Annotated in this window: 41 protein-coding genes and 2 tRNA genes (1 of these 43 cut by a window edge); 21 read left to right on the forward strand and 22 right to left on the reverse strand. The window is 62.3% G+C overall.

What is annotated here, in order from left to right; genetic code table 11:
* Nucleotides 1-577 carry the 3' end of an efflux RND transporter permease subunit gene (locus tag EPN31_RS05820; RefSeq protein ID WP_291770664.1) on the forward strand. 2,585 nt of this gene lie to the left of the window's left edge, so only the last 577 of its 3,162 coding nucleotides appear in the window; its start codon lies off the left edge, out of view; the stop codon is at nucleotides 575-577.
* Between the two features lie 77 nt (nucleotides 578-654).
* Here EPN31_RS05820 and EPN31_RS05825 read toward each other — a convergent pair whose 3' ends face one another.
* The 9 genes from EPN31_RS05825 to EPN31_RS05865 form a co-directional block, all read right to left on the reverse strand.
* Nucleotides 655-1,521, reverse strand: coding sequence for a carbohydrate ABC transporter permease (locus EPN31_RS05825; protein ID WP_291770665.1), 867 nt, complete (start codon nucleotides 1,519-1,521; stop codon nucleotides 655-657).
* A 2-nt stretch (nucleotides 1,522-1,523) separates the two neighbouring features.
* Nucleotides 1,524-2,447, reverse strand: a complete 924-nt coding sequence (locus tag EPN31_RS05830; RefSeq protein ID WP_291770666.1) for a carbohydrate ABC transporter permease — start codon at nucleotides 2,445-2,447, stop codon at nucleotides 1,524-1,526.
* A gap of 3 nt (nucleotides 2,448-2,450) precedes the next feature.
* Nucleotides 2,451-3,473 carry an ABC transporter ATP-binding protein gene (locus EPN31_RS05835; RefSeq protein WP_291770667.1) on the reverse strand — a complete coding sequence of 341 codons (1,023 nt, stop codon included), beginning with the start codon at nucleotides 3,471-3,473 and terminating at the stop codon, nucleotides 2,451-2,453.
* Nucleotides 3,474-3,493: 20 nt separating this feature from the next.
* Nucleotides 3,494-4,963 carry an ABC transporter substrate-binding protein gene (locus EPN31_RS05840; RefSeq protein WP_291770668.1) on the reverse strand — a complete coding sequence of 490 codons (1,470 nt, stop codon included), beginning with the start codon at nucleotides 4,961-4,963 and terminating at the stop codon, nucleotides 3,494-3,496.
* 335 nt (nucleotides 4,964-5,298) lie between these two features.
* Nucleotides 5,299-6,345, reverse strand: a complete 1,047-nt coding sequence (locus EPN31_RS05845) for a quinone-dependent dihydroorotate dehydrogenase (protein WP_291770669.1) — start codon at nucleotides 6,343-6,345, stop codon at nucleotides 5,299-5,301.
* A gap of 50 nt (nucleotides 6,346-6,395) precedes the next feature.
* Entirely contained in the window at nucleotides 6,396-7,160 is a 765-nt protein-coding gene (locus EPN31_RS05850) for an arginyltransferase (protein WP_291770671.1), read from the reverse strand.
* 83 nt (nucleotides 7,161-7,243) lie between these two features.
* Nucleotides 7,244-8,032 carry a leucyl/phenylalanyl-tRNA--protein transferase gene (gene aat / locus EPN31_RS05855; RefSeq protein ID WP_291770672.1) on the reverse strand — a complete coding sequence of 263 codons (789 nt, stop codon included), beginning with the start codon at nucleotides 8,030-8,032 and terminating at the stop codon, nucleotides 7,244-7,246.
* 9 nt (nucleotides 8,033-8,041) lie between these two features.
* Nucleotides 8,042-8,629, reverse strand: coding sequence for an NUDIX hydrolase (locus EPN31_RS05860; RefSeq protein WP_291770673.1), 588 nt, complete (start codon nucleotides 8,627-8,629; stop codon nucleotides 8,042-8,044).
* Nucleotides 8,630-8,671: 42 nt separating this feature from the next.
* On the reverse strand, nucleotides 8,672-9,199 hold the full coding sequence (locus tag EPN31_RS05865) for a DUF2946 family protein (protein ID WP_291770674.1): 528 nt from the start codon (nucleotides 9,197-9,199) through the stop codon (nucleotides 8,672-8,674).
* An 81-nt stretch (nucleotides 9,200-9,280) separates the two neighbouring features.
* Between EPN31_RS05865 and EPN31_RS05870 the strand changes: the two genes are divergently transcribed.
* Nucleotides 9,281-10,741 (forward strand): M20 family metallopeptidase, encoded by a 1,461-nt coding sequence (locus EPN31_RS05870; protein WP_291770675.1) that lies wholly within the window; start codon nucleotides 9,281-9,283, stop codon nucleotides 10,739-10,741.
* A 54-nt stretch (nucleotides 10,742-10,795) separates the two neighbouring features.
* On the opposite strand, the gene leuD is transcribed toward EPN31_RS05870, so the two are convergent.
* Complete coding sequence (leuD, locus tag EPN31_RS05875; RefSeq protein ID WP_291770676.1) at nucleotides 10,796-11,440, reverse strand: 3-isopropylmalate dehydratase small subunit; 645 nt, start codon at nucleotides 11,438-11,440, stop codon at nucleotides 10,796-10,798.
* Nucleotides 11,441-11,450: 10 nt separating this feature from the next.
* Entirely contained in the window at nucleotides 11,451-12,818 is a 1,368-nt protein-coding gene (locus EPN31_RS05880; protein WP_291770679.1) for an MFS transporter, read from the reverse strand.
* 277 nt (nucleotides 12,819-13,095) lie between these two features.
* Between EPN31_RS05880 and EPN31_RS05885 the strand changes: the two genes are divergently transcribed.
* Nucleotides 13,096-14,034 carry a LysR substrate-binding domain-containing protein gene (locus EPN31_RS05885; RefSeq protein WP_291770682.1) on the forward strand — a complete coding sequence of 313 codons (939 nt, stop codon included), beginning with the start codon at nucleotides 13,096-13,098 and terminating at the stop codon, nucleotides 14,032-14,034.
* A gap of 215 nt (nucleotides 14,035-14,249) precedes the next feature.
* Complete coding sequence (locus EPN31_RS05890) at nucleotides 14,250-14,696, forward strand: hypothetical protein (RefSeq protein WP_291770684.1); 447 nt, start codon at nucleotides 14,250-14,252, stop codon at nucleotides 14,694-14,696.
* Between the two features lie 212 nt (nucleotides 14,697-14,908).
* On the opposite strand, the gene EPN31_RS05895 is transcribed toward EPN31_RS05890, so the two are convergent.
* Complete coding sequence (locus EPN31_RS05895) at nucleotides 14,909-15,337, reverse strand: hypothetical protein (protein WP_291770686.1); 429 nt, start codon at nucleotides 15,335-15,337, stop codon at nucleotides 14,909-14,911.
* A gap of 250 nt (nucleotides 15,338-15,587) precedes the next feature.
* Nucleotides 15,588-15,661 (reverse strand) — tRNA-Cys (locus EPN31_RS05900).
* Between the two features lie 138 nt (nucleotides 15,662-15,799).
* Between EPN31_RS05900 and EPN31_RS05905 the strand changes: the two genes are divergently transcribed.
* On the forward strand, nucleotides 15,800-16,939 hold the full coding sequence (locus tag EPN31_RS05905) for a metallophosphoesterase (protein WP_291770688.1): 1,140 nt from the start codon (nucleotides 15,800-15,802) through the stop codon (nucleotides 16,937-16,939).
* Between the two features lie 14 nt (nucleotides 16,940-16,953).
* Here the strand turns inward: EPN31_RS05905 and queC are convergent, their stop codons facing one another.
* Nucleotides 16,954-17,670 (reverse strand): 7-cyano-7-deazaguanine synthase QueC, encoded by a 717-nt coding sequence (gene queC, locus EPN31_RS05910; protein ID WP_291770690.1) that lies wholly within the window; start codon nucleotides 17,668-17,670, stop codon nucleotides 16,954-16,956.
* Complete coding sequence (locus EPN31_RS05915; protein ID WP_291770693.1) at nucleotides 17,667-18,335, reverse strand: 7-cyano-7-deazaguanine/7-aminomethyl-7-deazaguanine transporter; 669 nt, start codon at nucleotides 18,333-18,335, stop codon at nucleotides 17,667-17,669. Before EPN31_RS05915 ends, queC begins: the two co-directional genes overlap by 4 nt.
* 203 nt (nucleotides 18,336-18,538) lie before the next feature.
* Between EPN31_RS05915 and EPN31_RS05920 the strand changes: the two genes are divergently transcribed.
* Genes EPN31_RS05920 through EPN31_RS05930 form a run of 3 tightly spaced genes read left to right on the forward strand, consistent with a single transcriptional unit; the run spans nucleotide 18,539 to nucleotide 20,470 of the window.
* Nucleotides 18,539-19,105, forward strand: a complete 567-nt coding sequence (locus EPN31_RS05920) for an NADPH-dependent FMN reductase (protein ID WP_291770695.1) — start codon at nucleotides 18,539-18,541, stop codon at nucleotides 19,103-19,105.
* A 44-nt stretch (nucleotides 19,106-19,149) separates the two neighbouring features.
* Entirely contained in the window at nucleotides 19,150-19,503 is a 354-nt protein-coding gene (locus tag EPN31_RS05925) for an SDR family oxidoreductase (RefSeq protein WP_291770697.1), read from the forward strand.
* 37 nt (nucleotides 19,504-19,540) lie between these two features.
* Nucleotides 19,541-20,470, forward strand: a complete 930-nt coding sequence (locus tag EPN31_RS05930) for a DMT family transporter (protein WP_291770698.1) — start codon at nucleotides 19,541-19,543, stop codon at nucleotides 20,468-20,470.
* A gap of 56 nt (nucleotides 20,471-20,526) precedes the next feature.
* Here EPN31_RS05930 and EPN31_RS05935 read toward each other — a convergent pair whose 3' ends face one another.
* Nucleotides 20,527-21,939: a carbohydrate porin gene (locus EPN31_RS05935; protein WP_291770699.1), complete on the reverse strand. Its 1,413-nt coding sequence runs from the start codon at nucleotides 21,937-21,939 to the stop codon at nucleotides 20,527-20,529.
* A 527-nt stretch (nucleotides 21,940-22,466) separates the two neighbouring features.
* Here EPN31_RS05935 and EPN31_RS05940 point away from each other — a divergent pair.
* Genes EPN31_RS05940 through EPN31_RS05950 form a run of 3 tightly spaced genes read left to right on the forward strand, consistent with a single transcriptional unit; the run spans nucleotide 22,467 to nucleotide 25,964 of the window.
* On the forward strand, nucleotides 22,467-23,498 hold the full coding sequence (locus EPN31_RS05940) for a Fe(3+) ABC transporter substrate-binding protein (protein ID WP_291770700.1): 1,032 nt from the start codon (nucleotides 22,467-22,469) through the stop codon (nucleotides 23,496-23,498).
* 4 nt (nucleotides 23,499-23,502) lie between these two features.
* Entirely contained in the window at nucleotides 23,503-25,167 is a 1,665-nt protein-coding gene (locus tag EPN31_RS05945; RefSeq protein WP_367188297.1) for an ABC transporter permease, read from the forward strand.
* On the forward strand, nucleotides 25,164-25,964 hold the full coding sequence (locus EPN31_RS05950) for an ABC transporter ATP-binding protein (protein WP_291770705.1): 801 nt from the start codon (nucleotides 25,164-25,166) through the stop codon (nucleotides 25,962-25,964). Before EPN31_RS05945 ends, EPN31_RS05950 begins: the two co-directional genes overlap by 4 nt.
* Nucleotides 25,965-26,083: 119 nt before the next feature.
* On the opposite strand, the gene EPN31_RS05955 is transcribed toward EPN31_RS05950, so the two are convergent.
* Nucleotides 26,084-26,159, reverse strand: a tRNA-Gly gene (locus EPN31_RS05955).
* A gap of 199 nt (nucleotides 26,160-26,358) precedes the next feature.
* On the opposite strand from EPN31_RS05955, the gene murB reads away from it, so the two are divergent.
* Complete coding sequence (gene murB, locus EPN31_RS05960) at nucleotides 26,359-27,483, forward strand: UDP-N-acetylmuramate dehydrogenase (protein ID WP_291770707.1); 1,125 nt, start codon at nucleotides 26,359-26,361, stop codon at nucleotides 27,481-27,483.
* 8 nt (nucleotides 27,484-27,491) lie between these two features.
* Here the strand turns inward: murB and dapB are convergent, their stop codons facing one another.
* Entirely contained in the window at nucleotides 27,492-28,280 is a 789-nt protein-coding gene (gene dapB, locus EPN31_RS05965) for a 4-hydroxy-tetrahydrodipicolinate reductase (protein ID WP_291770709.1), read from the reverse strand.
* A complete protein-coding gene (locus EPN31_RS05970; RefSeq protein ID WP_291770712.1) occupies nucleotides 28,280-28,834 on the reverse strand; it encodes an outer membrane protein assembly factor BamE in 555 nt (184 codons plus the stop codon). Before EPN31_RS05970 ends, dapB begins: the two co-directional genes overlap by 1 nt.
* A gap of 194 nt (nucleotides 28,835-29,028) precedes the next feature.
* Here EPN31_RS05970 and fur point away from each other — a divergent pair, with 194 nt between their 5' ends.
* On the forward strand, nucleotides 29,029-29,454 hold the full coding sequence (gene fur, locus EPN31_RS05975) for a ferric iron uptake transcriptional regulator (RefSeq protein WP_291770714.1): 426 nt from the start codon (nucleotides 29,029-29,031) through the stop codon (nucleotides 29,452-29,454).
* A gap of 16 nt (nucleotides 29,455-29,470) precedes the next feature.
* Here the strand turns inward: fur and recN are convergent, their stop codons facing one another.
* Both recN and EPN31_RS05985 read right to left on the reverse strand, forming a co-directional pair.
* Entirely contained in the window at nucleotides 29,471-31,120 is a 1,650-nt protein-coding gene (gene recN, locus EPN31_RS05980; protein WP_291770716.1) for a DNA repair protein RecN, read from the reverse strand.
* Nucleotides 31,121-31,125: 5 nt separating this feature from the next.
* A complete protein-coding gene (locus EPN31_RS05985; RefSeq protein ID WP_291770718.1) occupies nucleotides 31,126-32,025 on the reverse strand; it encodes an NAD kinase in 900 nt (299 codons plus the stop codon).
* A gap of 119 nt (nucleotides 32,026-32,144) precedes the next feature.
* Between EPN31_RS05985 and hrcA the strand changes: the two genes are divergently transcribed.
* From hrcA to dnaJ, 5 genes are all read left to right on the forward strand, one after another.
* On the forward strand, nucleotides 32,145-33,158 hold the full coding sequence (hrcA, locus tag EPN31_RS05990) for a heat-inducible transcriptional repressor HrcA (protein WP_291770720.1): 1,014 nt from the start codon (nucleotides 32,145-32,147) through the stop codon (nucleotides 33,156-33,158).
* A 71-nt stretch (nucleotides 33,159-33,229) separates the two neighbouring features.
* Nucleotides 33,230-34,276: a ferrochelatase gene (gene hemH / locus EPN31_RS05995; RefSeq protein WP_291770722.1), complete on the forward strand. Its 1,047-nt coding sequence runs from the start codon at nucleotides 33,230-33,232 to the stop codon at nucleotides 34,274-34,276.
* Nucleotides 34,277-34,381: 105 nt separating this feature from the next.
* A complete protein-coding gene (grpE, locus tag EPN31_RS06000; RefSeq protein WP_291770724.1) occupies nucleotides 34,382-34,969 on the forward strand; it encodes a nucleotide exchange factor GrpE in 588 nt (195 codons plus the stop codon).
* Nucleotides 34,970-35,071: 102 nt separating this feature from the next.
* Nucleotides 35,072-37,027, forward strand: a complete 1,956-nt coding sequence (gene dnaK / locus EPN31_RS06005) for a molecular chaperone DnaK (protein ID WP_291770727.1) — start codon at nucleotides 35,072-35,074, stop codon at nucleotides 37,025-37,027.
* Nucleotides 37,028-37,127: 100 nt separating this feature from the next.
* Nucleotides 37,128-38,255, forward strand: a complete 1,128-nt coding sequence (dnaJ, locus tag EPN31_RS06010) for a molecular chaperone DnaJ (RefSeq protein ID WP_291770729.1) — start codon at nucleotides 37,128-37,130, stop codon at nucleotides 38,253-38,255.
* Nucleotides 38,256-38,468: 213 nt separating this feature from the next.
* Here dnaJ and EPN31_RS06015 read toward each other — a convergent pair whose 3' ends face one another.
* Nucleotides 38,469-41,258, reverse strand: coding sequence for a pitrilysin family protein (locus EPN31_RS06015; RefSeq protein WP_291770731.1), 2,790 nt, complete (start codon nucleotides 41,256-41,258; stop codon nucleotides 38,469-38,471).
* Between the two features lie 201 nt (nucleotides 41,259-41,459).
* On the opposite strand from EPN31_RS06015, the gene EPN31_RS06020 reads away from it, so the two are divergent.
* The 3 genes from EPN31_RS06020 to tcuB form a co-directional block, all read left to right on the forward strand.
* The gene (locus tag EPN31_RS06020) at nucleotides 41,460-42,389 is read left to right on the forward strand and encodes a LysR substrate-binding domain-containing protein (protein ID WP_291770733.1); all 930 of its coding nucleotides are present in this window, start codon (nucleotides 41,460-41,462) and stop codon (nucleotides 42,387-42,389) included.
* Between the two features lie 80 nt (nucleotides 42,390-42,469).
* Nucleotides 42,470-43,873 (forward strand): FAD-dependent tricarballylate dehydrogenase TcuA, encoded by a 1,404-nt coding sequence (gene tcuA / locus EPN31_RS06025; RefSeq protein ID WP_291770735.1) that lies wholly within the window; start codon nucleotides 42,470-42,472, stop codon nucleotides 43,871-43,873.
* Nucleotides 43,874-43,891: 18 nt separating this feature from the next.
* Nucleotides 43,892-44,979: tricarballylate utilization 4Fe-4S protein TcuB (gene tcuB, locus EPN31_RS06030; protein WP_291770745.1), on the forward strand; the 1,088-nt coding region annotated here is incomplete at its 3' end.

Genomic DNA, 44,979 nt, shown 5'->3' on the forward strand with positions numbered 1-44,979 from the left:
GGAATCGCTGGCCACCCAGCCCTATCTGATTGCGGCGGCGCTGGTCGCGGTCTATATCGTGCTGGGGTTGCTGTACGAAAGCTACATCCACCCCCTCACCATTCTGTCCACGCTGCCGGCGGCGGGGGTGGGTGCTTTGCTGATCCTGATGGGGAGCGGATTCGACCTGAGCGTGATCGCGCTCATCGGCATCCTGCTGCTCATCGGTATCGTGAAGAAGAACGGGATTCTGCTCATCGACTTTGCCATCGTCGCCGAGCGCGAGCAGGGCCTTTCGCCGCGCGAAGCCATCTACCAGGCGTGCCTGCTGCGGTTTCGGCCCATCCTGATGACGACGCTGTGCGCACTGTTTGCCGGCGTGCCGCTCATGCTGGGCAGCGGCGCGGGATCGGAACTGCGCCAGCCCCTGGGCTACACCATGGTGGGTGGGCTCATCCTGTCGCAGGTACTCACCCTGTTCACCACACCGGTGGTTTACCTCTATCTGGATCGCCTGCACCACCGCTATGTCCGGGGGAGGGCGCTGAAACAGGCCCGCAAGCTGCGGCGGCTGCGGGCGGTCCAGCGCTCGGCCTGAAGGTCGGCCCGTGGCGGCCGCAGCTGCTGCGGTGGCGTGGCAGTCGCCCGGCCTTTGCGGCCGGGCCAAGTGGATGCTCAGTCCCGCGCCACGGCGGTCAGGCCGGCCACGAGCTGGTCGATGAAGAAGGTGTACAGCACCGCGATCGGGATGCTCGCGATCAGTGCGCCCGCGAGCAGCGGTCCCCAGTGGAAGACGTCGCCTCGGATCAGTTCGGTCGGCACCGCGATGCTGATGGTCTTGTCGGCCGAGCGGGTCACAAACGCGAGCGCGTAGATGAATTCGCTGGTGGACAGGGTAAAGGCAAACACGATGACTGTCAGGATCCCGGGGATGGCCAGCGGCAGCACTACATGCAGGAAGGCGCTGAAGCGGTTGTGGCCGTCGATCATGGCCTGTTCTTCGATGTCACGTGGGATGCCTTTGAAGAAACCCATGAGCAGCCAGGTACAGAACGGCACGGTGAAGGTTGGGTACGCCACGATGAGTGCGCCCATGGAATTCTGCAGCCCGAGGAAGGCGATGACCTTGGAGAACGGGATGAACAGTAGCGTGGGCGGAATCAGGTACGTCAGAAAAATGCCGATCCCCAGTGTTTCCCCCCAGCCGCCAGCGATCCTGGCCAGCCCGTAGGCGGCCGGCACCGACAGCACGAGGGTGATCAGGACGACAGCAACCCCCACGTAAACGGTGTTCAACAGCCATTGGACGTATTGCGTCTGTTCAAAGAGCAGCCGCAGGTTGTCTAGGGTGGGCAGATGGTGGAACCAGAAAGGGTTGACGGACGGCGTGAAGACATCGGCCTGGGTCTTGAAGGTCGTGATGAGCATCACGTAGAAAGGTAGCGCCGAGAAGATCACGAACAGCAGCGTTCCGACATAGAGGGCGCTCTTGCGCCCCAGATGGCGGGCAGGCTGCGTCGCGGCGGCAGATGTGGATGACATGGTCAGATCTCCCGGCGGCGGATCAGGGACAGAATCAGAATGGATATGGCGGCCAGCACTGGCAGCAGGAAGAGTGCCGTTGCCGCACCACGGCCCAGCGCGCCACCCTGCACACCGGTGAAGAAGGCAAGGGATGGCAGCACCTGGGTGGCGTTGGCTGGTCCGCCACGCGTCAGGATGAAGACCGTGATGATGTCGGAGAACACGAACACGAACGTGAACAGGATGGCGACTCCGAACACCGGAATCAGCATGGGCAGAATGATGTGGAACAGTCTCCGGAAGTAGCCGGCGCCATCAATTTCGGATTGCTCGAGAATGTCGCGCGGTACGCCGTTCAGCCCCGCCAGGATGATGACCGTCGCCAGCGGCAGTAATCGCCAGACGTTCACCAGGATGATGGAAAAGAGCGCGTAACCGCTGCGTCCCAACCAATAAGTATTGGGAAAGTCTCCGAACAAGGCGCCCGGGTGACCGAGTAGGCCCAGTCCGCGCAGGATCCAGTCCAGCGGGCTGAATGTGGAATCCAGCATCCACAGCCAGGCGATGGCTGACAGCGATGCCGGCGCGGTCCAGGGCAACAGGATCAGGAACCGGATCAGCCACTTGCCGCGCACGGGGCGCACCAGCAGTTCGGCCTGGATGGTGCCCAGCACCAGCACGCCGATCACTGTGCTGGTCGTGATGACGAAGGTATTGCTGATCGAGCGTAGAAAGTCTGGTGTGCTGAGCAGTGCGGTGAAATTTTCCAGCCCCACGAAACGCATGACCGGGCTGCCGGTCGTCACGTCGTTCAGGCTGTAGACGATCGCAAGGATTACCGGAACGCCCAGCAGCAAAACGATATACAGGATGGCGGGCAGGACCATGCCCATGGCCAGCAGCGTATCCCGCTGGTCCAGAGTCAGGCGGCGTGTAGTTCCCATGGCTCAACCCTTTGCGCGCAGACCGCTGCGCGGGTCGAAGCGACGGATCTTGTCGTTGGGCACGTAGAAGGTAACCGACTGGCCGGCTGCCAGCCCCTGGGACAGACGTTCCCGCATCTTCAGGATGAGATCAGTTTTGGTCGCGTCCAGGGTGCTGTAAATGAGGGCATCCGCGCCCAGGGCTTCGACCTGCTGGATGGTGATGGCGAGCGGATGCTGCCCCGTAAGATCCGCGCCAGCCGGCGGCAGCCAGGCGTCCTCAGCGTGGAATCCTACCCGCCAGTCTCCTTCCGGGATCAGGTTCATCGGGGGCGACCCCATGAATTGCGCCACATAGGTGTTGGCCGGTTCGTGGTAGATCTCGTGGGGTGTTCCGATTTGCTGCAACTCGCCGTGATTCATGACGGCGATGCGTTGACCCAACCCCATCGCCTCGACCTGGTCGTGGGTGACATACAGCGTGGTGATGCCGGTCTGTTGGTGCAGGCGCCTGAATTCACGGCGCGCCGAATGGCGCAGTTTTGCGTCCAGGTTGGAAAGCGGCTCATCCATCAGGAACAGGCTGGGCGTGCGCACCAGCGCCCGGGCCAGGGCGACACGCTGACGCTCACCGCCCGAGAGCGCTCGGGGCTTACGGTTCAGGTAGGCCTCGATGTGGAACAGCTTGGCGGCCCATTCGACCTTTTCCTTGATCTGTGCGGCCGGCATGTTGCTGGCTTCAAGCGGAAAGGAAATGTTGCGCCCAACTGTTTTGTGCGGGTAGAGCGCGTAGCTCTGAAACACCATGGAGATGTTACGGCTGCGTGGGGGTTCTTCGTTGGCTACACGGCCATCGATGCGGATGATCCCGCTCGTGGGGCGTTCCAGCCCCGCGATGGTCCGCATCAGCGTGGATTTGCCTGAGCCCGAGGCTCCCAGCAATACCAGAAACTCCCCGTCGGGAACCTCGATGTTGACGTCATTGACGGCTTTGACCCGACCGTGGTCGTAAGTGGTGCATAGGTGCTCGATGCTCAGGCTGGCCATTTGGTCTCCTTTTCTGTGGTTCAGGCTTTCTTGCCGCCGATCATGCCGCGGCCGCGCCATTGGGCGTAAATCGCCTCGGCTTGTTTGGCTGCTTCTTCCACGGCCTGTTCGGGCTTGAGATCACCACGTGCTGCCTTGGCCATCATGTTGGGCAGGATGAAGGTGTTGAAGACTTCGCCCACGGCCGGGTTCGAGTAGCCCGGGTGCCCCAGATTCGTGGTCCATTTCTCGGCCGGGATGAGTGGCTTGAGTTTGCCGTCGGCCTCGCCCGGCAGCTTGAACGGATCGTTGGTGAACCAGGCGTCGTTCAGTTCCTTTGTCGTCTTGGCTCCGGGCACGGCAGGGTACCCGCGGTCCCCGGATGGGACGGGAGTGCCGATGTAGCTGGGTGTGTTGTAGAGCTTGCTGTGGTACATGGCCTGGTCGTAGTTGGCCGCCAGGTGCAGGATGAACTGCTTGGAAAGGTCTTCGCGCGCCTTGGCGAACTTCGGGATGATGTAGTTGTAGAGCACGTGTACGTTTGCCCAGCGGTCGCCGTAGGGCCCGGCCAGCGGCCCGAGGAAGAAGACGTCCTTCGCGATGTCCGGCTTGGTGGCCTGTGCGGAGCGGTAGGCCGAGATCGAGTTCACGATGTACGAGGCCTTCCCGGCAATCAGGTCCTGATTGTTTGACGCTGCGTTCCAGGCAAAGACAGCCGGCGTCATGGTCCGGTGATACAGATCGGCCATGTATTTCACGGCCTCAATGGCGCGTTCGCGATTCTTGCCGACGTTCAAAATGACGTTGTCGTCGGCGTCTTGAACCGAGGCGCCCCAGGACCACAGGATGGAGCGTGCCACCATGTTCGAGTCGAGTTCCTGAGACATGCCGATGCCGACCTGGACGCCTTGTTCCTTGCGGATTTTTTCGCCCACGTCGAGCAGTTGTTGATAGGTGTCGGGACCGTTGGCCATTCCGGCCTTTTCCCACAGGCTCTTGCGATAGTCCCCGCAGTCGATCGTCCAGCCGTGGCAGAATGCATACCACTGTTTCATGGTGGGGTTGTAGGACACCCGCTTGATGACGTCGAAGATGGCGCCGAATTTCTTGGCGGCTTCCTGGTTCACGTCGGCCATGTCCACGACGTTTGGCGTGAACTGCGCGGCCTCTGGTCCCAACTCGATGATGTCGTGGCCTGAATTGGCAGACATTTCCGAGGTGGTCGTGGTCACCAGGTCAGCAATATTGATGTGATCTACCGTGACCTTCACGCCGTTGGCGTCGCCCCAGGCTTTGGCGAAGGCGTCGAACCACTTGTCGTAGGTCGGAACGAAGTGGCTCCATTGCAGGATCTTCAGCGTCTTGTCCGCCGCAAAGGCGTTCAGCGGGAAAAGCGGTGCGCCGATGGCGGCGAGGCCGGCCATCCCGCCGGCCTTGAGCACACGTCGCCGGCTGGCGGAATGGCGGGAAGTGGGGTGGTCCTGACCGGGCTTGTGAGAAAGATACGACATGACCTTGCCTCCTTAGGAAGGGCGGGAGCATGTCGTCAGGAAAACACAATCGACGGCGCTACTCCCTGAACAGGAAGAGAGCTTGATGCGATGTGAACAACCAGTCTCGTTACCTTGGGAGGCCTGTCTCGGCCCCTCTGAAACTTGGGGGAAGTGTAACGCCAATTTTTCAGAACACAAGCAATGGAGACCCTGAGCGGCTGGCCCTCTCCAGGGAGTGACAGGGTTTTCCCCTAATAAAATCGAGGATTGGCAAAGAGGGGTTTGGTAATCTCCAGATTTGGCGCCAGCCTGCAGACCATAGCCTTTGAAAAGTCGTGCTCCCTATAGGGTCTTTAGGCCGATGCCAGTGCCCGCACGCATTCCCGCACGAGTTCCGGGCCACGGTAGATCAGCCCGGTGTAGATCTGCACCGCGTCGGCGCCCGCCTGGATCTTTTCGCAGGCCTGTTGTCCGGATTCGATTCCGCCCACACCGATGATGGCGGTAGTGGTCCCCAGGCGGCTGCGCAGCCGGCGGATGACTTTGAGCGACATTTCGTGGACGGGCGGACCCGACAGCCCCCCTGGTTCGCTTTCGTGAGGCAGGCCAGTCACGGCCGCGCGCGACAGCGTCGTGTTGGTGGCGATGATGCCGTCGATTCCATGGCGTGGAACGATGTCGGCGATGGCGTCTACCGCAGCGTCGTCCAGGTCGGGGGCGATCTTGACGACCAATGGTGTGCGCCGGCCATGCTGGTCGGTCAGCGCCTCGCGCCGTTCGCGCAAGGCATCAAGCAGCACGTCCAGTGCCTCGTGATGCTGCAGGCTGCGCAGGTCGCGGGTGTTGGGCGACGAGATGTTCACGGTAACGTAGTCGGCGTGCGGGTAGACGGCATCCAGACAGGTCAGGTAGTCGTCGACGGCACGGTCTATCGGCGTGTCCGCATTCTTACCGATATTCAGCCCGAGGATTCCCCCGTCCTGGCGCCAGTGGCTGCGCTGCACGTTGGCAACGAAGGTATCCAGCCCTGCATTGTTGAAACCCATGCGGTTGATCAGGGATCGGGCGCGAGGCAGCCGGAACAGGCGCGGGGCTGGATTTCCAGGCTGTGCCAGCGGCGTTACCGTGCCGACCTCGATGAACCCGAACCCCAGCATGGCCAGGCCGTCGATGTAGGCGCCGTTCTTGTCCAGCCCGGCGGCCAGCCCGACGGGGTTGCGCAGCGGCAGGCCCATGACGGTGCGCGGCAGCAGCAGTTGACGATGGCGGGCGAGGGCGCGCGTGGCGGCGCAATCGTTCAAGCGTTTGAGAGCGCTCAGTGTCCACTCGTGGGCCTGTTCGGGATCCATGGAAAATAGCGCGCTGCGCACCACGGGGTAGGCCTGGAAGAGAAGCGACATGAATGGATTCCCTGGGGTCCCCGCTCCCCCGGGAGTACGAAGGCGCGGCGCTACGCGGCCGGTGACTTCGCCGTCGCGTTGCCTGGTGGATATGCCGGCTCCATCCAGACGCCCCCACGCAGGATCTGGTGCGGACGGAACCGCGATTTGTACGCCATTTTACGGCTTTCGCCGATCCAGTATCCGAGGTACAGCCAGGGCAGGTCCAGCGTGCGGCAGTAGTCGAGCTGCCACAGAATACCGTAGGTGCCCAGGCTGCCGTGGAAGTCCGGATCGTAGAAAGTGTAGACCGCCGAGACTCCGGTATCCACGCGATCCATGATGGAGACCATGCGCAGGACCCCGTCCGTATCGTGGAATTCTGCCATCTCGGAACGGACCCGGCTGGTGAGCAGGAACTGGGTGTATTGCTCTTGGTCATCCTGGTCCATGCCGGCGCCAGGGTGGCGCTTGTGCTGATAGCGCTGATAGAGCTGGAAATGCTCCGGGTCCCAGTGCAGTGGTGAGCATCGGGCGGTCAGCCGGGGCTGCATGTGATGCCAGAGCTTGCGCTGTGTGCGGTCGCGCTGGAATCGTTGTGCATCGACCCGGATGGGAATGCAGGCCTGACAGTCGCCGCAGGACGGCCGGTAGGTGAATAGGCCGCTGCGGCGGAAGCCCCGTTCGATCAGGCGCGAATAGGCTGCTTCATCGACCAGATGCGCAGGTGCCGCGACCTCGGATCGGGCCATGCGTCCTGGGAGATAGCTGCAGGGGTACGACGCAGTGGTGTAGAACTGCAAGTGGCGGAAGATCGATTCGCTAGGTTTGCTCATGGCCGCAGTCCATCCGGTGGGCTCGCTTCATTGTGACACCCGCGTCGCGAGGATGCCAGCGGCCTGTGTGGTTGCCGGACGGTCTACCCGGATGGCAGCAGCGTTCCATCAGGCATCAGACGCCCCGCCCCCCAGGGCGGCATGGGGCCGTCCAGGCCTTGCGCGAGCATGGACAGGAACTGGTGGCGCGAGACGGGACGGGCTCCCAGGCTGGCCAGGTGGGGAGTCTCCTGCTGACAGTCTATCCATGGGATGTCCCAGCGTTTCAGGTAGGCCACCAGATAGGTCAGCGCGACCTTGCTCGCATCGGCCGCCAGGCTGAACATGGATTCACCGAAGAAGCATTGCCCCAGGTTGACGCCGTACAGGCCCCCTACGAGCTGATCGTCCACCCAGGTTTCCACGCTGTGGACGCGACCCTGACGGTGCCAGTCACCGTAAGCCTGGATGATGTCACCCGTGATCCAGGTGCCCTCGAGGGTTGCGGGAGCCGGCAGGGGCGGGTGGTTGCGGTGCACGGCACCCAGACCCAGCCTGTCGGACCCGCGCTGCGCGCAGTGCGCCATCACATCCGGAAAGGCCTGATTCAGGGTCACGCGCAGCGATGCCGGCTGCGTGGTGCGTCCAAACTGGCGGACCCGCTTGGCCAGAGAACGGCTGACGTGCAGGTGATCGCAGGGCAGCACCATACGGGGATCCGGACTCCACCACAGCACCGGGTCGCCCGGATTGAACCAGGGGAACAGACCCTTGTGATAGGCCTCGTTCAGCCGGGCGGGCGATAGGTCGCGGCCAGCGGCGATCAGGTCGGCAGCACCGGCAGCGGCCGGATTGGGCAGCGGTGTATCGGGTTCGACCCAGGCGATTGGCATGGCCGCGCGTCAGTCTGGGAAGCGCAGATCGATGGCGTAGTGATGGGTGGTGAAAACGCCCGACGCCCGGTCCTGGACGTAGCGTTCCAGCGTCGTGCTCACGGACCGGAACGACAACTCCTGCCAGGGGATTGCATCCAGCTTGAAAAAAGCGGCTTCCAGCGTCTCCGAGCCCGGGTCCAGATGTGGCCCCAGGACTTCCGCCAAGTAATAGAGATGGACCTGGTTGACGGAGGGCACATCGACGACCGTGAACAGCGACTGGACCCGGATGCGGGCACCCGACTCTTCCTGATTCTCTCGGGCGGCGCCCTGTTCGGTGGTCTCACCCAGCTCCATGAAGCCGGCCGGCAGTGTCCATTTGCCGTAGCGCGGTTCGATGGCTCGCCGGCACAGCAACACCTGATCGTTCCAGATTGGCACTACCCCGACGACGTTGCGCGGGTTTTGATAGTGGACAGCTCCGCAATGCTTGCAGAGGTCCCGGATGCGGTTGTCGTCCGGCGGAATTTCCCGCGACAGGGGGTGCCCGCATTGCGAGCAAAACTGCTGCGTGCGCGGCGCTGGGTGGTAGAAGAGGGGGGTGGTGGATGTCATGCGGGAATTTTAGCGATTTGGCGGGTGGTGGGGGATCCGTCGTCAACGGGGCACTGGCTTGCGGGCGAAATTCAGGATCCGCGGGATCTCGCAGGATGCGCAATACCGGGGATCGTCGGCGTTTGGCAGCAGGTTGTCGGCCACGTCCAGCATGTCCCTGCCGTCGATCAGTCCGGCGCCCTGTGGGGCCTGGGCATACAGTCTGCCGTTCTCATCGGTGAACCATCGCCGTACGGGACCGTAGCCGGATTGGGCATGGGTCAGAAGCTGTACCCCGCCTTGTGCGTCGCGAGTGGTACGGACAATCCACGGCGCCGTGTCTAGCCGCACGTAGACCCGCTGTGGCCCGTTTTGAAAGTACCATCCGCCGGCGTCGTCGGGCGCGTAATTGCGGTTGATGAATGCGATGAACCGCGGGTTGGTGATGGGGGTGCCTGGCGGGTCGGTGGCGTCCCAGCCCCGCCCGTCCGGATGCAGATGCCAGATTCCCCGCGACGACAGTGACAGCCAGCCATAAACGTCCGGAACGTTGGGCCAGCGAACCATTGCAGCGAGAACCTGTTCATCCATATGCAGAGATTCTACCGACGGTTGCACGGAGATGGCAGCGTAGAATGCCAGGGAAGGATTTCAAGCGGGGGAAGCATGGACATGACCGGGAAAGAAGGGCGCGCGGGACACCCGGACGCAGACGCCCTGCAGGCTTTCGTGGACGACAAATGGGACCGTGAGATCGTTCCCGCACTCACTGAATACATTGCCATCCCGGCCAAGAGTCCTGCTTTCGATGCCGACTGGGTGGCTCATGGGTATATCGACCAGGTGGTGCGCAACGCGGTCCGCTGGCTGGAATCCCAGTCGGTGCGCAACCTGACGGTCGAGATCCTGCGTCTGCCCGGGCGCACGCCGGTGATCTACTTTGAAGCACCGGCCACTCGTGCGGACAATGGCGATGCCGTCCTGATGTACGGCCACCTGGACAAGCAGCCCGAGTTCTCTGGCTGGCGCACCGGCTTTGGCCCCTGGACGCCCAAGTATGTCGATGGCAAGCTCTATGGTCGCGGCGGCGCTGACGATGGTTATGCCGTCTATGCGTCGCTGACCACCATCATGGCGCTGGACCGGCTGGGCATTTCTCGTCCGCGGTGCATCGGCCTGATCGAGACCTGCGAGGAATCGGGCAGCTATGACCTGTTGCCCTATGTAGATTCGCTGCGCGAGCGCATGGGCCGGGTGGCTCTGGTCGTGTGTCTGGATTCGGGGGCCGGAAACTACGACCAGCTCTGGATGACGACGTCGCTGCGCGGTCTGGTGACGGGGACGCTGGAGGTGCAGGTGTTGGACGAAGGTGTGCATTCCGGGGATTCCAGCGGGGTCGTGCCATCGAGCTTCCGGATCCTGCGCCAGATTCTAGACCGCCTGGAGGACAGCAAGACTGGCCGTGTACTGCCGCAGAGCTTCCACTGCCAGATCCCGGCGGATCGCGCGGAACAGGTTCGTGCGGCGGCGCGCATCCTGGGTGATGAGGTCTGGCGGCGGTTTCCCTGGGCGTGCGGGGCCGACGGCGGGTTCGTGCTGCCGATGGTGGCGGACCCCGAGCAGGCCATGCTGAACCGGACCTGGCGCCCGGCCCTCTCCGTCACAGGGGCAGAGGGCCTGCCGCCGCTGGCGAGCGCTGGTAACGTGCTGCGCCCGCGCACGGCTTTCAAACTGTCCCTGCGCTTGCCGCCGCTGGTCGATGGCGCGGCCGCCGCCGGTGAGCTCAAGTCTTTGCTGGAGCAGGATGCTCCCTATCACGCCAAGGTCTCTTTCAGGCAGGACCCGGGGATTGCCAGTGGCTGGAATGCCCCGCAGTCGGCCCCGTGGCTGGCGGGCGCGCTGGAGACGGCCTCGCAGCAGTTCTACGGCGCACCTTGCGGCTACATTGGGCAGGGCGGCACGATTCCGCTCATGAACCTGCTGCTTCAGGGTTTCCCGAAATCACAGTTCATGGTGTGCGGAGTGCTTGGTCCACAGTCCAATGCGCATGGTCCCAACGAATTCCTGCATGTGCCCTACGCCAAACGTTTGACGGCGTCGGTAGCGCAAGCCATCGCGGCGCTGCCCGCGTGAACCGGGCGCGGCGTCGATAGCGCAGCGGACGAACGTGCTGCGGCACCTGTGAACTCAGTGTGACTTGAGCAGCCAGGGGTGGTTCGCGAAGTGCCGGGCTTCGAAGGCGCGGATCTCGTCGGCGTGCGTCAGGGTCTGGCCGATTTCGTCCAGCCCCTGGAGCAGGGCCTCGCGGCCGTAGCCGTCGATCTCGAACCTCCAGGTTTCGCCGCCCGGCGCCAACACGGTCTGCTGGGCGAGGTCCACTGTCAATGAATATCCGGGCGTGTTGGTCACCACGTGGAAGAGCTTGTCGATGACGGGCTCAGGCAGCGTGATGGGCAGCAGCCCGTTCTTGACGCAATTGTTGGCGAAAATGTCCGCATAGGACTGGGTGATCAGCACCCTGAATCCATACTGCTGCAGGGCCCAAGGCGCGTGTTCGCGGCTGGAGCCACAGCCGAAGTTTCTCCGTCCCAGAAGGATTGAGGCGGGCCGGTAGCGGGCCTGGTTCAGCATGAAGTCCGGGTTGATGGGCCGTTTGCTGTTATCCATGCCGGGCTCACCGTGGTCCAGGTAGCGCAGCTCATCGAACAGATTCGCACCGAACCCCGAGCGGCGGATGGATTTCATGAACTGCTTCGGGATGATGAGATCGGTGTCGACGTTTTCGCGATCCAGGGGGGCGACCACCCCCCTGTGCGTGGTGAAGGCTTGCATGGTCGTGGATTTATTCCGGCAGCTTCTTTCCGGTCGTTTCCGGCAGGAACCAGGGCAGCACGACACCCAGCAAGTAGACGGAGCCCATGGTCACTGCGGTGTTCGGAATGCCACCGAACGATTTGATCAGAGTGCCCGCGATGATGGGGAATACCCAGGCGATCAGCCGCGCGCCGTTGAAGATCATGCTGATGGCCGACGTCCGGACTGTGGGAGTGAACAGTTCCACGGGGTAGATTGCCATCCATGCGAAGGCGCAGCCCAGGGTGAAGAAGCCGTTGATGGGTGCCAGGATGGCCATTCCTTCAACTGTGCTCGTCAGCTTGTAGGTCGCGATGGTGACCAGCAGCGACCCCAGGAAGGTCAGGCACATGAAGAGCCTGCGTCCCAGGACGTCGATGATGAAGCCCGACAGCATGTAGGCCACGATGGCGCCGATGGTGTAGGTGATCGACACCCGGGAGCCCCACGCGGCAGGGTCCGCCACCCCTTCCGCCTTGCCCAGCGTCACGGTGTAGGTCAGCAGCCAGCTGGAAATGGCCCACCAGCCCACTGTGGTGACGGCCGAGAGGATCATGGCCAGGACGGTGCGCCGCAGTGCCTCGGGTTCCGTGAAGAGCAGCTTCAGGGTGAACGGGCGCTTGTCGTTGCTGGTGGAGGCAGATTGCTGCGTAGCAGGGCGTTGCGACTCGTTGCTCGTGGCGTGCCAGCGCTTTTCCCGCACAGCCTTCTGCCATTTCTCGGATTCGTCCAGACCGCGCCGAAGATAAAGGACCCCAAGTGCTGGAAGGGCGCCGACGGCAAAGACCAGACGCCAGGTTTCCTGACCCAGCGGATGGGTGGAAGACAGGACGTACCAGACGATGGCGGCCACCAGTGTGCCCCAGCCAAAGCCGGAGTGCAGAAAGCCCAGTCCCTTGGCGCGCGCCCGGTCAGGCCATGTTTCCGACACCAGCGCCACGCCGGTACCCCATTCACTACCCATCGCCAGGCCGGTGAGGAACCGCAGCGCGCACAGCACTACGACCCCGTTCGCGAAGGCGGTAAGGCCCGAAAACAGCGCATACAGGAAAATAGACCACATCATCATGCGCTTGCGCCCGATGTAGTCGGCCAGTACGCCGCCCACGATTCCGCCCAGCCCCCAGCCGAGCAATGTGATGCCGATCACGCTGCCTGCATAGATGCTGAACGAGGTCGCTTGCGCCGGTGTCAGGAGCGAATGCATCATCGGACCCAGCACGACGATGATGGCCATGGCCTCATAGCCATCGAATATCCAGCCCAGGAAGCCCGCGCGCAGAACCTGCCAGTGCTTCTTCGTCAGGCCGTCATGCCAGCGCGCCGAAGGCGTCGCGATGGCCGATTCCTCTATCATTATTGTCTCCTCGGTGAATGTCGTTTGTGTGTTGCGTCGAAGCCACCTGGGCGAGTTTCCCCTTGGGCCATTGGTGTATTGTCCGATACCAGGCGCGTGCTCTGTGGCGGCATGGATGCGGGCGCAGGCTCGCGTCGGGGCTGGGTTTGGCCGGTCGTCCTCGCGACGAAAACAAATATTACGTAACCGGGCTGGGTTTGAATATTGATGGATCATCACGCCAGCCATCGCGAAAATCGATGCCTGGAGGCGGCATCCATCCGGAGGAGGCGCACGAATGAATCAGAAGGGTTGGGATCCAGTCCCGTTCGATTTTGAGTCCCTGCAAGTGTTTCTTGCCGCAGTGGAGGAACGCAGCATCTTTGCGGCGGCGCGTCGCAACCACATCGTGGCCTCGGCCGCGAGCAAGCGGATCTCGGTGCTGGAAGAGCGTGCTGGGACTGCGCTGCTTTATCGGCACAGCAGGGGTGTGCGGCCCACACCTGCGGGCGAGGCACTGTATCACCACGCCAAGCGGCTGGACGAACACTTGCGCCGCATTTCGGATGAACTCTCGGAGTACGCCAACGGAGTTCGGGGCCATGTGCGCATCCATGTCAATCTGACGGCCATGGTCCAGTATCTGCCCAGGGATCTCTATTCCTTCCTCCAGGAGAATCCCCAGATCCGCCTCGACCTGGTCGAGAAGACCAGCGATCAGGTCGTGCAGGCGGTGGTGTCGGGGTTGACGGACATTGGAATCTGTTCGTCTGCCCCCGACCCCGCCCTGGATCTCGACGTACTGACGTACGGGGTCGACCAGCTTGTTCTGGTGCTGCGGCCGGACCACCGGCTTGCGCGGCGCCGGGGAGTGCGGTTCGAGGAGATCATGGATGAGGACATCATCAGCCTCACATATGGCACGTCGATTCACAAACTGTGCGCTTCCGCCGCCGAACAACTGGGGCGTACTCTGCGGGTGCGCATGGAGGTGACAGATTTCGAGGGGATGCGGAATATGATCGCGGCCGGACTGGGGATCGGAATCCTGCCGTCGCCCAGCGTTGCGCCTTATCTGGGGATCATGCCGCTACGGATGGTCGCGTTGAAGGAGTCATGGAGCAAGCGTCCCCTGAACATCGTGGCACGCCGCTTCCAGGTGTTGCCATTGCCATCGCAGTTGCTGATTCGGCACCTGGCGCGCAGCCGGGGGCTGGTGGTGAGCGGGGACTTGTAGGCTCCACCGGCGAATGCACCTGTTTACGTCGAGTCGCAACTTGTCATCCCTATCGCTTGCCATTGGGTCACCCTGTATGGACGCATTGGCGACGACCGTACTGAGCAAGGCGACCCCTTGATCCTGGCGTCGAGCATGCACCATAAGCTCAAACAGGGAATCCACGGATGCAACTGAAATTACCTATCACGCCTCGCGACTTCACAGATGAAATCATGGCTCCGGCATTGGACCTGCTGCCGGCAAAGATGCGGTCAACGGAGGCGCGCATCGTACTCCTCACCATTGGGCTGCAAGAATCCGGCCTTGCGCACCGGCGCCAGATCGGGGGACCGGCCCGAGGCCTGTTGCAGTTCGAAGAGGTGGGTGTCCGAGGCGTACTCACGCACCAAGTGAGCCGGGGTTATGCCGCCGAGGTATGCGCTGCGCGTCATGTCGTGGCGGTACCCATCCAGGTCTACGACATGCTGGACAAGGATGACATCCTGGCGGTAGCCCTGGGAAGGCTGTTGCTGTGGACGGATCCGCGCCCTCTGCCGGCGGCCGGTGATGTGGAGGGAGCCTGGGACCTGTATACACGCACCTGGCGCCCCGGTCGGTCGAACCGCGGCGATTGGGATGCCCATTACGAGATGGCCCGTACTACGGTGGGGGGCGGCTGAACACTGGAGGCTCAACTCGGAATCGAATCGGGGTATCCTGCCGCAACAAAGCCAGACTGAAGCCGGGATACCCCGTTCCCGCCGTGTCCGTTACGTGAAGAGTCGGTCATGCTCATTCCTTGATCTCCCCACGTCGGGCCCGCACGGCTTCGTGCTGTCGCGAATCTGTCATACGGTTCTCCACGAGGTTATCCACAGTCTTTGTGGGTAAGTCATGCACTTTTGGCCTCCATCGCACGCAGCGCGGCCTGATACTCCGGGAAGTCCGGATCATCAGCCACGCCGCAGCTTTGCTCCGAATACCCGATCATGCCAGCGAGCGCGGCCCGCAGTCGCTTGTTGTCTTCGACTGCTGCTTCCGCGACCATGTCAGCCTGGAACGCACGGGCCGATGCTTCGGCGAGAGCGTCCAACAGCTCGGGCAGCGCATTGACGGCCTCGATCATCAGCATGGCATTCGGCCCTTCAGCACCGCCAGCAAACAGCAGATCGGGGTGGCCGTCCGGCTGAATGCACGGGGTGCATACCAGCGTGTGGTCGGCAGCCACGATTTGGCACCAGCTATTGCGGGTGGCCAGAACCAACGGCAGGGGTCGTGCGCGGTGGATCAACTCGCGCAGGTGTCTGGTATTGATGGTCATTCGATGACCTCCAGTGATTTGATTTGCTCGATGCGTCGGCCAACCCGGCGGGCGACGTTCCTCCGGCGCGAGGCGACAGACTTGCGCGCTCAGCAGCATGCCATTGTCGCCTCGGAACTGCTGGTCGTCATCCGGGCGTCGGACACAAAAAAGCCCGCGTTGAGGCGGGCCCGATTCATCGTTTTGCGAAGCAAGTCCAGTTTTGCGACGCGTGAAAGATTTCTATGTGTCTCGCAACCCGCATGAGCACTGGAGGCGCAACTCGGAATCGAACCGGGGTACACGGATTTGCAGTCCGCTGCATGACCACTCTGCCATTGCGCCGATAGGGCTGGGAATAGCCATTCGCAGCCAAGTCGGCCATTATACGATACTTTCCAGTACCGCCATGGGGTGACCGGCGTATGGCGTGGGAAAAGGCTAAGATGGACCGCGACTGATTTTCATTTCGTAAAGGGACCCATGGGAAGTACCTTGTCGTTGGTGACGGGCATCATCTGGTTGTATGTGTTGTGGCGCTTCGTCTGGCCAATGTCCGTCGGGTTTGGGTTCCGGCTGCTGCTGAGTCTGGTGCTGCTGCTCGCGGCAGAGTATCACTGGGTGACCAGCCGTTATTTTGGCACGCTGGCCTCGCCCGAGCTGCCGCAGTGGATCCTGGTTGCCCTGGCGTGGGCCTTTGGTGTCGTCCTGCTGCTTTTTCTGCTGGGGCTGGTCCGTGACGTAGCGGGTGTTCTGGTGTTCCTGGTCGCGCGAGGGCCCGGCCGCGCGATTCTATCCGGCGAAACGTTGCGGAACTTCGTCGGGATCCTGGCGCTGCTGCTGGCTGCGGTGGGTGTCTGGCAGGCCATCCGCGTACCGGCGGTGAAGACGGTCAATTTGGTGCTGGACGGCTTACCCTCTGCCTTCGAGAACTATCGCATCGTGCAGTTGACGGACCTGCACACCAGCCGGCTGTTGCCGGAACATTGGCTGGAGGCGGTGGTGGCACGAAGCGATGCGCTGAAGCCCGATCTGATCGTCCTCACGGGCGACTTGGCCGATGGCACGCCGCAACAGCGGGCGGATGATGTGCTTCCGCTGAAGGACCTGCACGCCACAGATGGTGTCCTCGCGATCCCCGGCAACCACGAATACTATTCCGATTACCGTGACTGGATGATTGCCTATCGGGCTCTGGGCCTGCACATGCTGGAGAATCAGCATGTGATCATTCACCATGGTGGTGCGTCTTTGGCCGTCGCCGGGGTGACGGATCGCCAGGCCAGATCCTTCGGCCTGCCGCCACCCAACCTTCAGGCTGCACTGGATGGGATCCCGGCGGGCATGTCCATCATTCTGCTGGACCATCGGCCCGGCGCTGCTCCCCAGAATGCACAGGCCGGGGTCATCCTGCAGCTATCCGGTCATACCCATGGCGGGCAGATTCGTGGTCCCGATTTGTTGGTGAAGCGGGCGAACAATGGGTTCGTGTCGGGCCTGTACCGAGTCGGCCATATGACGCTGTATGTCAGCAACGGCACCGGCTTGTGGAATGGCCTGGCCATCCGTCTGGGCCGGCCGTCGGAAATTACCCAGATCGTGCTGCATGCGGCACACCGTTAGCCGTTGTCGGTCCGCTATCGTCGCGCCGTCCACTCCTGATAGCCTCGCGCGCGCAGCTTGCAGGCCGGGCATTCACCGCAGCCGTATCCCCAGTCGTGCAGGGTGTCTCGACGGTTCAGGTAGCAGGTGTGGGTTTCCACGCGCACCAGTTCCACCAGCGTGGCGCCGCCCAGTTGCTGCGCCAGTTCCCAGGTGTCGGCTTTGTCCAGCCACATCAGCGGGGTCTCCAGCGTCAGGGGACGGTCTACGCCCAGGCTCAGCGCCACTTGCAGCGCCTTGAGCGTGTTGTCGCGGCAGTCGGGGTAGCCCGAATAGTCTGTCTGCGACATGCCGCCCACCATCACGTCCAACCCGCGCCGGTATGCCAGCGCAGCGGCCAGGGTGAAGAACAGCAGGTTGCGGCCCGGCACGAAAGTGTTGGGCAGCCCGTCGGCCTGCAGGGTGATCGCGATATCGTCGGTCATGGCCGAGGTGCCGAGTTGCCGCAATACGTCGACGTCCAGCAGGTGATCTTCGCTCAGACGTGGTTTCCAATCGAGCCGCAGCTCAGCCATGCGGTTGCGGAGCGTAGCGCGGCAGTCCAGTTCCACGCGGTGGCGCTGGCCGTAATTGAAGCCGATGGTTTCAACGTGGCTGTAGCGTGCCAGCGCCCAGGCCAGGCAGGTGGTGGAGTCCTGTCCGCCTGAGAACAGGACCAGGGCGCTGCGCCGGGATTGCCGGGAGGCCGTCATATTGCAGCCGGCATGGCATCACGTGGCTTGATGAACCGAATGATGGCGTTCAGGGCGATGCCGTACATCGGCACGAACAGCAGCAGGCTGACGGACAGCTTGATGGCATAGTCCACGACTGCGATTTCTCCCCAGTGCGTAGCCATGAAGGGGTTGCTGCTGTGCCAGAAGGCGATGCTGAAGAAGGCGGCTGTATCCAGCGCCTGGCCGACGACGGACGAAGCGGCCGGTGCCACCCACCACTGCATGTCGCCGCGGCGCATGCGGTCGAAAACATGCACGTCCATCAGTTGACCCAGGACGTAAGCCGCAAAGCTGGCGAAGGCGATGCGGAACACGAAACTGTTGAATTCGCCCAGTGCGCCGATCCCGTTGAAACTGCCGCTATGAAACAGCACAGAGACAAAGTAGGAGGCGATCAGCGCCGGGATCATGGCTCGCATGATCACTCGGCGCGCCTGGATCTTGCCGATCAGGCGCACGGTCAGGTCCGTTGCCAGGAAAATGAAGGGAAAGCTGAAAGCACCCCAGGTGCTGTGGAACCCGAACAGATCGATGGGCAGCTGCACCAGATAATTGCTGGCGATGACGATGACGATGTGGAATGCGACCAGCAGGGCCAGATATGCCGAGGCCCGCGATGGCGGAAGAGAAGGGGAGTTCATATGTGCCTTTTTAGTGGATGGGGTGAGGGAACCCATGGGGAACGCAGGTGTGGATTATAGGCTGTGTCGACGGCTTCCGGCCTCTGGTGTCGCCAATTCAGGCTTTCATATCCCGGTTTTGTTCTCCCCCTTCCGTTTCGAGGTATGTTGTCCTAATCTACACGGCTGCCGTGAATGATTGCGGCCAGGCAAATGGAGTCCACATGTCACTCAAGCTACACATCATCATCTGCAGCACCCGACCCGGTCGCGTCGGACCGTCCGTCGCTCAGTGGTTTGACGAGTTTGCCCGCCAGCACGGCGGGTTTGACACCGCACTGGTCGATCTGGCCGATTTCAACCTGCCCGTCTATGACGAGCCAGCGCATCCGCGCATGCAGCAGTATCAGCACGAGCACACGAAGCGCTGGAGCAAGAGTGTTGCCGCTGCGGATGCCTACGTGTTCGTGACCCCGGAGTACAACTACAGCCCCCCGCCATCTCTGGTAAATGCGCTGGACTTCGTATACCGGGAATGGAACTATAAGCCTTGCGGTTTCGTGAGCTACGGTGGCGTATCGGGCGGCCTGCGTGCCGTGCAGATGGAGAGGCTGCACGTCACCACCCTCAAAATGATGCCCATGGTGGAGGGTGTGATGGTTCCCATGGTCGCCAGTCATATCGACGATAGCGGCGCTTTCGGCTCGAACGAACTGATCGATGCCTCGGCGAAGACGATGCTTGACGAATTGCTGCGCTGGGCCGAAGCCTTGCGGTCCATGCGGTCGTGAACCAGGCTGGGCCGTAGTGCCCTGCCGATTTGGGATCAGAACCTATGGACTTGAACATCCGCAACCGGAATGCAATCGTATGCGGTGCCAGTAGGGGGTTGGGCCGCGCCTGTGCCTTGGCGCTCGCTGAGGATGGTGTCAACGTCACCATCAACAACTTGCTTCCGGGGTCTTTTGAGACGGACCGGCTGACGTCTGTGATTGCCACACAGTCGAATTCTACGGGGCGCAGCGTGGACGCCGTGCGGCGTGACTGGCTGGAACGTGTTCTTGCCGGACGTTTTGGCCAACCTGACGAGTTTGGAAGGACCTGTGCGTTCCTTTGTAGCGATCATGCTGGTTTCATCTCCGGTTTGAACCTGCTCATTGGCGGTGCTGCCTACCCAGGCACCTTCTGACTCAACCGGTTCGACTGGCAGCGGAGCATCAGGTCAATTGAAAATCGGTCCTCTTCCCGCCGGTAGCGGGGCCTTCGTCGGCATTGCGCAGCTGGTGCTGTCGTGCTTCGCGCTGTCGGGGCTGGATTCCAGCGCCAAGTGGCTGCTGGAATCGGGCACCTTGCTGTTGTTGGTCGTCTGGTTTCGGTATGTGGTGCATTTGATCCTGAGCCTGGTCATCGTCGTGCCAGCCAAAGGGACACAGATTCTGCGAAGCGCTCACCCGCGCTACCAGATTCTGCGCGGCGGATTCATGCTGTCAGCCACCTTGGCCGGTTTTACTGCGCTCAGCTACCTGCCCCAGGCGCAGACCACGGCCATCGGTTTTCTGGCTCCGCTTCTGGTATTGGCGGTGGCTCCCTGGATCCTGAAGGAGCCCCCCAAGATCTCACGCTGGGTAGCGACCATCACTGGGTTCGTAGGGGTGCTCATCGTGGTGCGGCCGGGTTCGGGTCTAAGTCCGATCGGCACGCTCTTTGGGCTGTTGACGGCCTGCCTCATGGCGGGCCAGTACACCGTCAATCGTCTGGTCTACAAGGACAACGCGTTCAGCACGCTGATCTGGAGCGGCCTGGTGGGTAGCGTCACGATATCGGTCATTTTGATTCCTCTTCTGCCTTCGGTGCCGGATTTGGTATCGGGTTTGTCGGTGGGGCAGTGGGTGGTGTTGATTTCGACCGGGTTCTGGGGAGCGTTGGGGCATGTGTTGCAGATTCAGGCGTACCGCAATGCCTCGGCGTCGTTGCTCTCACCGTTTTTTTACTCGGAAATCATGAGCGCCGCCATTCTGGGTTGGCTGATCTGGGACGACATGCCGGACCTGGCGAGCTGGCTGGGTATTGCCGTCATTGTGGGTAGCGGCTTGTCGATTACGCTGTTCGAGTGGCGGAGTGGGCACGGCGCCCGCCATCGGCGGGCGCGAGCCTGAGGATACCCAGAGAAAGGGTAACTGACGATGGCCGCTTCGTGCAGGCGGCCCGTGGTTCAAAACGCAATCGTCGTGCGCAACCCCACAATGAATGCGTGGTTCATGCTGCGGGTGGGATCGCCGGGGTTCTGTCCGCCATTGGGCCGGACGATGTATTGCAGATCGGGCTGCAGCGTCCACCAGGGCGTGATCTGTGCCGTGTAGTTGAGTTCGTACACGATTTCGCTGCTGCGTGCCACGTATGATGCGTCGTTGAACAGCACAGCATCCCGGTCTGCTGCCGCCGCATCCTGGCTGATCTTTGCATAGGCGACTCCGAGGGTCAGCCGGTCGTCAGGGCGGCTGGCGAACAGGCCCTTCAACCCAAAGCCGCCATCTGCGTAGTACGAGACCAGGTTCCGGTTCGATGGCGAGAAGCCACCGCGCAGAAATACGCTCAGGCTGCGCGCGTCGCTCTTCCAGATCGTCTGGTCCACCACGCCATAGAGGCCCCAGTCGCCCCTGTGGTTGAGCGGACTGTCCAGGGCGGGGTCTGACACTGGGACGCTGGCTCCACTTTCGGTCAAACCGTAGCGCTGGTCGGCAAAACCATGATCGGAATACCAAGCGCCAAGCTTGTAGAGGCCTGGCAGGCCCTCGGCGCCCTCGGATTGATCCACGCCATACTGCAATTCGCCCATCCAGAGCGTGCCGCCGCCCAGTGGGAATTTCGTGCCGTGCCGATTGCACCTCTGAGGGTCATCATCGCAATGGCGACCAGCAGGATCGCCATTGAATGCAGCGGCGAGGGCGGTCAACCTGTCGGTAGGCCGGAATTTGAGGCGGATTCCGGGGGTAGCGACGGGATATGCCGGACCGCCGTTGGTCATATCCGCTGACATCAGGCCGGCCCAGCCGAAGGTGCCGTTGATGAGGCCCCCAGCGGTGGGGCTAGTGAAGAATTCGTCATCGGCGGCGAGCTGGCCGGCTCGGATCGAGAAGTGGTCGTTCCAGAGGCTCTGCTCCAGCCACGCCGTGAAGAGGCGCGTGGTGGGCAGCCCGTCGATGTTGCTCGGATCGGCGAGGCTGCCCGTGTTTTCGGCCACGTTGCTGCCCCCGTGATGGATGTTGAAGATCGTCACGTGTGCTTTTGCGCCTGGCCAGCCGATGGCCTTGTCCAGATCGCTATCGACGGAGAACTCGAACCGACCTTCGTAACTGCTGCGTCGCCTGAGTCCACCGGAGATTACGTCGAAACCTTCCCCGACATAGCCGAGCGTGATGTCGGTGCCGGTGTCTTTCAGCGCCGCACGCAACCCGCCCCAGTCCCCCGTGAGCGTATCGCGTTCCCAGATCGATGCGGGTGCTGCCGCTTCACCGACTGTCGCCTGCTCGGCGGCGTATCCGGTGCCGCAGCAGCCCAGGGCACCTAGAAATACGGCTGCCTCTGCGATTGGTCGATGCAACTTCGCCTTCTGTTTGTTATTCATCCGTGCCCTCTTCGACTGTCAAAGTATTTGGTCCCTCGGATCCAGGCGCGAGGCGGAACGAAAACGTGGGTACCCATCCTCGCGTGGTCATGGAATGAGACAAAGCTCGAGAATGATAATTATTAACATTGTTGAATACAATGAAATTCTGGCTTCCGTTGCATGGAACCCACGATGTTCACCGTGTCACTGGGCGGAGTGCAGAAACAGCCGGGGTTGATTGGGAAGGCAGTGATGCCGTCGAGCCAGGAAATGGGTTGGAGTACCAGCATCCGCATTGGACGCTCTCACTTCGGATTGACAGCACAATAGTTAACAGATATTCTAAGTGAGAACGATTTCTATTCAATTCAAAAAGCGGGTGCCAGACCATCCAGGAAACTCGGGGAGACTCGAGGTGTTCAGGGTGAGTGGCTCAAGGAAATCACCATTCGGCATTGCCCTCTGGTTGCTGGACGTAACGGAAAGCAATAGAGATGTACTAAGAAACCTGGTCACATTCCATTTATTCGTTTAAGGACATACCGATGAAGTCTTTTTCTCTCCAAATCGCTGCCGTCGTCCTGACATCCGTCTTTTCGCCGCCGGCGGCTCTGGCGGCTCAGGAGGTTAATCTCTACACCACGCGAGAACCGGCCTTGATCCAGCCTCTACTGGACGCTTTCACCAAAGACAGTGGGATACAAATCCGATCAGTCTTCGTCAAGGATGGTTTGCTGGAACGGGTTCGCTCAGAAGGGGAGCGATCTCCCGCCGATGTGTTGATGACCGTCGATATCGGGAACCTGCTGGATCTGGTTGATGCCGGTGTGACCCAGCCGGTCCGCTCGCAAGCCTTGGAAGAAGCCATACCGGCCAACCTGAGAGGCAAGGATGGCCGATGGTTCGCGCTTTCCCTGCGGGATCGTGTGCTGTATGCGGACAAGGACCTGCCGATTACGACGTTTACCTACGAGGAACTGGCTGATCCGAAATGGAAGGGCAAAGTCTGCATACGCTCCGGGCAGCACCCGTACAACACGGCGTTGATCGCGGCAAAAATTGCTCACGACGGGGCTCAAGCCACACAGACCTGGCTCGAAGGCGTGAAGCGGAATCTCGCTCGCAAAGCCGCTGGCGGCGATCGTAACGTTGCCCGGGACATCCTTGGCGGTATCTGCGACATCGGCATCGCCAATGCTTATTATGTCGGCCGGATGAAAAATGATAAGCCCGGCTCGGAGGGCCGTGCCTGGGGCGACGCAATCAAGGTTGTTCGTCCGTCCTTCGCGAGCAGTGCTGGCGGTGGTACCCATGTCAATATAAGCGGCGCTTCGCTTGCCAGGAGTTCGCCCAACCGCGACAATGCGGTGCGCTTTCTGGAGTACCTCGTGTCGCCCGAAGCCCAGGCGATCTACGCCAATGCGAACTACGAGTACCCAGTGCGCGCTGGCGTCAAAGTGGATCCGGTGATGGCCGCGCTGGGGCCCTTGAAGGCTGACTCGCTGGATGTGGCTGAAGTCGCCAAGTATCGCAAGCAGGCGAGCGAGTTGGTAGACAAAGTCGGCTTCGACAACTGACGTCTTGAAACCCCCCAATCTTCGCTATTCTCGGGCGGTCCGTGGCCTATGGGCTCCATCCGGAGCCTTTCTTGTTGGTCTGGCCGTCATGGCCCCCCTCCTGGCGTTGGGATGGCATGCCCTGGGTAGCGATCTGAGCCATTGGCGGTATCTGGCCGGCACGATGCCGGCCGCCCTGCGTAATACGATGGCTTTGCTAGCAGGGGTCGGTCTGCTGGTCAGCTTGCTGGGTGCCGGAAGTGCCTGGCTGGTGACGGCCTATGACTTTCGGGGCCGCACCATACTCAGCTGGGCTTTGTTGCTTCCGCTGGCCGTGCCAACCTATATCATGGCCTATGCCTATCTGGACGCGCTGCACCCGATTGGGCCAGTGCAATCCACGCTGCGCGGTTGGCTGGGATATGCCAGCCCGCGCGAATTCAGGCTGCCGGATATACGCAATATGACCGGAGCCGTTTTCGTGCTGGGCTTCGTGCTCTATCCGTATGTGTATCTCACGATGCGGTCAATGTTTTTGACGCAATCGGCCAATTTGCTGGAAGCCGCCCGAATACTGGGCGCACACAAACCTGAGGTTTTCTGGCGTGTCGTTCTTCCGCTCGCCAGACCAGCCTGGGCCATCGGATTGAGCTTGGCCCTGCTGGAGGCGCTAAACGATATTGGCGCTTCCGAGTTTCTAGGTGTGCAAACCTTGACGGTCTCAGTCTATACGTCGTGGACCACGAGATCGGATCTGGGCGCGGCAGCGCAGATTGCGCTCACCATGCTGGTTGTCATTGTCGGGCTCCTTCTCATGGAGCGCAAAGGCCGTGCGCGCCAGCGCTTTGCCAATACCCAACGCATGCAACCGATGCGCCCTCGGGTACTGCGCGGTCTGCCCGCAGCGATTGCCCTTATGCTCGGCCTGTTGCCTATTCTCGTCGGCTTTGCTTGTCCAGTCGCTTATCTGTCAATCGAAGCAGTGCAGCGATTGAATGGCGGGCAAGGCGTGTCCAACGCGTTGACTCGCAGTCTTTCCAACACTGTATTACTTGCTTTACTGGCGACGGTGGTCACGCTGGCCGCAGGTCTGATGGTCGCCTGGGCAACCCGCACGCTTCGCGAGGCCGCCTGGCGCCAGCCGGTGCGATCAATAGCGCGCGTTGCGAGTCTGGGCTATGCAGTGCCGGGCACGGTGTTGGCCATCGGGTTGTTCACGCCAGTGATGTTGATTGAAAAGGCGCTGGGCGAGTTGATGGGAGGCCGGAGCCTGTTTCTCATGGGATCGGTCGGGCTGTTGGTCAGTGCTTATGCCATCCGATTTCTCGCCATTCCGATCGGTGCGGTGGAGGCTGGTCTGACGCGGGTCCCGGTCTCCATAGAATACGCCGCCAGGACTTTGGGGGCACGCCCGGCGCATGTCTTGCGGCGAATTCACCTGCCGTTGCTACGCCCCGCGCTGGTGGCCAGCGCGCTGCTGATTTTCGTCGAGGCCATGAAGGAATTGCCGGCTACGCTGTTATTGCGTCCGCTCGATTTCGACACGCTGGCCACTTGGCTGTACGCGGAAGCTTCCCGCGGAAGCTACGAGGAAGGTGCGGTGGCGGCTGTTGCCATTGTGCTCGCTGGACTGTTGCCCGTGGTCCTCCTTGCTCGGACCGACCTCTCCTACGGACATCGAAAGCAATGAGTTCAATTCAATCTTCTGGTCCATCGGGGCAGCTCGCCAGCGAGCGTGCATTCCTGAATCTGTCCTGCGTCGGGGTTGCTTACGATACGCCCAGCGGGCCGGTGGCGGTGATTCATGATTTTTCCCTGTCGCTCGAACGAGGAAACGTCGGGTGCTTGCTGGGCCCGTCGGGTTGTGGGAAGTCGACCATTCTCAGGGCAATTGCCGGATTTGAGCCGGTAACCAGCGGCGTTTTTTTGCTTGGCGACAGGGTCTTGTCATCGCCGACCAGGCACGTCGCGCCTGAAGATCGGCATATTGGAATGATGTTTCAGGACTATGCGTTGTTTCCACACATGACGATTGGCGAAAACATCGGATTTGGTGTCCGCGGGGTTTCCCGCCGGGATCGCATGAATCGCATTCAAGAGATGCTGGAGATTGTGCGCCTTGCAGATATGGGTAGCCGCTATCCACACGAGCTTTCAGGCGGCCAGCAGCAACGTGTGGCATTGGCTAGAGCATTGGCGCCATCACCTGAATTGCTCTTGCTGGACGAACCGTTTTCAAACCTGGATGTGAACACGCGTGCGCACCTTGCCGGTGAGGTGCGCGATATCATCAGGGCGACGAACCGTACGGCCATCGTGGTGACGCACAATCAGGACGAGGCATTTGCCATGGCGGACCAGATTGGAGTGATGCGAGATGGTCGTTTGGAGCAATGGGCGACTCCAACATTATTGTGTGTCGAACCAGCCTCTCGTTATGTACATGGTTTTTTGGATGGTGAGCGGAATTATGCGCAGATTGGATAGGTGGTGGGTCGGCCGGCTTTGATCTGTATTGTGCGGCCCGGCAGATTCTTTTGAGACCGGGTGAAAGAATGCTTCAAACGCAAAAAGGCCCAAACCGAAGTTTGGGCCTTTTTTGAATCTGGAGCGGGAAACGAGTCTCGAACTCGCGACCTCAACCTTGGCAAGGTTGCGCTCTACCAACTGAGCTATTCCCGCGTTGCTTGCTGATCAAACCAAGCTCTGCATTTTATCTTGTGGTCATCAGCCCGTCAAACAGCTGCTGCGCCGGTCGAACTTGAAGGCCCTTCGGAAGGGCCCCGAACCAACACGAAATCATGCAGGAAGCGAACTATACGGGATGGATCCGGCGTGTGTCAAATTCGCTGGAAAGGGCGGTTGAAAAAGGAAGCGGGGTATGCTTACGCCTTCTCATCCCCCACAGGTCATTGCCGTGCCGCTGACGTTTGTCGAACAGGATCTGCAGCCCTGCAACACGTTGGGTTTGTCGGCGCGTGCGTTGACGGCAATCCTGGACGATGAAGCGGACATTCCTGATCTGCACCGTGCGCTTGCCGCGACTGATGGGGCAGAGCCGTCGCTGTTCGTGCTGGGGGGTGGCAGCAATGTCGTCATGGACGCTCGGCCCCGCCATCGGGTGCTGCGGGTTGCCTTGCAGGGTGTTCGGTTGTGGCGCGAGACGGCGACGCATTGGATCGTAGAGGCGGCGGCGGGCGAGTCCTGGCACGGTTTCGTGTCGCACTGTCTGGCTCATGGCTGGCCGGGCCTGGAAAATCTGGCGCTGATCCCCGGAACCGTGGGGGCGGCGCCGGTGCAGAACATTGGTGCATATGGGGTGGAACTGGCCGACCGGCTGCATTCCGTGGTGGCCTGGAACCTGCAGGTTGGGCGCCAGTACGAGCTGTCGTTGCAGGATTGCCAGTTCGCCTATAGAGACAGCCTATTCAAGCGAGCGAATGCGGGATGCTGGCTGATTGTTCGGGTGCGGGTCGCGTTGCCCAAGCAGTGGGTGCCGCGCCTGGAGTATCCGGATCTGCAGCAGCATCCTTTCTTGAGCACGCGGCAGAATATGCGTGCGGACGTGGGCGATGCAACCCAGCCTTCGGCAAGTGCGGAGTCCTGCCCGGGGCCTACACCCATCCAGATTTTCGAGGCGGTCTGCGAGATCCGCCGCCGCAAACTCCCCGACCCGGCAGTATTGGGCAATGCAGGCAGCTTTTTCAAGAACCCGCTCATCCCGGTGGCGCAGGCGCAGTCGTTGCAGTTGCGATTCCCGGATTTGCGTGTCTATCCCCAGTCTGATGGCCGTGCCAAGCTGGCCGCGGGCTGGCTGATCGAGCATGCGGGCTGGAAGGGGAAGCGCCTGGGTCCCGTGGGCATGCACGAGCGTCAGGCGCTCGTGCTGGTCAACCATGGCGGCGCCACGACCGAAGATGTGCTGGCACTGGCCGGCGCTGTTCGGCGCGATGTACAGGCGCGCTTTGGCGTTGAACTGGAGCAGGAACCGGTCTGGCTGGATTGAGGGCTGGCCTAAGCCAGCACGTCCTGCATGTCGAACAGGCCGAATTCCTTGCGGGCCAGGTAGCGGGCCGCGCGCAGGCTACCCTGGGCGTAAGTGGCGCGACTGCTGGACCGATGGGTGATCTCGATACGTTCGCCGGTGCCGCAGAAATACACGGTATGGTCGCCCACGATGTCGCCACCACGCAGCACTGAAAAGCCGATGTGGCCGGTTTCGCGCACGCCCGTGTGGCCGTGGCGGGCCCAGTCGGCCACGTCGTTCATGGATACCCCCCAGGCCCGAGCCACCGCTTCGCCCATGGCCAGTGCGGTGCCCGATGGAGCGTCGACTTTGTTGCGGTGGTGAGCTTCGAAAACTTCCACGTCATAGCCGCTGTTCAGGAGCTTGGCGGCGGTTTCCAGGAGCTTCAGCGTGACGTTGACGCCCACGCTCATGTTTGGTGCGAACACGATGCCGATCTTCTGGGCGGCAGCGCGGATGGCCTGCTTGCCCTGGGCGTCGAATCCCGTCGTGCCGATGACGCATTTGACGTTGTGCGCGATACAGGCCTGGAGGTGCTGCAAGGTGCCTTCCGGGCGCGTGAAGTCGATCAGGCAGTCGGCCTGTGCCAGCGCGGCCAGGTCGTCGGTCACCCGCACCCCCGTCTTGCGCCCCAGAAACAGGCCGGCGTCCTGGCCAACGGTCTCGCCACCCGTGCGGTCCAGGGCGACCGTGAGGGTCAGGTCTTCAGCATCGAGTACGGCCTGGATCAGCATGTGTCCCATGCGGCCGGAGGCCCCGGCAATCGCGATCCGCATTACTTTTTGTCTCCGGAAGCAGGTGAAGGATTGGTGGATGGAGCGGCCGCGGCCGGCGCGTTCACGGGCGTACTGGCTGCCGGTGGCGTTGCCAGGTTGTCCAGGCCTGGCTGATTTGGCGCCGCTGACGAGTTCACGCCAGGTGATGCGGCCTTCTGGGCGTCCTTGTCGGCGCTGGATTTTGAGGGGATGGCTTCACGGCCGCTGTCGATCTTCTGGAACGGCTGGCGGTCGGGCTGCTGGTCGCCGGACCAGTGCGTGAGCTTGTCGTCCTGGAACCAGACGGTGAATTTCCGCAGTTCGTCTTTGCCGTAGCCGGGCTGGTTGTAATAGGGGTAGTCCCAGCGGTCGGCGTGGAAAGCGTCCTCCAGCGTTGGCGTACCCAGAACGAAGCGGACCTGGTCGCGGGTCATGCCGACTTCGAGCTTGGAGATCTGCTCGGACGTGATCCAGTTGCCTTGCTGGATGGCGGGGCGATAGGGAAATCCCCAATTGGTCGAGCCGCATCCTGCCAGGCTGATGGCCAGCAAGCCTGTTGCCAGGCCGATCTTCACTCTGTGAGAATGGGTACTCGCTAGGATACGCACAAAAGCCCCCGTGAACGGATGAGCAGCCTGCAGTCCGCAGGCCCCAAAACCGCTATCATAAAGGGAATTCCGATTCACGCACGTTCGGGGCCTGGCGCGGATGGCGGCAGTGATCTTCGCTGTGGCTTGCTTTCCGGCTCCCCACCCGGGATACTTCCATCATGAACGACCAGATCGAGCTCAAGAACATGGGTCTGAAGGCGACATTTCCTCGTCTGAAGATCCTTGACGTATTTCGCAGGGCCGAGACCCGGCACCACAGTGCAGAGGACGTGTATCGCGCCTTGATTGCAGAAGACGTGGACATCGGGCTGGCGACCGTCTATCGCGTGCTGACCCAGTTCGAACAGGCGGGCATCCTGCTGCGCAGCCAGTTCGACGGCGGCAAGGCGGTTTTCGAACTCAATGATGGCGATCACCATGACCACCTGATCTGCACCAACTGCGGACGGGTAGTGGAATTCTCTGACCCCGAAATCGAAAAGCGCCAGCAGCGCGTCGCCAAGGACAACGGCTTTGCACTCGAAAGCCATCACATGATGCTCTACGGCATTTGCCCCAAATGCCAGGCCGCCAAGAAGGCGTGATCCAGACCGGGAATTCCTAGACTGCCGATAGCTTCAGCATCTCGCGCGCGTGGTCGCGCGTCGCAGTCGTCATCTTCAGCCCGCCCAGCATGCGGGCGATTTCATCTACGCGGCGGTCGTCCGACAGGTTGCGAATGGCAGAGGCCGTGTGCCCCTGGTGTGTGGTCTTGCTGACCTGAAAGTGATGGCTGGCGCATGCGGCGACCTGGGGCAAGTGGGTCACGCACAGAACCTGGTGCCGCTGGCCTAGTTGGTGCAACAGGCGCCCGATGACTTCCGCCACGGCGCCGCCGATGCCGGCGTCCACTTCGTCGAAGATCAGGGTCGGGACACGCGCGGCCTGGCTGGCGATGACGGATAGCGCCAGCGAAATGCGTGCAAGCTCTCCACCCGACGCAATCCGCGACAGTGGACGCGGTGTGACGCCCGCATGTCCGGATACCAGGAACTCCACGGATTCCAGGCCGTGAGCGGATGGTTTGCACGGCGCGGTTTCGATGCGGAATGTACCGCCTTCCATGGATAGCGTCTGCATGGCCTCGGTGACCTGGGCTGACAGCCGCTCAGCGGTGGTCTGGCGGGCGGTGCTCAGGGCCTTTGCCCGAGCCTGGTAATCTCCTTCGGCGCGTTCGCAGGCCTGGGTCAGAGCCTGCAGGTCGTGTCCCGCCTCGATTTGCTGCAATTGCGTGCGCAGCGTCTCGTGGTGCTGAGGGAGTTCTTCGGGCTCGATGTGAAAGCGCCGTGCTGCCTCGAACAGACGGCTCATCCGGGCCTCGGCCTGGGCCAGCGCGTCGGGGTCCAGTTCCAGACGGTCCACGTAGGCGTTCAGTCCCGATACTGTTTCACTACAGAGGATCTGTGCGGATTCCATGGACTGGCAGTGTTCGGCCAGCCCCGGATCATGGCGAACCAGCGCCTGCAGCGCCTGGTGGGCAGCTCGCAACGCCTGGGCGGCAGAGCCCGATTCACCATCCAGCGCCTCGATGGCCTGGTGTGCGCCTGCGAGCAGCGCCTGCGCGTGGGCCAGGCGAGATTGCCGTGTGCAGAGCTCCGGCCATTCCTCGGGCTGCGGGGCAAGCTCATCCAGGAAGGCCACGTCCTGCGTCAGACGCTCGGTGAGTGCTGTTTGATCGGCGGCTCGGGATTGGGCGTTTTGTAGTGCAGCCTGGGCATTGCGCCAGGCCGTCCAGGCCTGTTCCACCGCCCGCGCCTGCTCGGCGTGGCCGCCCTGGGTGTCCAGCAGGGCGCGCTGTTGCGTGGGTTCGAGCAGGCTCTGGTGGGCATGTTGCCCATGAATGTCGACCAGCAGCGTGCCCAGGTCGCGAAGCTGGGTGAGGGTGGCTGGCTGTCCGTTGATGTACGCCTTGCTGCGGCCCTGCGTGTCGATGACGCGCCGCAGGATGATTTCCGGGCCGTCCAGCGATTGTTCCGCCAGCCAGTCGGCGGCGGCTGGCGGCGCCTCGAAGACGGCGCTGATGTCGGTGCGGGAGGCGCCTTCGCGGACCAGCGTCGGATCGCCCCGGCCGCCCAGCGCGAGCGACAGCGCATCGATCAGGATCGACTTGCCCGCACCCGTTTCTCCTGAAAAGACCGTGAAACCCGCTTCGAAGCTGAGCTCGGCCTGATCGACGATGACGAAGTCGCGGATGTGCAGGGCGCGCAGCATGGTCGTCAGTCCGGTTCGTCCCAGGGGTGGACCATGCGATTCCAGTTCAGTTTGCTGCGCAGGGTGGCGAAGTAGCTGTAGCCCTGGGGGTGCAGGAAGCGGACCCGGTAGGGGCTGCGGCGCACGTCGATGCGGTCGCCTTCCTGGCAGTTGGACAGGGCCTGCATGTCGAAGTGCACGCTGGCGCCCGATTCGACCCGGCCCAGGGCCAGAATGGTGATGCTGAGCACGCTGTCGGCCGGCAGGGTGATCGGCCGGTTGGACAAGGTCTGGGGTGCCACCGGCACCAGCACCAGCGCGGGGACCTGGGGGTGCAGAATCGGGCCGCCCGCCGACAGCGCGTAGGCCGTCGAGCCGGTGGGCGTGGCGATGATCAGGCCGTCGGCCCGCTGGCTGTGCATGAAGGCGCCGTTGCATTCCACACGCAGTTCTATCATGCCGCCACGACCGGCGCGGTTGATGATCACGTCGTTCAGCGCCATGCCCGAGAAGATCTGCTGGCCGTCGCGCATGACCCGGCCTTCCAGCAGGATGCGTTCGTCCTGGACGAAGGCACCGTTCAGCACGCTGGTGATCGCCTCGTCCGCGCTGCCAAGCGGGATGTCGGTGATGAACCCCAGGCGCCCGTGGTTGATGCCGATCAGCGGGACGTCCGTCGTCGCCAGCTGGCGTGCGGCCGCCAGCATGGTGCCGTCGCCGCCCATGATCACCGCCAGGTCGGCGCGTGCGCCGATTTCCTGGAAGCTGGCCTGTTCGAAGTCCTGTACACCCGTGCGATGACCGGTTTCGGTCTCGATCAGGACCGAGCATCCGGCGCTTTGGAGCACCTTGCCCAGCCGGCGCAGAGGTGCGTCCATGCCGCTGTCCTGGTGCCGACCGACCAAGGCGACCGTGTGAAAGTGCATGGAGAGGGGTACCTCGAGCAAATGATGGAATAATAGGGGACTATCTGATTATAGGGGGATGATTGCAGCCTTGCGGTGTCGCTGCGCTGCAAATGTCCTGCACTATGGACGCATGGGTCATGGATGATCGAGCCAAGGCATTGCTCAAGGCGCTGGTGGAGCGTTACATCGCGGACGGACAGCCCGTGGGTTCGCGCACCCTGTCCAAGGTCTTCGATCTGTCGCCGGCGACCATCCGCAACGTCATGTCCGACCTGGAGGATCTGGGGCTGATTCACAGCCCCCATACCTCGTCGGGGCGGATTCCTACGCCGCGCGGTTATCGGTTGTTCGTGGACAGCTTGCTGACGGTGCGTCCTTATGAACTGAGTCCCGACCTGCAGATCGCCGACTGCCTGCCTGCGGCCGAACCGGGGCGCGCAGTGATGGCGGCGGCATCGCTGCTGTCCAATCTGTCGCAGTTCGCGGGTGTGGTGCTGACCCCCAAGCGCACCCAGGTCTTCCGGCATATCGAATTCATCCGGCTGTCGGACAAGCGGGTGCTGCTCATCATCGTGACGCCCAACGGAGATGTACAGAACCGCATCCTGTTCGTCCCGCGCGAATACACCGAAGTGGAGCTCCTGGAGGCATCCAACTTCTTCAACCACCACTTTTCAGGCCGTTCCTTCCACGAGGTGCGTGTCTCGCTGGCTGCGGAACTGGCCTCGCTGCGCTCGGACATTTCCCGCCTCATGCAGCAGGCAGTGGAAGCAGGGATCGGTACGCCGGGGACGCTCGACGAATCGATGGTCATTTCGGGCGAAGGCAAGCTGCTGGACATCTCCGAGATGACGGCCGACATGGCCAGGTTGCGGCGGCTGTTTGCGTTGTTCGAGCAGAAGACCGACCTGCTGCATCTGCTGGACGTGTCCAGTCAGGCACAGGGTGTCCAGATCTATATCGGCGGCGATTCGCGGCTGGTGCCGCTGGAAGACGTATCCATCATCACCGCACCCTACAAGGTCGATGGCCAGGTGGTCGGGACGCTGGGGGTGATCGGTCCCACGCGCATGGCCTACCAACGGGTCATTCCCATCGTGGACATCACGGCCCGCATGTTGTCCAACGCCCTGGGCCAAGCGGCTTCCTGACGGATGGGGCCCTCCGGATGCCCGCCCGTGCGGGCGTTTTTTCGCCTTTTGAACTGTGAGTCTGTGAATTCATGAACCGTTTTTTGCCAGAACCCGTTGATCCCCAGGCGTTGAATCCGGATGGTCCCGCGCCCGATCGCGGGCCGTTGGGGCTGCTGTTGGTCAATCTGGGAACTCCCGATGCCCCCACGCCGGCGGCGGTGCGCCGCTATCTGGCGGAGTTCTTATCCGACCCACGCGTAGTGGAACTGCCGCGCTGGCTCTGGCAGATCATCCTGCGTCTGTTCGTGCTCACACGGCGCCCGTCGGTCGTTGCACCCAAGTATCGATCCATCTGGATGACGCGCGGGTCGCCGCTGATGGTTTATGGCGAGGACCTGCGCGATGGGGTGGCGCAATCCCTTCGGGACCGGGGGATGGCGGTTCGGGTGGAGCTGGCCATGCGTTACGGGCAACCAGCCGTCGCGGGCGGGTTGCAGAAGTTGCGCGAGGCCGGCTGCGGCCGGATTTTGGTGGCGCCGCTTTATCCGCAATATGCCTCGGGCACGACCGGCACGGTGGTCGATGTGGTGAATGCCGCCCTGGGCCGCATGCGGCATCAGCCCACGTTGCGTTTCCTGGACCGTTTCCATCAGGCGCCCGCCTACCAGGATGCGTTGTATCGCGCTGTGCAGACGCACTGGCGTGAGGCCGGCAAACCGGATCGGCTGCTGCTCAGCTTCCATGGCCTGCCGCAGCAGGCGGTGCGCCAGGGCGACCCGTATTTTCGGGATTGCATGCAGACCGCGCAGACCTTGCGCGAACGCCTGGGGCCGGATGGGAGGCTGCTGCATGTGACCTTCCAGAGCCGTTTCGGAGCGGCGCCCTGGCTGCAGCCCTACACCCAACCCACCCTGGAGTCCTGGGGTAGGGAGGGGGTTGCGACCGTGGACGTGATGTGTCCCGGCTTCGTTGCCGATTGCCTGGAAACTCTGGAAGAAATCAACATGGGGTGTCGCGAGGCGTTCCTGGCATCTGGCGGGCAGGCGTTCCGTTATATCCCCTGTCTGAATGCCGAGCCGCAATGGGTCGACGGGTTCGCGGGCCTTCTGGCGGATAATCTGGCCGGTTGGCGGTGACGGCCGGCGGCGAGCAGTTGGCGCCCCGTCGCTGGAGACCTTGAAGAATCTTGGGTAGTCCCCATCTTTTGACTATTCGCATCCTATCGTTTTGGAGATTTCAGTATGTCGGCACCACAGGAAGACCAGGACCCTCAGGCCCCGCTCAGCCCGCAGGCGCAGGATGCCGCGTCCGCAGGTGGCGCCTCCCCGTCTCCTGGAGCAACCGAAGGCCAGTCGGCCATCCCGGAGGACAATCTGGGGGCTTTGCTCACCGAGGCTCAGGCCAAGATCGCGGACTATCACGACCAGTTGTTGCGGGCACACGCAGAGGTCGAGAACGTCCGGCGTCGGGCCCAGGATGACGTCTCCAAGGCTCGTAAGTTCGGCACGGAGTCATTTGCCGAGAGCCTGATCCCGGTGCGCGACAGCCTGGAGGCGGCGCTGGCCCATGGAGACCAGAGCGTTGAAGACTGGCAGAAAGGCGTGGAGTCCACGCTGCGCCAGCTGAACAATGCCTTCGAGCGCAACCAGATGCATGAGATCGCGCCGGCGCCGGGCGACGCCTTTGACCCCCATCGACACCAGGCCATCTCTACCATGCCTTCGGAACATGCCGAGGGCACCGTGGCGCAGACGCTGCAGAAAGGCTATCTGATTGCCGACCGCGTACTTCGACCAGCGCTGGTCATGGTGTCGGCCGGGCAGGCTTGATCGGACGGCACCGGGCTTGAAATTGCACGAGCTGCCTCCATTTAGGAAACAACGGCAGGATCAGCCTGCCCCCCCATTCAAACATCGACAGGATTCACTAACATGAGCAAGATCATCGGGATCGACCTGGGCACGACCAATAGCTGCGTGGCGGTGCTGGACGGGTCCAAGGTCCGCATCATCGAAAACTCCGAAGGCGCGCGCACTACGCCGTCCATTGTGGCCTACATGCCGGACGGCGAGATTCTGGTGGGCGCCCCCGCCAAGCGCCAGGCTGTCACCAATCCCAAGAACACGGTTTATGCGGCGAAACGCCTGATCGGGCGCAAGTACGACGAAAAGTATGTGCAGAAGGACATCAGCCTGATGCCGTTCAAGATCGTCAAGGCCGATAACGGCGACGCCTGGGTCGAAGCCCAGGACAAGAAGCTGGCACCGCCTCAGGTGTCGGCCGAAGTCCTGCGCAAGATGAAAAAGACTGCCGAAGACTATCTGGGCGAGGAAGTGACCGAGGCTGTGATCACGGTGCCGGCCTACTTCAACGACAGCCAGCGTCAGGCGACCAAGGACGCCGGTCGTATCGCCGGGCTGGACGTCAAGCGCATCATCAACGAGCCCACGGCGGCAGCGCTGGCCTTTGGCCTGGACAAGTCCGAGAAGGGCGACCGCAAGATTGCCGTCTATGACTTGGGCGGGGGCACGTTTGACGTGTCCATCATCGAAATCGCCGATGTGGATGGTGACAAGCAGTTTGAAGTGCTCTCCACCAACGGGGATACCTTCCTGGGTGGTGAAGACTTCGACCGCCGCATCATCGACTACATCATCGCCGAGTTCAAGAAGGAATCCGGCGTTGATCTGTCCAAGGATGTGCTGGCCCTGCAACGCCTGAAGGAAGCCGCTGAAAAGGCAAAGATCGAGCTGTCCTCGACCCAACAGACCGAGATCAACCTGCCCTACATCACGGCGGATGCCTCGGGCCCGAAGCACCTGAACCTGAAGATTACGCGCTCCAAGCTCGAAGCTCTGGTCGAGGATCTGATCGAACGCACCATCGAACCGTGCCGCGTGGCCATCAAGGACGCGGGCGTGAAGGTGTCTGACATCGACGACGTGATCCTGGTGGGGGGTATGAGCCGCATGCCCAAGGTCCAGGACAAGGTGAAGGAATTCTTCGGCCGTGATCCGCGCAAGGACGTGAACCCCGACGAGGCCGTGGCCGCTGGCGCCGCGATCCAGGGTTCCGTGCTGTCGGGCGACCGCAAGGACGTGCTGCTGCTGGACGTCACTCCGCTGTCTTTGGGGATCGAAACCCTGGGCGGCGTGATGACCAAGATGATCAAGAAGAACACCACGATCCCGACGCGGTTCTCACAGGTGTTCTCCACGGCGGATGACAATCAGCCGGCTGTGACCATCAAGGTCTACCAGGGTGAACGCGAAGTGGCGGCTGGCAACAAGGCGCTGGGCGAGTTCAACCTGGAAGGCATCCCGCCGGCGGCGCGCGGCCTGCCGCAGATCGAGGTCACTTTCGACATCGATGCGAACGGCATTTTGCATGTGTCGGCCAAGGACAAGGGCACCGGCAAGGAAAACAAGATCACGATCAAGGCCAACTCGGGTCTGAGTGAGGATGAGATCCAGCGCATGGTGCAGGACGCCGAAGCCAATGCCGAGGAAGACCACCGAGTGGCCGAACTGGCCCAGACCCGTAATCAGGCGGATGGGCTGGTGCATGCCACGCGCAAGTCGCTGACCGAATATGGCGACAAGCTCGAGGCCTCCGAGAAGGAAGCCATCGACGCGGCCATCAAGGATCTGGAAGAAGCGGCGCGCGGCGACGACAAGGCAGCCATCGATGCCAAGGTCGAGGCGCTGTCCACGGCTTCGCAGAAGCTGGGCGAGAAGATGTACGCCGACATGCAGGCGAAATCGGCGGCCGAGGGGGCTGCGGGTGGTGCTGCAGGTGCTGCTGCGGGTTCTGCTTCGGGCGATGCTGGAAAGCCGGCCCAGGACGATGTCGTGGACGCCGACTTCAAGGAAGTCAAACGCGACTGAGCCTCCTTTTTGGGGTGAAAAGCGCGTGCCCGGCGATGGTCTTGTGCCTCGCCGGGCATGATTTCTGAACCGAGCAGCCTTTTGCAGACGAACGACATCCATGTCAAAACGAGATTTTTACGAGGTTCTGGGCATTGCGAAGAATGCCTCGGATGACGAGATCCGCAAGTCCTACCGCAAGCTGGCGATGAAATATCACCCGGATCGCAATCCGGGCAGCAAGGAGGCCGAGGATAAGTTCAAAGAGGCCAAGGAAGCCTACGAGGTCCTGTCCGATGCGGAAAAGCGCGCGGCGTATGACCGTTTCGGGCATGCGGGCGTGGATCCGAATGCGGCGGGTGCCGGCATGGGCGGGGCGGGCGGCTTTGCCGACGCCTTCGGCGACATTTTCGGCGAGATCTTCGGTGGCGCGGGTGGCCGCCGGGGCGGCGGCGGGCCTCAGGTGTATCGGGGAGCCGACCTGAAGTACTCGCTGGAGATCAGCCTGGAGCAGGCCGCCAACGGCTTTGACACCGAGATTCGAATCCCGAGCTGGGACCCTTGTGACACCTGTCATGGGTCGGGTGCCAAGCCGGGCACCAAACCGCGCACCTGCCATACCTGCGGAGGCAGCGGCGCCGTCCGCATGCAGCAGGGTTTCTTCAGTGTGCAGCAGACCTGCCCGACCTGCCATGGCACAGGCAAGGAAATCACCGATCCATGCCCCGAGTGCGACGGTGTGGGACGGATCCGCAAGAACAAGACCCTGCAGGTGAAGATCCCTGCCGGGATCGACGACGGCATGCGCATCCGCTCGTCCGGCAATGGCGAGCCCGGTGTCAACGGCGGGCCAGCCGGCGATTTGTATGTGGAGATCCGCATCAAGCCTCACGGGATCTTCCAGCGCGACGGTGAGGATCTGCACTGCGAACTTACCATTCCGTTCACGACTGCGGCGCTGGGCGGCACGCTGGAGGTGCCGACGCTGGCCGGGCGCGGTGAGATCACCATCCCTGAGGGCACCCAGGCAGGCAAGACGTTCCGGCTGCGTGGCAAGGGTGTCAAGGGAATCCGTTCCAGCTACCCGGGCGACCTGTATTGCCATGTCACGGTCGAGACGCCCGTGCGCCTGAACGATGAACAGAAAGCGCTGTTGCGCCAGTTCGAGGCGTCGCTGAGCAACGGTGGCGACCGCCATTCGCCCAAGAGCGAATCCTGGACGGATAAGGTCAAGAATTTCTTTTCGTGAAGGATTTGTGACGGCCAGCGGCCGTGCGTAGGCAGGTCTTGGTTTGCAGCAGGCCCCTGAAGATTGCTTCAGGGGCTTCTTTTTTGTCTAGCGCCTGGCGGCCCTGAATTCAGGTACTTGTCTATCCTCCGATCGGCAGGCCACCGTTCGTTTTGATCTCGTTCAGAGTGAAGCTGGTGACGATTTTCGTCATGCGGCCTGCGGAAGTAGCGGTTAGCGTTTAGCAAGTTCGCTGGGTGGCGCCGCAGCAATGGCGATGGTCAGGGCATCTGGCTTGAGCAAGTCCCGCATCGCCGCATTGACCTGTTCGGCCTTCAGACTCTTCAACTGGTCGATGATGTGCTGCTGCCAGGCAAAGCTGCGTCCGGTGTCCAGATAGTCGCTCCATCGGTTGGTGACGTACGCGTCGCTGGAGCGCCCAAGCTGCAGGTAGTTCAGCAGCGATTTGACGCCCTGATCTACCTGAGCCTGGGTAAAGCCGGTCTGAAGCGCCGCATCCAGCGTATCCCGGACCGCGCGTTCCAGCGATGCCGCGTTCTGGGGCGCCATGCTGGCGAAGAATGTCCAGTTCCCCGACGGTTCCCACGATGACACGTTCAGGCTGCTGCCGACACTGTATGACAGCCCGTCCTTGACCCGCACGCGCTTCCAGAGCAGCGAATCCTCGGATCCGCCCAGCAGGTAGTTGGCCAGCATCAGGGCCGGCCAGCGGGGGTCGGTGTCCTGAAGCTTGACGGGCAGCGTGGCGCGGTAGTCGGCGTTCGCCTTCCCGGGCGTGGGGATGTGGAAGACCTTTGGCTTCATCGCGTACCATGGATTGGGGATGCGCTGGTAGGGCGGCGCCTCGCGCCAGCCATTCAGGTCGGCTTTCAGGTGTTGTGTGACCGCGGCCGGGTCGAAATCGCCTACTGCAGACAGGCTGATGTTGCCTGCCCCATAGAACGTATCGTGGAAGTGCTGCAGGTCCTGCGGGGTCAGCGCCTTGGCCCATGCAAGCGTCTGCTGCGGCGTGGGTTCGTAGCGGATGTCATCCGGTTTCCAGGGCTGGTCGTGCCGGTCCAGCGCGTTGCGCACCAGGAAATCCGGGTTGGACGATCGATTTTCGATGTTGACCGTCAGGCTGCGTTGGATCTTCGCCAGCTCGTCCGCGGGGAAGGATGCGTCGCGCAGCAAATGGAAGGTCAGATCCAGCAGGGCCGGGAATTGTTCGCGGCCACTGGCGAGCCGCGCACTCAGCACGTTGCCGTCGCCGCTGAAGGACAGTTCAGCATCCAGCGTATTGAGCCGGTCGTCGATCTGTTGCCGGGTCAGATCAGGGGTGCCGCGATTGAGCATCGCCGCCGTGACTTCGGGAATCAGATTCAGCCCGCGCATCTGGTCCACCGTCCCGAAGCGAAGCTGCAAAACCGCCTGGACACGTCCGCCGGCAGAGGGCTTGGGCAGCAGCGCCAGCGCGACGGGGCCGTTGGCGAGTTTCAGCGTGCTGCGCTGCGTTGCAGAATCGATGGCTTGTGGGCTAGTGTCGAACACAGCGATCGTAGGTCGCGTCGTTCCGGTCTGCAGTTTCTGGATCCAGGGTCCCAGGTCCGGAGCTGGTGCCGGTGGGGCATATTTGGGTGCGGCCGTCGGCAGATAAAGACCGCTGGTGCGGTTGCTGGGCAACAGCCAGGTTTTCAGTTGGTTGCGGACGGTATCCAGCGTCAGGGCCTGCACGCGCAGCTTCTTGATGAAGAAGAGCCTCCAGTCGCCCAGCGCCACGGCGTCGGACAGCGCATCGGCAAGGCTGGCCGACTGGTTGTAGGTCTGCTTCCATTGGTTCAGCCATGTCGTCCGGGCCCGTGTGAGCGAGGCCTCATCCAGTTTGCCGATGCCGTCCGATTCCAGGGTGGTTTCCAGCGTGTGAAGCGCCGCCTGGGCATCGGTGCCGGGTTGGAGCTGTGCCCCGAAGACCATGTAGCCGGGTTGCTTCATGGGCCGCGCGAAGCCAAATACGGTGCTGGCCTCGCCGCTTTGGACCAGGGCCTGGTACAGCGGCCCGGAAGGACTGTCGGCCAACATGTTGCTGCCGATCGATAGTGCCGTGAAGGCGTCGCTGGCGGCTTCCGGGATATGGTATTCCGCAACTGCGATGGGGCTGTCGCCGATACGGTGCAGTGTCACGGCTCGCGCACCCTGTTGCACGGGCTCCACGGTGTATTCGCGGGGCAGGACGCGCGTGGCTCTGGGCATGGATCCGAAGGCCTGGGCGATCCATTGCAGCGTCTGGTTCGGATCGAAGTTTCCGGTGACGATCAGGACTGCGTTGTCCGGCTGGTAGTATCGGTGGTAGAAGGCGCGCAACTGCGCCACGTCCACGTGTTCCACGTCCGAGCGCGCACCCACGACGGCCCGTCCGTAGGGATGCCAGACGTAGGCCGCTGCATTCGTCTGTTGCAGCAGGGTGCTGAACGCGCTGTTTTCGTCACGCTCCATTTCGTTGCGGACCACGGTCATCTCGGCATCCAGATCCGCCTTGGTGATCGGGGAGTTCAGCATGGCGTCGGCCTGCCAGCTCAGGAACCAGCGCAGCGTTTTCGGGTCGCTGGCGAATGTGGCGTAGAAGTTGGTCAGGTCCACGCTAGTGGAACCGTTGGCCGCAAGGCCTCGGCGAGCGAATTCCGCCAGGGCGTTGGGGTGCGTGGGTGTTCCGCGGAACAACAGATGCTCCAGCAGGTGCGCCATACCCGTCTCGCCCGGTCCCTCGTTGCGCGAGCCGACGCGGTAGCTCATGTTGACCGTGGTCTGTGCGCGCGAATCATCGGGCGCCAGCAGGACGGTCAGGCCATTGTCCAGCGTGTATTCCGTCACCCCCTGGATGAGCACGACCTCGTGGATGCCTTTGGGCAGTGACGCCGCTGCTGTTGCCGGTGGCAGGGTTCTGGCGGGTTGCGCCGGCGCAGCCTGGCCGGCGGCCGGCAGCAACAGCAGGGCGATCAGGAGGGAGAGCGTCTTGAAAAATGTCATGAGAAACCGCTTGTCGAAAGTCTGCGCACCGAGAGGTCGGCGTTGGGAATACTGTAGCTTGTTGGCGCGCTGCGTGCCGCGCCAGCCACACCCGGCAGCGGGCCTGTTTGACGGATGATGTCCCGAATTAGTTCCTCCGAGCCCTTTTGAACGGGGTACGCCAGGTGGACGCCGCCAGCACTTCCCCGATAAGATCGGGCGATGGAAATTCGCCAACTGCGTTATTTCGTCTGCATCGTGGAGCGCGGCAGCCTGGGCAAGGCTGCGAGGGAGCTTGGTGTGGTGACCTCGGCCCTCAGCCAGCAGGTCAGCCGCCTGGAATCGGAGCTGTCCACGCGCCTGTTGCAGCGCACCCACATGGGGGTCATCCCCACGGACGCGGGACTCGCGTTTTTCCGCCAGGCCCAGCTCGCACTGCGCAATATCGACGAGGCGGCGCGCGCGGCCCAGCAGGCGCGTCTGTCCGGCTATGTCAGCGTTGGGCTGGCACCCACCACGGCATCGGTCATGGGGCTGCCGCTCATTCGAGCCATGCGGCAACGTTATCCCGACGTGCGTTTTCATCTCGTGGAGTCGTTGTCAGGACACCTGGCTTCCATGCTCAACGCACGGCAGCTGGATCTGGCGATCCTCTTCAACGACGAGGTGGGGCATCGGTGGAGCGTGACACCGCTGCTGGAAGAGAACCTTTATGTGATCGCGGCGCGGGGGTTCGAGCATTTCCCGCCTGGCCACGAGGTTGCACTGGCGGATCTCGCGGACCTGCCGCTGGCCATGCCCACGCACTTGCACGGGCTGCGCAGCGTGCTCACATCGGTCGCTGACCGCCAGTCGCTGGGCCTGAAGATCGCTCTCGAAATCGATTCGCTGGCGACGCTCATGGATGTGGTCGGTGCAGGGCTGTTTGCGACGATCCAGCCGGGAGTGGCCATCCGTCGGGCCGCGCGTGCTGATCTGTGTATGGCCAGGATCTCCGACCCCGGGTTGCTGCGGCGTAACTTGCTGGTCAGCCTGTCCGATGATGAGCTGTCGCCGGCGGCGCTGGCCGCGCGCGTCGTGATGCGCGATGTGGCGCGCGACCTTGTGCAGCAGGGAGCGTGGGTCGGTGCGACGGGTATTCACGAACCGTGAACCCCCGTTGTCCGGCAGCCGCCTAGGCGCCGCGATCGTGTGCGACTATTCTGGAAGGCGTTTCTACAACGGAGGCGTCCATGCTCGACGTATTGGTGATTGGCGGTGGCAACGCTGCCTTGTGCGCGGCACTGATGGCCCGCGAAGCCGGTGCCAGCGTCATGCTGCTGGAGTCCTCTCCCAAGGTCTGGCGCGGTGGCAACTCACAACATACGCGTAATCTGCGCTGCATGCATGATGCCCCGCAGGACGTGCTGGTCGGCGCTTATCCCGAAGAAGAGTTCTGGCAGGACCTGTTGAAGGTCACGGGTGGTCGCACCAATGAGACGCTGGCCCGGATCACGATCCGGGCGTCGTCTACCTGTAGGCCCTGGATGCACAAGCATGGGGTACATTTCCAGCCACCGTTATCGGGTGCGCTGCATGTGGCACGCACCAATGCGTTTTTCCTGGGGGGTGGCAAGGCGCTGGTGAATGCGTACTATCGCAGCGCCGAGGCCCTGGGTGTCAAGATTCGCTATGAAACGCCGGTCGATCGGCTGGAACTCGACGGCGGCCACTTCCGGGCCGCATGGGCGGGAAAGGAACGCATCGAGGCCCGGGCCTGTGTAGTGGCAGCCGGCGGCTTCGAGTCCAATCGGGAGTGGCTGCGCGAAGCCTGGGGGCAGAATGCCGCCGGTGAGTGGCCGGCGGACAACTTCCTCATCCGCGGCACGCGTTTCAACCAGGGTGTCTTGCTTCGGAACCTGCTCGACCAGGGCGCCGACCGGATCGGTGATCCGACGCAGTGCCACTCGGTCGCCATTGATGCCCGCTCTCCCCTGTATGACGGCGGCATCTGTACGCGTATTGATTGTGTCTCCCTGGGACTCGTGGTGAATCGCGACGCTCGCCGCTTCTACGACGAAGGCGAGGATTTCTGGCCAAAGCGGTATGCCATCTGGGGTCGGCTGGTCGCACAGCAACCCGGCCAGATCGCTTATTCGATCATCGACCGCAAGGCCGTGGGCCGCTTCATGCCGCCGGTCTTCAAGGGGGATCAGGCCAATACGTTCGAAGATCTGGCTGCCCAGGTCGGACTGGACCCGGTAGTTTTCGCCACGACAGTACGGGAATACAACCAGGCCTGCAAGGTTGGCCATTTCGACCATCAGATCCTGGACGACTGCCATACCGACGGCCTGACGCCGCCCAAGACGCACTGGGCGCTGCCGCTGGATACGCCGCCTTTTTACGCTTATGCCTTGCGCCCCGGCATTACCTTCACCTACCTGGGCGTCCGTGTGGATGAGCACGCCACTGTGCATTTTGGCGGGCAACCCAGTGACAACCTGTATGCGGCAGGCGAAGTCATGGCTGGCAACGTCCTGGGCCAGGGCTATACCGCAGGCGTGGGCATGAGCATCGGGACGGCTTTTGGCCGCATCGCCGGTACACAGGCAGCACAGGCCGCACTCAAGCAAGCGGCGCCGGTCGCTGCATAGGAGAATTTCGTGGATACTTTGCAGGACCTCCAGCATCTGACGCATGACGCCGTCTCCACTCTGATGCTGTCGCCCGAGGAAGAGGAAGTCCGGAGGGTCATGACCATCTGCAACGCCTGCCGCTATTGCGAAGGGTATTGCGCAGTCTTTCCGGCGATGACGCGCCTGCTCGAATTCAGCAAGGCAGATATCCATTACCTGGCCAATGTTTGCCACAATTGCGGCGCCTGCCTGCATTCCTGCCAGTACGCGCCGCCGCACGAGTTCGGCGTCAACGTCCCGCAGGCCATGGCGGCGGTCCGGCCCAAGACCTATGCGGAATTCGCCTGGCCGCGTGCGCTGGGGCGCCTGTACGAACGGGCCGGTCTGACGATGACACTGGCAACGGCGGGCGGGCTTGCGTTGTTTCTGGTGCTGGTACTGATCGTCAACCAGGGGTCCTGGCTGCATGCGCCGCTGGCGGGGAATTTTTACGCGATCTTTCCGCACAACATGCTGGTGGTGATGTTCGGCATCGTGTTTCTGTATGCCATCGTAGCCCTGGGGATCGGTGTCACGTCATTCTGGCGCATGGTGTCACCGGCAGTCGTGCCCCATCAGACCATGGCTATCGCCGGGCTGCAGGCAACCGGCAATGTCGTGACGCTGAAGTACCTGGATGGCGGCCACGGCCTGGGGTGCAACGACGAGGACGACCGCTTCACGCTGCGCCGTCGGGTGTTCCATCATTTCACCTTCTACGGCTTCGTGTGCTGTTTCATCGCGACCTCGCTGGGGACGATCTATCACTATTTCCTGAACGATCCGGCGCCGTATCCCTTTTTCAGCGCCCCGGTTCTGTTCGGTACCGTGGGTGGCATCGGCCTGCTGGTCGGCCCGGTCGGGCTGCTGTGGCTCAACCAGCATCGCAATCCGCAGCATCTGGTCAAGGCGCAGCAGCCCATGGACCTGGGTTTCATCGCGCTTCTGCTTCTGGTCAGTCTCACGGGTTTGGCCCTGCTGGTATGGCGGGACACGGGAGCGATGGGCTTGCTGTTGGCGCTTCACCTGGGGACGGTGATGGCGTTCTTCCTGACCATGCCCTACGGGAAATTTGCGCATGGGAT

The organism is Castellaniella sp., assembly GCF_004321985.1.
Classification (GTDB): domain Bacteria; phylum Pseudomonadota; class Gammaproteobacteria; order Burkholderiales; family Burkholderiaceae_B; genus Castellaniella.

Bases quoted from the DNA above. Each gene is read 5' to 3' on its own strand.
- EPN31_RS05835 (WP_291770667.1), bottom strand. From the start codon at position 3,473: ATGGCCAGCCTGAGCATCGAGCACCTATGCACCACTTACGACCACGGT.
- EPN31_RS05880 (WP_291770679.1), bottom strand. From the start codon at position 12,818: ATGATAGAGGAATCGGCCATCGCGACGCCTTCGGCGCGCTGGCATGAC.
- dapB (WP_291770709.1), bottom strand. From the start codon at position 28,280: ATGCGGATCGCGATTGCCGGGGCCTCCGGCCGCATGGGACACATGCTG.
- recN (WP_291770716.1), bottom strand. From the start codon at position 31,120: ATGCTGCGCGCCCTGCACATCCGCGACTTCGTCATCGTCGATCAGGCC.
- EPN31_RS05850 (WP_291770671.1), bottom strand. From the start codon at position 7,160: ATGAGCAAACCTAGCGAATCGATCTTCCGCCACTTGCAGTTCTACACC.
- EPN31_RS05860 (WP_291770673.1), bottom strand. From the start codon at position 8,629: ATGACATCCACCACCCCCCTCTTCTACCACCCAGCGCCGCGCACGCAG.
- EPN31_RS05925 (WP_291770697.1), top strand. From the start codon at position 19,150: ATGGACTTGAACATCCGCAACCGGAATGCAATCGTATGCGGTGCCAGT.
- dnaJ (WP_291770729.1), top strand. From the start codon at position 37,128: ATGTCAAAACGAGATTTTTACGAGGTTCTGGGCATTGCGAAGAATGCC.
- aat (WP_291770672.1), bottom strand. From the start codon at position 8,032: ATGCCAATCGCCTGGGTCGAACCCGATACACCGCTGCCCAATCCGGCC.
- EPN31_RS05825 (WP_291770665.1), bottom strand. From the start codon at position 1,521: ATGTCATCCACATCTGCCGCCGCGACGCAGCCTGCCCGCCATCTGGGG.
- EPN31_RS05915 (WP_291770693.1), bottom strand. From the start codon at position 18,335: ATGAACTCCCCTTCTCTTCCGCCATCGCGGGCCTCGGCATATCTGGCC.
- EPN31_RS05890 (WP_291770684.1), top strand. From the start codon at position 14,250: ATGGCTCCGGCATTGGACCTGCTGCCGGCAAAGATGCGGTCAACGGAG.
- tcuA (WP_291770735.1), top strand. From the start codon at position 42,470: ATGCTCGACGTATTGGTGATTGGCGGTGGCAACGCTGCCTTGTGCGCG.
- EPN31_RS05940 (WP_291770700.1), top strand. From the start codon at position 22,467: ATGAAGTCTTTTTCTCTCCAAATCGCTGCCGTCGTCCTGACATCCGTC.
- EPN31_RS05935 (WP_291770699.1), bottom strand. From the start codon at position 21,939: ATGAATAACAAACAGAAGGCGAAGTTGCATCGACCAATCGCAGAGGCA.
- dnaK (WP_291770727.1), top strand. From the start codon at position 35,072: ATGAGCAAGATCATCGGGATCGACCTGGGCACGACCAATAGCTGCGTG.
- EPN31_RS05905 (WP_291770688.1), top strand. From the start codon at position 15,800: ATGGGAAGTACCTTGTCGTTGGTGACGGGCATCATCTGGTTGTATGTG.
- EPN31_RS05830 (WP_291770666.1), bottom strand. From the start codon at position 2,447: ATGGGAACTACACGCCGCCTGACTCTGGACCAGCGGGATACGCTGCTG.
- EPN31_RS05950 (WP_291770705.1), top strand. From the start codon at position 25,164: ATGAGTTCAATTCAATCTTCTGGTCCATCGGGGCAGCTCGCCAGCGAG.
- hrcA (WP_291770720.1), top strand. From the start codon at position 32,145: ATGGATGATCGAGCCAAGGCATTGCTCAAGGCGCTGGTGGAGCGTTAC.
- EPN31_RS05885 (WP_291770682.1), top strand. From the start codon at position 13,096: ATGAATCAGAAGGGTTGGGATCCAGTCCCGTTCGATTTTGAGTCCCTG.
- EPN31_RS05840 (WP_291770668.1), bottom strand. From the start codon at position 4,963: ATGTCGTATCTTTCTCACAAGCCCGGTCAGGACCACCCCACTTCCCGC.
- EPN31_RS05985 (WP_291770718.1), bottom strand. From the start codon at position 32,025: ATGCACTTTCACACGGTCGCCTTGGTCGGTCGGCACCAGGACAGCGGC.
- fur (WP_291770714.1), top strand. From the start codon at position 29,029: ATGAACGACCAGATCGAGCTCAAGAACATGGGTCTGAAGGCGACATTT.
- EPN31_RS06015 (WP_291770731.1), bottom strand. From the start codon at position 41,258: ATGACATTTTTCAAGACGCTCTCCCTCCTGATCGCCCTGCTGTTGCTG.
- EPN31_RS05870 (WP_291770675.1), top strand. From the start codon at position 9,281: ATGACCGGGAAAGAAGGGCGCGCGGGACACCCGGACGCAGACGCCCTG.
- EPN31_RS06020 (WP_291770733.1), top strand. From the start codon at position 41,460: ATGGAAATTCGCCAACTGCGTTATTTCGTCTGCATCGTGGAGCGCGGC.
- murB (WP_291770707.1), top strand. From the start codon at position 26,359: ATGCTTACGCCTTCTCATCCCCCACAGGTCATTGCCGTGCCGCTGACG.
- leuD (WP_291770676.1), bottom strand. From the start codon at position 11,440: ATGCAAGCCTTCACCACGCACAGGGGGGTGGTCGCCCCCCTGGATCGC.
- EPN31_RS05865 (WP_291770674.1), bottom strand. From the start codon at position 9,199: ATGGATGAACAGGTTCTCGCTGCAATGGTTCGCTGGCCCAACGTTCCG.
- hemH (WP_291770722.1), top strand. From the start codon at position 33,230: ATGAACCGTTTTTTGCCAGAACCCGTTGATCCCCAGGCGTTGAATCCG.
- EPN31_RS05920 (WP_291770695.1), top strand. From the start codon at position 18,539: ATGTCACTCAAGCTACACATCATCATCTGCAGCACCCGACCCGGTCGC.
- EPN31_RS05895 (WP_291770686.1), bottom strand. From the start codon at position 15,337: ATGACCATCAATACCAGACACCTGCGCGAGTTGATCCACCGCGCACGA.
- grpE (WP_291770724.1), top strand. From the start codon at position 34,382: ATGTCGGCACCACAGGAAGACCAGGACCCTCAGGCCCCGCTCAGCCCG.
- queC (WP_291770690.1), bottom strand. From the start codon at position 17,670: ATGACGGCCTCCCGGCAATCCCGGCGCAGCGCCCTGGTCCTGTTCTCA.
- EPN31_RS05845 (WP_291770669.1), bottom strand. From the start codon at position 6,345: ATGTCGCTTCTCTTCCAGGCCTACCCCGTGGTGCGCAGCGCGCTATTT.